Source organism: Psychrobacter sp. SZ93C1, from assembly GCF_015864635.1.
GTDB lineage: Bacteria > Pseudomonadota > Gammaproteobacteria > Pseudomonadales > Moraxellaceae > Psychrobacter > Psychrobacter fozii.
In genome coordinates, this window is sequence record NZ_JADYWY010000001.1 from 519,045 (window position 1) to 576,715 (window position 57,671).

Here is a 57,671-nt window from a genome sequence, read left to right on the forward strand (position 1 = left end):
TGTAACTTGATAATTAAAAAAGCCCGCCAAGACTAGTCTTGGCGGGCTTTTCGATGGCTGACATTCGTTGTTTGCTAGATAGCTATTAAACTTTAGGTAGAAACGATTTGTGCAGGATTGCCAGTTTGCGAAAAAAATCAGTAAGTATTAATCAGATGTTGCTGCAAGTTATATAACACAAAAAACCGCTTAGCTTTTGCTAGGCGGTTTTTTTGTGGTCAGCTCACTTCTGCTTTGATATAAAATATACTACCTTCTTTTTTGACAAGTATGATGCCTTTATTGAAAGGCTTTATAGCGCCTTGGTTCTGCGGAATAATGGCGATATCATTATCGAGATATCCTAACTGCGCGTCTTGTTTCACACTGGTGATGTCTCCTTCAAAGTACCATAGACTATCTTCTGAAAAATGTGTTTTGTTGTCTGCTACAGCTATAGGGTTACCTTGCTCATCTTCTAATTCAAAGGTCGTAGCACCTTTCAGAGCTTCATCCAAAAAATTAATATACGTTAAATCTAAAAACTTAAGATCGCTAAAATGTACTGGCACTATCTCTTGGCCTGACTTATTTACTAAACCTACCTTATTGCTTTTGGTAACGAGAGCCATATCACTAACAAAAGGCTCAACCTTATCGTATTTAAAGGGAACAACGGTTTTATTTCCAGTATCAATAAAGCCCCATAAGCCTTCTTTTTGGGCCGAAGCTAAACCTTCTTTGAATGTATCAATGTTATCGTATTCTAAGGGAATGACGACTTGTCCAGTTTTGTCGATGATTCCCATCATATCTTCTGTATCAACTGCCAATAAGCCTTTATCAAAATGCCAAGCATCATCGTACTGTAGAGGGATTATGATAGCTCCTGTATTATCTATAAAACCTGATTTACCGTTTTTGGTAACTGCAGCAAGGCCTTCATTAAAGTCTAAGACAGCCTGGTATTGCAAAGGAATAACAGCGTTGCCAGTTCTATCAATAAAGCCATATTTGCCGTCTTTTTTAACCCGTGCTAAACCATCAATAAATACACTGGCCTCATCGTACTGTAGGGGTGAAATAACAGTACCTGATCTATCGATGAATCCATGTTTATCTGCTTGAGAGACATGTATGATACCGTCGGCAGTGTAGGAGATATGGTCAAACTGCACGGGCGCAATGACCTTTCCTACATTATTTATAACACTTTCTTTTTCTTCTCTAGCGACGATGACTAATCCTTGATCGAAGCTCTCCATATAATCGTATTCTGTAGGTATAACCTCATATCCTGATCTATTGATAAAGCCAAATTTATCATCCTTCTCAACGCGTGCTAGCCCTTCATTAAAATTTTCAATAGCACTATATTTTGTAGAAGTGACTCTATTGCCACTTGGGTCGATTAGACTCCATTTGTCTCCTTTGACCACCCGAGCTACACCGTTATCAAAGGCATAAGCATGATCATACTGCTCTGGAATGACAAAATCTCCTTTCTTATCAATAAATCCATAATTATACTCTGATGATGGATAGTATTCTGTCATTGATACGCTGGCTAAACCCTCATTAAAAGAGGTTGCATAGCCATATTGTAGAGGGATAACTTCATCACCCTGCCTATTGATAAAACCATACTTGCCGTCTTTTTCGACGAGGGCTAATTCTTCAGAAAAAGAGTTTGCATAGTCATACTGGATAGGGATAACAATCTCTCCAGCTCTATTAATAAAACCCCATTTATCACCTTTTTGAACGCTTGCCACGCCTTCAGAAAAAGAGCTAGCTTGACTATATTGTAGTGAGATGACTTCCTCTCCAGTTTTATTGATAAACCCGCTACTACTGTTTTTCTCAACCATGGCTAAACCTTCAGAAAAAGATTTAACATTTTCATATTGTAGTGGAGCAATAAGTTCACCATTTTTATTGATAAACCCCCATTTATATAGCATGGCTATATTTGTCAATGGACGAGACGTCGCAACAGCTGCGAGTCCTTCTTGAAAAGATCTAGCCTTATCATATTGTAGTGGCACCACGATTTGACCTGAGGTATCAATATAACCATGTTTGTGATAAAAATATGGATGTTCAAAGGTAGAGCGTATAACGACAGCAAGCCCTTCGCTTAAGCAATCAACACTATCGTAGCCCGCTACAGGAGGTTTCTGACATATCTCCATAGATGAGTCATCTGCCCACGTTGGCACTGCGCAGAACACTGTCGCTAGAGCGAGGACGATAGGTAATTTAGATAGAATAAGGTTTGAATTCATAAGAATCTGCAATAGTCGTCATTAGTTTGATAATAAGTGGACGACTAAATTAAGTCCAGAGAAATATATAGGCGTATCTAAGTCAGTTGCATGTTTGGCTTTACTACAACTTATCACCATTTTTAAATGAAGAGATGCCATAGAAGTGAGGCTATCTAAATTAATTTTTATAAGGGAATTTTAGTATTGAGGAAAGGTTAAAAATTTGGGCTTGGTATTGGCTTCGATAAGTAACGTCAAAGTATAGAAAGTAAAAGCCCCGATTATAAAAATATAATCGGGGCTTATTCACATCAATTCAGTCTAACCTTTTACCAAGTAGCCTACATAAACGGCAATTTAGTAAATATCTGCAATACCGTCGCATTAACGATATCGACGAAGAAAGCGCCAACCATCGGTACAATCAAAAACGCTTTAGGCGAGGGCAGATAGCGATCCGTGACTGCCTGCATATTAGCAATTGCGGTTGGCGTTGCACCCATACCAAAACCGCAATGACCTGCCGATAGCACCGCCGCGTCGTAGTTTTTGCCCATCACTTTAAAGGTGACAAAGTAAACGTATAGAATCATCACAAACGTCTGTACCAGCAATATAATGAGTACAGGGCCTGCCAAGTCTGTCAATTCCCACAGCTTCAATGACAGCAACGCCATAGCTAAAAATAGGCTCAATGACGCATTACCAATCACATCAATGGCACGATCAAACATATCAAAGTTAAAAATCATGGTTAATGAATTACGTAGAATCACACCGCCTGCCAGTGCCCATACGAAGGTAGGTAGCTCAAATGAAGTACCTTCAGCAACTATCGTCATCAAATCAGCAAATGCCAATGCACCCGCAAATAGCGCCAAGGTTTCAATGGTTGATGATGCGGTAATCAGACGAATGTTATCAGGCTTTTCAAACATTTCCTGAGTACCATCATCATCGTTTTCGCTGTGTTTGGTACTGTATAAGGACTGTGCACCTGCCACTTTTTCAACGTCACTTGGGTTTGCATTGGCTGGTGTCGGTTTTAAGCCAAGTTTATTAATCAATCGACGTGCCACAGGACCACCAACGATACCACCTGCTACCAAGCCATACGTGGCAACAGCAATACCGAGGGTCGTTGCGCCAACCACACCATACTCTTGCTCTAATACAGCGCCCCATGCGCCTGCCGTACCGTGACCGCCTGTAAGTGCGATAGAGCCTGTGACGAGTCCGAGCAATGGATCTAGTCCTAGAGCGCTTGCCATTGTCACGCCAACCACGTCCTGCAGTACGATAAACACTGACACCACGATAGTGAAAATCAGTAACGGTGTACCACCTGCTTTCAATCGACCAAAATCAGCACTCAGACCGATAGAGGCAAAAAACATCAGCATGGTGGCTGTTTGTAACCCTTGATGAAAATTAAAACTGTAGCCCCAAATAAAGTTAAGAGCATACACAATGACCGCAGCAATCAAACCACCTGCTACTGGTTCTGGAATATTAAAATCTTCTAAAAACTTGACTTTTTTGACCAAAAATCGTCCAAGCAATAGTACCAAGGTGGCAAAGATTAGGGTGTAATAGCCATTTAAAGTAATTTCCATAGGTTAATCCTTTCTATAAAACTAAATTAACCTGAATTTGGGATAAATATGGCTTTATCTCGAATTCAGGCTTGTTTGATGATTTATCGGCTAGGCGTCATCCGTAGACGGCATGATCACCCACAATTGCGGCTTGCCAAAATCTGTGTAGGCATCTTCTATGATGCTTTTGAAGACATTAAAATCTTCCGTGTCTATTTTTTTCACCGATGTGAGATCTAACATTAGGTGTGTCACGTCACTATCTGTTAAGCAATCCCACGCACTATCCCAGTTGTGTGAAAAATAACTGGGAAAATCACAGGCATTGGCTAAATTTGTTAATAACGTGTTTTTATTTAGTACCTCGTCCGCTGCTATGGTAACAGCCTGTGTCGGGATGCCAGCACTTAGTGCTGTAGCGTTTTGGTTACTATTCTTGTCTATATAATGTATGGCTTGGCTCATATTATTTTACGTCCAGTCTGCGAAAGCTATCATAGTGGTCAACGGTTAAATAATAGACAGTTGGCGGATTGCCACCCGTGACGATACGTCTTGCACCGCGATGCGATATGCCAGGGGTTGGCACGGTATATTCACGATAGTAGCCTTTCGACTGTGTTGGTAGCTGTCCCTCACGGTTATAGAACGTCGTGCCATCTTTATGAGGATAAGGGAATGGTCCACCTTGCTTGATCAGCATGATGGTCTGATCTATTTGCGCATCGCCTGTTACCGCAGAGTTAGATACTGGATCTGAGTTGTCAGAGTACGTTTGAGGTATCGTTGTAGGTTCTGTGCTACTAGCAAAAAAGGTGGACTGTAGATCATCAAAGAAGTAAAAGGCGACCGCGATAATGGCGATGAGACTGAATAGCGTAGACAGGGGGCTTTTTTTATTTTGATACTGGTTTCTAGTATTGCGACCAGTGTTTTTTCGGCTAGCATTGTTATTATTGGAGTTGTTCTGCCTAGAATCGTTCTGATTAGCATTGTATGACGTGCTTTTAGCGGTATCTGTATTTCCACTTTCTTGAATACTGAGCGAAGCAGGGGTTACTTCGGTTGCTCTCAACTGATTTTTGTCATTACGTGCACTATTGAAGTAGACTCTTTGTCCGACCGTTATCGGCTGTGGCATTCGCGCTTTGCTAATATGAAAAAATACGTCTTCACTTTGATCATCGACATCAATAAAGCCATAGCCTTTATCTGAATTCCAGTGTTTGATTTCACCACTTTGCATGAGCCTACTTTCCTATCGCATGTTTGTGTTATGGTGCAAAATTACGATTGCGCCGCCTGTATAACCTATTCGTCCCTAATAAAAAAACGCCAGCAATGGAGCTGACGTTTTTTGTGGATTATACTTTAAGTGAGTAGATAAGTGCTAGGTTGAGACGCTATCCGTTAAGTGCGCGTCTCACCGTGGCCATACACGATCCATTTTTGTGAGGTCAGACCTTCTAATCCCACAGGACCACGAGCATGAATCTTATCTGTTGAGATACCAATCTCGGCACCCAATCCATATTCAAAACCATCAGCAAAACGGCTAGAGGCATTAATCATGACGCTTGCCGAGTCGACTTCACGAATAAAACGTTGCGACTTGGTATAGTTATCCGTAATGATGACATCAGTATGATGACTGCCATGGGTATTGATATGTTCGATAGCTTCATCAATGCCAGACACGACTTTTACCGCTAGGATAGGGGCAAGATATTCGGTATCCCAATCTTCAGCAGTGGCAGCTGATAGATGGCCTTTGAGCGTAGCATTTTCGTTTAAGATGGCTTGTGACTTGTCATCAAGGCGCAGTTGCATGGCATCGTCAGCAGCGATGATAGCTTCAGCAATTTTTGGTAATAGCTCATCGGCGACTGACTCATCGACCAGTAGTGTCTCCATGGTATTACACGTACCGTAGCGATGCGTTTTTGCATTGACGCTGACTTTGATAGCGATGTCGGCATCTGCATCACTGTCAATAAAGGTGTGGCAGTTACCGTCTAAATGCTTAATCACAGGCACACGGGCATCACGGCTGATACGTTCAATCAGTCCTTTGCCGCCACGTGGTACGATGACGTCGACATAGTCAGTCATAGTGATGAGCTCACCGACAGCGGCGCGATCAGTGGTTTGTAATACCTGCACGCTATGCCCAGATAGATTTACCTTTTCTAGACCTTCCAAGATACATTTGGCAATGGCTTGGTTGGATTCAAAAGCTTCAGAGCCACCACGTAAAATAATGGCATTTCCTGACTTTAATGCCAGTGAAGCCGCTTCTAACGTTACGTTAGGACGAGACTCATAAATCATACCGACCACGCCAAGTGGTACACGCATTTTACCTAAATGAATGCCTGACGGCTGATAGGTCATATCAGTGACTTCACCGATAGGGTCTGGCAATGATGCCACGTCTTTTAGACCTTGTAGCATGCCATCAAAGCGCGCATCATTTAGCTCCAGACGATCAAGTAATGCGGCATCCAAATCGTTGTTTCGACCATTATCCATATCGATTTTATTGGCTGCTAGGATATCTGGCTTGGCGACTTTTAATACATCATGAATGGCCATGAGGGCAGCGTTCTTATCGCCAGTATTGGCAGCAGCGAGGGCGCGTGATGCGGCTCGTGCTTGCTTGCCAACAGATTGCATATATGCGGTAATGTCTGTGGTATTCGATTGACTCATAAATTATTTTCCTTATAACTATAAATGTTTTAAACAGATAAAAGCGCCCAAAAAGGCGAAAGTTTGGCAAAAAGTGACATTTGAATGCTTATCCAGCATTATGCTATTTAACATAGAGCAGATGAGGTCGATAGTAAAGTTGATTTTGTGAACAGCGCCCGTTTTATAAAGCGTTTATGAGCACTGTTTTGATGCTCTTCTTGTTTTATTCACATGCGTTTCTAATATGGCTACTGTTAAAGGTTGGTTAAAAATCAAATACATCGTTACATGGCTCTAACAGAATTGCGTTGTAAGTACTAAGGTAGCGACGATCGATCGTCAGTATAGTAAGTGCTAAGACTGGTATTTTTAAGAATATCAATACAACGCTATTAATCAGATGATTTTTATTGATAGCTAAGCATTAACTATAACGAGCGGAGCATTATTATGGCTACTACAAATGATAATATCGAAAAAAACGGAATGGCTAAAAGCTGGCTAACAATAGGGTTAGTGGCAGCTGCACTGACGTTGAGTGCCTGTGGTAAAAAAGATGAGGCCCCTATGGAAACTGAGCCGGCGGCTGATGCACAGACAGTAGTAGAGGAAGATGCGGCTGTCGCAGGTAATGGTGATGATATTGCAGTTGCTAGCGCCGATGATGGCATGGCAGTGGGCGATAATGACGATGTAGCAGTAGCGACAGCAGATGATACAGAGATGTTGGATGGTACTGAAAGTGAAGAGCATGTTTCGACGTACTGATTTTTAACGTGCTAAGTTTTGATATGCTAAGCAGCTACCACTTATCCGCATTAGATATTGAAAGTGGGTAAACAGATAAAACAACGCCTAGTACGTGAAAGTGATAAAATAAGGCTCAGCACTGCAAATGCAGTCTGAGCTTTTTTATGTCAGCTATTCAGTGGTTTATAAATGCTGAGTGGCAGATTGCTTAAACGCAGGATTTGCCTTTTTACCGTGTAATAAGAGACAATGTGTCACTTTTTCTCTTTGTATGACGAGTTATAAGCGTATCACGACCTTATTAGGGTTGATACTTATACTCCATACCACGATTTTTTATGTATTTTCATTCATATTTATTGGAAGTCTGCTGAACCATGCTTGATATTGAAAAAAATCCGACTCGGCCTATCGCCTTAGATTTACAAGACATCCATAAAAGCTATGGCTCATTGGCAGTGCTAAAAGGGGTATCTCTTACCGCATATGATGGTGATGTTATCTCAATTTTGGGCTCATCTGGCTCAGGTAAATCCACCTTATTGCGCTGCATTAACTTGCTCGAAAAGCCCAATCAAGGTCGTATCATCATTGGTAACGATGAACTCATGCTAAAGCCTGCTAAGTCAGGTGAGTTGCAAGCAGCAGAAATCAAGCAATTAGAACGCTTGCGTGCGCGTGTTGGCTTCGTGTTTCAGAACTTTAACTTGTGGCCACACAAAACGATTTTGCAAAACATTATCGAAGGGCCAACGCAGGTTTTAAAAATCAAAAAAGACCAAGCCATTAGCGATGCTGAAAAGCTGTTAGATAAAGTGGGTCTACTTGATAAGAAAGATGCGTATCCAGCGAACTTGTCTGGTGGTCAGCGTCAGCGTGTGGCTATCGCACGCGCACTGGCTATGCAGCCGCAAGTGCTCCTGTTCGATGAGCCAACCTCTGCTCTAGACCCTGAATTGGTTAATGAAGTACTCGCTGTGATGCGTGAGTTGGCAGAAGAAGGCCGCACGATGCTCATCGTCACGCATGAGATGCGCTTTGCCCGTGAAGTATCAAGCAAAGTAGTATTCTTACATCAAGGTGTGATTGAAGAGATTGGCACCCCTGAGCAGGTCTTTGACAACCCAACCTCTGAGCGTGTTAAAGACTTTATGGCGTCACATCGTCAGAACTAAGTATTTATCAACGCTAAATATTTATCAGAGCTAAGTATCTAATAGTCATTGTCTCAAACAGCTCTCGCAAGCTCTGATTCTCTACTCAAAATAATAGGATGGTAAGGCTCTTACCGTCCTATTGTCGTTTTAAATAGAAAATTACGGATTAGTAAGTATCGTTGACTGTTTATTACTCGTTAATGACAGTCGGTATGCAAAACGTTTGTTTTTGATATTTTACTCAGGTATTATCAAAAGGCTTACGGGTGGCCATCTATGACGGCTACTTGTTTATTTTGCTGTCTATATTGCTTGTCTGACAGGGACGTCAGAGAACAAAATATCAGAACCCTACATTAAAAACCCATCAGAATTTAAGGAATGTATGATGTCGAATTCTCGCCTATTGTGGTCGTCGATGACCGTTACTGCAGCATTGATGTTGAGCGCTTGTGGTCAATCTTCTAATGAAACCGCCGATAGCAATGCTGATGCCCCTGCAGCAGAAACGGCTGGCAAGACCATTCGTATCGCTACCGAAGGTGCTTATCCTCCTTTTAACTATACCAATGCTGACGGCACTTTGGCAGGCTACGATATTGATGTCGCCAATGCCTTATGTGATCAGATGCAAGTTAAATGTGAAATCGTGGCTCAAGATTGGGACGGTATTATTCCAGGTCTATTGGCGCAGAAATACGATGCCGTTATCGCAGGTATGTCGATTACGCCTGAACGTCAAGAGAAAGTAGACTTCAGCGAGCCTTACTTTGCCAACACAATGGTATGGTTGACGGATAGTACTGGTGGTTTTGACCCTATGTCAATCAAAGATTTGACCCTTGGTGGTCAACGTTCGACCACGCCTGGCGCTTATCTACAAGATAACTATGAAGGCAAAGACGGTAATACCGTGCAGTTGTATGACAACTATGACAATGCTTACTTGGATCTAAAATCTGGTCGTAGTGATGCTGTATTGGCTGAAAAAGTTTCTGCCAAATCATGGTTAGCGGATAATACTGAAGGCTTCGGTATCGTTGGCGATGAAATTGATAACAATGACAATATTGCTATTGCTGTCCGTAAAGGTGATGCACTCAAAGCTGATTTTGACAAAGCCTTAAGTGAAATCCGTAGTAACGGTGAGCTGGCTCGTCTTGAGCAAGCGAACTTTGGTCAATAAGCTGTAATAAATGAGCTTTTATACATCAGTCATGAGTGACTACCGGCTAGTAACTATATTAAGGAACAACGAGAATGACAAATTCAATGACATCATCAATGGGTAAAAAAGCATTATGGCTTGCCCCACTAAGCGCTGCAATGCTTATGCTGGCAGCTTGTAATAATAGTTCAGCACCAGCAGAAAGCGCTGAAGCTGATACGGCTAGCGATGCGCCTTTGAACATTAAAATTGCGACAGAGTCGAGCTATAAGCCATTTAGCTATACCGATGCTGATGGCAAACTGATTGGCTATGAGATTGAGCTGGTCGATGCGTTATGCGCGCAAATGAAAGCTGAGTGTGAAGTTATTTCTCAAGATTGGGATGGTCTAATCCCTGGCCTAAATGCACAGAAATTTGATGCAATCATCGCTGGTATGTCGATCACCTCTGAGCGTAAAGAAGTCGTGGATTTCAGTGAGCCGTACTTTCACACTGGTATTATCTTGATTGGTAAAAAAGGCGATGATATCAGCGTTGCTGATTTAAATAATCAGCCTATTGCTGCACAGCGTTCTACAGTCTCTTCACAGTACTTGCAAGACGAGCACACCGAAGCTGACATCAAGCTGTATGACACTCAAGACAATGCGTATTTGGATCTGACTTCAGGTCGTGTGCGCGCGATGATGTCTGACAAAGTCACTGGTAATGATTGGCTAAAAACCGATGCTGGTAAAGATTATGAAGTAAAAGGTCAAGAAATCAGCACTGAAGAAGATGCTATGGGTATCGCGTTCCGTAAAGGTGATCCATTAGTGGCTAAATTCAATACTGCTTTGGCTGAGCTAAAAGACAATGGTACCTATGATCAGATCACCGGTAGCTATTTTGGTACTAGCTCAACGGCTGCCGCACAAAAAGCAGTCGCAACAACTGATAGTGTCGAAGAAGCGCCAGCTGATGCGATGGCTGCTGAAGAAAAATAATTACTGAAGAAAAACAGCCGCAAGCGACTACTGATGTATCTCACCGTTTATCACTATCTTTAGCTGATACAAGGGTGAGGTCGCAGTACCGTGAGCAATAGTGCCGTGAACAATAGTATCGTGAACAAATACAGTACCGTGAACCGATAGCGATGAGCAATATTTCTATTAACAAACTCCAAGGATGATCATGAAAAACCATTTTGACCAACACAATGCAGTCACGAACGCATCAGTTATCAATGGTATAAAGGCACGACGACTTTCAGTGCCTTTAGTGACGATGGCTGCGCTTTTAACTTTAGCAGGCTGTAGTAATGGTCAAGATGATGCGAGTGATGATGCCACTCAAGTGACTGCTGAGGCAGAAACGACGGGTGAAGTGCTACGTATTGGTACTGAGGGTGCTTATGCGCCTTTTAACTATACAAATGCGGATGGCACTCTTGGCGGTTTTGATGTAGATATTGCCAATGCTCTCTGTGCCGATATGAAGATGACTTGTGAAATTACGGCGCAAGATTGGGACGGTATTATTCCCGGTCTAAAGGCAGGTAAATATGATGCGATTGTGGCGGCTATGTCAGTCACCCCTGAGCGTGAGCAACAAGTCAGCTTTACTGAGCCATACTTTAGCAATACGTTGGTTTTTTTAGCCAAAAAAGACAGCAGTTTTGATCCCAGCAATAGTAGTGATATCAATGCAAACTCTATCGCCGCTCAGCGCTCGACCATCTCTTCGCAGTGGTTTGAGAAGGCGTATCCAGACGCTGATATGAAGCTGTATGATACGCTCAGTAATGCGTTTTTGGATTTGGGCTCAAACCGTGTTGATGCAATGGTATCTGATAAATTGCCAGCACTAGAGTGGCTTGGTTCAACATCAGGCAGTCAGTATGGGCTCAAAGGTGAAGAGATTGATATCAATGACAACTTTGCCATCGCGGTTCGTCCAGGTGACGAACTACAAGTAAAGATCAATCAGGCGTTAGCCAATATTAAAGCAAATGGCACTTATGATGATATCAATAACAAATATTTTGCGGTGCCAGAAACCAGTGCTATAAAAGCAACTGAGACTGATACGGTAGCGGAACCTGCCGAGTAAGCTAAGTAACTTGTTCAATAACTCGTTAAATACTCTATTGAGCGAGTAGCTATAATGTGACGTAATAGCCGTTTGAATGGTCATGTCTCATAAACTAGCGTTTGATTTAATCAGTAAGAAGGGTATTGCCTTAATGGTAGTGCCCTTCTTTTTTCTAAAAAATAGTTGGATATTCGCTATATTGACTGCTTGGTTTATAAAAGCAGTCCTGATTTGACTCATTTTTAAGAAGATAAGTGCCTATTTAGGCACTGCTTTTACATGTGAGTATTAACATAGCTTGCAGTGAATATGATAAAATCAGCCCTCATTTCTACCGCGTCAATTTTCGCAGTAATTTTCGTATCATTTTGACGTTAATATATGACGCAAAATACCCATACCTAATTTGGTATAAAATACGATTATTAGTAGCGCTCAGCTATTGATGCTGATTCTTTTAACTCATATTTTGCAAATTGCTAATATAAAGAGACAGAGTGGATAATTGTGTTTGATTTACAAGGATTTGGCGCGCTACTACTGAGCGGCGCTACCGTCACCATCAAGCTTGCCGTTACCAGTTTAATTATTGGTATGGCTTTGGGCTTGCTTGGTGCGACCGCTAAGCTGTCTAATGTCTGGCTGCTACGTAAGCTTGCGACTGTATATACGGCGACGATGCGTGGTATCCCTGAGTTGCTATTGGTGCTGTTCATCTATTATGGCGGCTCGATACTGCTGATGACGATTCTCAAAAAATTCGGCTATAACGAATACGTTGAGATTAGTGCCTTTTGGGGTGGCGTAATGGCGCTATCGATTGCTTTTGGCGCTTATGCGACTGAAATCTTTCGCATGTCAATTCAAGAGATTCCCATCGGACAACGTGAAGCGGCGCAAGCGATTGGTATGCGTCCTTTTCAGACGTTTTATCGTATTACTTTGCCACAAGTTTGGCAGATTGCGTTGCCAGGATTGGGCAATTTGTTTTTGGTCTTGCTCAAAGATACCGCATTGGTATCGGTCATAGGCCTCAAAGACATTATGTATCAGTCATCACGTGCCGCTCAATCAACGCAGCAGCCCTTTACTTTTTATATGGCAGCAGCGATTATTTATTTGGGTCTGACCATGTTGATTACTGGCTTTATGATGTGGCTTGAATGGCGCGCCAATCCAGCAGCACGCTATGCTAAAAAGCTGAGCCGTCAGTCCACTCATCGTCAATCGACCATAGGATAAAGGGAGAGATACTATGGATTGGAATTGGCAGGTCATTTTTGATAATATTCCTGAGTTATTAGAGGGCGCTGTGTTGACCGCACAGCTGGTCGTTGTCTCCGGTATTATCGGTCTATTTTTTGGTTTGGTTTTAGCGCAGTTACGCTTGTCAAAGAGCTGGCTGGTGCAAATATTACCCTTTTCTTATATCTTCTTTTTCCGTGGCACACCGCTACTGGTACAGATATTTTTGATTTATTATGGTCTGGGTCAGTTCGAGGCAGTACGTGAATCGTTTTTATGGGAACCTGTACTTAGCCAAGCGTATTGGTGTGCCATTATTGCTTTCACGCTGAATACCAGTGCTTATCTAGCAGAAATCATTCGCGGTGCGATTCAGACCATTCCTGTTGGTGAGTTGGAAGCGGCTGATGCTATTGGTATGTCAAAGTGGCAGAAGCTGACACGTATTACGTTGCCTCGTGCTTTTGGTATCGTGATTCCAGCCTACAGTAACGAAGTTATCTTTATGCTCAAGGGCAGTGCATTGGCATCTACCATTGCGTTGATGGATATCACAGGGGTTGCTCGTACGATTAGTGCGCGTACTTACACCTTGATGGAGTTGTTCTTCGCTGCTGGTATCGTGTATCTGCTATTGTCATGGGTGATTTTGTTTAGCTTTAGATTGTTTGAAAAGAGAATGAATCGCCACACAAGTTATGTACCACCAGACGTGATTACCAGTACGATTCCTTAAGAAGTTGTGGCAAAAACTATTTATCATAAGCATAATGCTAGGACACGATACGACACGCCCTAGAGTAAATAGTGCGGTATGTACATTTACGAAAATAACAATAATTTGCTGTGAGCGCCTATTATGAGCCAGTCACCACATATGTCTTTAGCCGATGCGATTTCTACTAGCATCCATGATGATACCAGTGTCGCCAATGTTAACAACAGATTGCGTGCCCCCATCGGCAAAGTAGTCTGTGTTGGTCGTAATTATGCCGAACATGCCCGCGAGCTGGGAAATGAGATACCAAAATCGCCCATCTTATTTATGAAGCCTGCATCGTCAGTGGTCAGTACACGCAATGCCATTGTTCGTCCTGATTCGACAATATATGGCGATACGCATTACGAAGCGGAGCTTTGTATTCAGCTGTCAGCCGATCTATCTGCGGCAACTGCTGAGCAAGCAAAGCAAGCGATTGGTGGCGTGACATTAGGGCTGGATTTAACGTTACGTGACTTGCAAAGTAAGCTAAAAGAAAAAGGTCATCCATGGGAGCGTGCCAAGTGCTTTGATGGCTCTTGTGTACTGGCTGATTGGGTTGACCCACAAGCTTTTGGAGATTTTAGCCAAGTAAACTATCAACTCACCATCAATGATGAGCTCAAGCAAGATGGTGATAGCGCCTTAATGCTGTTTTCAGTTTACGAGTTACTTGCAGAAATTAGCCACGCGTTTAGCTTACAAGCAGGCGATGTGATTATGACTGGCACCCCAAGTGGTGTTGGTATATTGCAAGCCGGTGATCAAGTAAAACTTAAGTTAGGCGCACATGAGTGGGTATCACAAGTACAGTAAACTTGCTAAAGTCGTATTTAACCTCAAACTCATGTCAAAAAATCCCAAGTTAGCGCTTGGGATTTTTTGTTTTATAGGATTACCAAAGCTTCTTGTCATCAGATTGTCATCTAACGTTCAACATACTGTCATGAATACTGAGTAGGATAGCGGCTACTTCATGTTTTTTTGGTACTGTTATAGCAGTGCCATGATGTTTTTTTATGACAATCCAGCCGAATAGCAAGGTGACTGATAATGACACTATTAAGCAATAAGCCAGTAAATAACGATCAGCAAGTAAACAACAATCAAATAAATAATAAGCAAAATCTCGCTCATGAAGTCATTGAAGATTCTAATCCTACTAATAATATGGATTTTCAAACCATTATCAGCCGTCGATTGAACCGCCGTAGTCTATTAAAAGGTGGCACGGGATTAACCGCTGCTGCCTTTTTTGGTGCATTACCATTGGTTGGTCATACCAAAGGCGCCAATAGCACCATGACAGTTCGTAGTGGCGATGATGCTACTGTTCCAGCACATGGTAATCGAAGCCGCCCAGAAACATTAAAGTTCACTGCCGTGGCACATTCGACCGCAGCAGAAATGAGCGTGGCTGATGGTTACAAGGCAGAAATGATATTGCCACTGGGCACACCGCTGATGTCGGGTATCGAGGACTGGAAAGACAACCGTGAGCAATCTGCTGAATCATTTGATTGGCGCATGGGTGACAATCATGATGGCATGTGGTTTTTTGGCAAAACAGGTAATAATTACGATGTCAAAGCCTCTGAAAGCGGCTTGCTAGTCATGAATCATGAATACGTGAACAGCGCCGAATTAAGTCCATTTGGCTATGATGTGAAAAAAGACAGCAGTGCTGAGCCCATCTTTCAAGAAGTTCGCCGAGCCACTGATGTGCGCCGTGAGGTGAATTGTCATGGGGTGGCGGTAGTTGAGATGAAGCGCCGTGCTAGTGGCAAAGGTTACGAGATGGTTCGAGACTCTAAATATAACCGCCGCATCACCAGTAGCACCACGTCACAGCTCACTGGCCCTGTTGCAGGATCTGATTTGGTCAAGACTAAATTTGACCCTACTGGCTTAAAAACACGTGGCATCAATAACAACTGCGGGGCAGGGTTGTCGCCTTGGGGTACTTATTTGACCACCGAAGAGAATTTCTTAGGCGTGTTCGCTCGCGGTAAAGACGCTAGCCAATTAAGTGCTGCCCAAAATTATGGCCGCGAGCGTTATGGTGCAAAAGAAGACCATGCTACTTGGGGTTACTTGTGGCATACACCGAAAGCAGCAGACGCTACCATGGCAGATGAATTTGCACGCTGGAATATGACCGTCGCAGGTAAAACAGCCATTGATGATTATCGTAATGCTTTTAATACTTTTGGCTATATCACCGAAATTGACCCGTTTGATAAAAATGCCATGCCTCAAAAGCGTACAGCTTTGGGTCGTTTTGCTCATGAAAACTGTGCGTTTGCACCTGTTAAGCAAGGTCGCCCTGTGGTGTTTTATATGGGTGATGACTCACGCGGTGAGTATATTTATAAGTTCGTGTCAAAAGCTAAGTGGTCAAAAAGCGATATCGGTGGCGGCCTAAAAGCGGGTGACAAATATATGAACGAAGGCACGCTGTACACGGCAATCTTTAATGAAGATGGCAGTGGTACATGGCAGCCGTTGGTTTATGGTCAAAATGGATTGGACAATACCAACAGTGTACTGCCGTTTAATGGTCAAGATGACGTATTAGTCTTTGCGCGTGCAGCTGCCGATGTGTTGGGTGCTACGAAGATGGATCGCCCTGAATGGGTATCTGTCAGCCCCGTTACTGGCGAAGTGTATGTAACCTTGACCAATAATAAAAACCGCGGCGTCGATGACGATCAGCCTGTTTCAGCCAGTAATCCTCGCAGTTACGATGTGAATGGCAAAGCCGCTGGTAACGATAATGGTCATATTATCCGCTGGGCCGAAACAAATGGCGATCATGCAGCCACCAGTTTTGAGTGGGACATTTATCTATTTGCGTCACCTAGTGACAAGTCTGCAGAGAACCTATCAGGATTGAATGCCAATAATGATTTGTCTTCTCCTGACGGTTTGTTTTTTGACCCGCGCGGCGTATTGTGGATTCAGACAGATGATGGTGCATATACAGACACGACCAACTGTATGCTATTGGCGGCATTGCCAGGCAAGGTCAATGATGGGTCAGTCAAAACAGCCTCAACAGGACAAAATACTCGCATAGGCTTGGCCGCGACCGATGACAATCTTAAGCGGTTTTTTGTGGGACCTGAAGGGTGTGAGGTGACAGGTATTACCATGACGCCAGATTTCAAAACCTTGTTTATCAATATTCAGCATCCTGGTAATGCTTGGGGTGCAGTCAAAGGCGGTATTACGCCAAGATCTGCCACGGTAATGATTACTAAAAATGATGGTGATGTGATATTGGCAGAATCGTTCTCGTAAATCGTTCACGCCATATCGAGCTGGTGACAGACATAAATAACTAAGCGTTTTACCAGAAAAATCTCAAGCCATGGCTTGAGGTTTTTTTGTTTGGGTACAGCATAATCAAAGAACTCTAAAATGGGTACAAGGCAGCCGACTTCAGATTGTACAAGTAGTACCTCTAGAGAAGGTAACACTGTAGCGGTTTAGCAGTTCGCTGGCTATATTAAAAAAACAAGCAACATCAACTGCCTATCAATCCTTTCCAACAATATTTCCTAACAATTAATACACTTCAAAATCCAATGATTTCTTCTATTTACGCTATTTAAAGACTAGTATAGAAAACTATCCTTTTCGCTAAATGTGCCAACACAATGAACGCTATGAGCAACATGATGAACCCTCCAAATTTGCGTTATAAAGACCGTGTAAGCGATAGCATTGGTCGTGACGACAGCGATACTATCCGACACGAACTTGAAGCACATTTTATACCAGACAACAGCGAGCCACTGCACAGTGATTTGTATGAGCAGATAGACCAACTCGAAGCCATTGATGTGGATGAGTTGGTCAAGCTGTTGGCAGATGGCAGTCAAGAAACGATAACGAAACCCGTGTCTTTGACGGATTTTTTTGAAGGCTTAGCTCAGCTTGCGACGGTTGGTGTGGTAGAGGTGACTGATATTGTAGAAGCCATTCACCGCGAAGTGATTTTGCGCCCTCTAGGTCGTTTCAACGAAAATCATTTAAACAAGTGGCAGCGCGGTATCACTGGCCGCATTTATGGCACGATACGTCATGTCATGCTGATGGTGGGTAATAATCTGGCATCGGTGCTCAGAGTATATAAAAATATCATTATGCAGAAGACATCTCAGCCATTGCCTGAGTCCTTAAAAAAACTGGTCAATGTGTTAAATGGCGTCATGGGTGATCATTTGGTCAATAGCCAAAACCCGCTCGCCATCCCGATGGTGCTGTACGATAAAGACGGTAACCCGCAATGTGAAGTACTGTCAGAACATGAAAAACTGCCAGAACGTGAAAAACTATCAGGGCGCGTGGTCATTCTATGTCATGGTCTATGCATGAGCCATTTGAGTTGGCAATCACAAGAGGGTAATGGTCTTGGTAGTGCGATTAGTCTTAGCCAGCCTGATACCACAGTGCTATATCTTGATTATAATACGGGTCGGCGTATCTCACGCAGCGGTCGTAAGTTTTGCCGAATATTGCAAGATTTGGTCGATGATAACCCTAACATCAGTCAGCTAGATTTGGTTGGTCATAGTATGGGCGGCTTGGTCTCTCGTAGCGCGCTGTTTTATGGCGAGCAAGATCATCTAGACTGGGTGAAGCGAGTCGGTAATCTCATTACGCTAGGCTCGCCACATCACGGTGCCGTGCTCGAACGTATTGGTAATTACGTGCAAGAAATTATTGCCAAGCTGCCGTTCGCAGGCTCGCTTGCAAAGCTGGGTGATATGCGCAGTGCCGGCATTATTGATCTGCGTCATGGCAGTATTCGTGATGTTGATTGGAAATCTTTAGAGGGACGTAGTGTGCTGCCACAAGATTTTCGTCATCCTACGGGTTTGCCAAGTGGTATCAAAACCTACTTTGCGGCGAGTGCTCTGGTCGAGACACATTATGAGTCTAAGATGACAGATATGTTGGGTGATGGCTTGGTATCGGTCGCTTCTGCGCTGGGTGAAGATGATATTGAGCATGCGCTATTCGTGCCAGATGGTCACAAAGCAGTATTTTATGGTGTAAGCCATATGAATTTAATCAATAGCAGAAGAGTGCGTGAGCAAGTGGTCGCGTGGTTATTGGATAATGGTCAGCGCGACTATACGGGTGAAGATCGGATATATTCTTATCCTAGGAGTTGGGATGTGGCGGTGTAGAGGCTATTTTCGAGTCTATCCCATTTGTTAATCTTTGTTTAATAGTTACGGTATGGATATCGTCTGAGTATTACTTCTTGAAAGAATTATGTCTTGATTGAAAATATAAAAACCATATTGATCCATACCTATACCTGTATGCATTGATTCATAATGAATAGAAAGCTGACAATGTATTAAAATATCTATTAATATTCTTCGCATTGTATTTATAGTTTTACCTGACTCATCATTATTTTGGGCGTAGTTGCCCAGCGTAGTTTGTTCAAGTGCTAAATCATGTAATGAAAAATTAGAGGTGATTGTAATAATATTTGCATCCAATGTAACTTTGAAAAGTTGTTGCTCTAGAAATTGAGCAATTGGGAAATTCGTATGATTTTGTCTTAAGAACATACATTCGATATCTCTAATATCAGCTTGTCCTCTTGTATTCACATATTCAAAGCTTATTTCAAAGTTCTTTTGATTGAGGTTGCTATCACATATTTGACCAAGTTTTATAAAATTTAGTTCTACAGAGAACTTGGGTTTATTAATATTTTTTTCTTCAGTTGATATTTCCAACTGTTGTTTCGTAATTTCTAATTGCTTCTCAACCACAGATAATTGAGCTTTCATAGCTTTAGACTGTTCTTTTAAGGCTATTTCTGAGCCTTCTTGTGCCAGGACAGATTGTTGTAATGCTTGACGTTGTAGAGTCAATTCTTCTCGTTGAAGTTTTAATTCATTACTTTGTATTCTGTAGCTTTTATAGAACCAGAATAATGCAAGCGGTGCGAAAATACCTGATAAAAAGGCACCTAGTCCACCAAATCCTTCTAAGCTATCAAAGCCTATTACTAAAAGGATTAGCCAGAGAACAACCCAAGCAATAGTACCAACGACTGCCCAATCTATCTTTTTATAGTTCATTGTTTTAGCTCATTTTAACCAAGTTATCCATAATTGATTATAGCAATGAAACTAGAAAATAATCTGGTTTAATAAAGCTTTTATTGAAAAGCAAAAACCCTCAAGCATCACGCTTGAGGGTTCTTTATTAGCACTAATTTATAGTAAGTAAGGCAACTTACCCAGCAAATATCGCTGCTATATCATCTTTATTGAACTTGTAGATTTCACCGCAAAAACCGCAATCCATCTCAAACGTGCCGCCTTGCTCTTCCACGATATCTAATGCCTCTGCTTCGCCAACTTGCTCGATAGCCGTCTCACATTTTTCGCGTGAGCAAGTACAACCGAATGATAACGGCGCAGGTTCAGGTGCGACGATGTTTTCTTCATGATACAAGCGATATAGAATCTCGTTAGCATCGAGGGTGGTCAGCTCTTCGGCCTTGACTGTACGCGTCAATACAGACAAACGTATCCATAAATCATCATCGATACCAGCATCTTCGTTTTGCTCAACTTCATAAGTCTCTGCGGCAGTACGAGGCAGCATCTGTACCAATATACCACCCGCTTGCAGGCCATCAGACGCCAGATTAATCAACGTTGGAATTTGTGCAGATTGCTTTTGGTAATGCGCCAAGCAGTCAGCCAAATTGTCATGGCTACGCTCAACGATACCTTGATATGGCTCGCCACCTTCAGGCTGAATATTGATAAACAATACGCCTTGTCCAGGTTCACCTAGCTCAGCAAAGGCCTCTTTGGCATGGATCATATTGTCCCACGCTTGTACTTGCTCATCCTTTTCAGCTTTCCAGCTGGCAAGGGCGCGGATGACACCGTTGTGATCGCACTCTGCCATTGCCCAGTTGAGCAAGCTGTCGCTGTCTGATGATTGCAACTGAATGGACAAACGGCCATTTATTTTGACCGTGCTGATAAGCAAACTGGCAGCGGTCAGCATTTCACCCAATAAGCGTTTGATGGCTTCGGGATAAGGCTTTTGTGCAATTGTGCTCGCGTAGCTGCGTGATAGGCGCACCACGTCACCACGTACGGGAGAATCTTCGATAAAGAAGCGTTGGCGCACGTCGTTGTCATGATGGTTGCTAGCGGCTTGGCTATCCGTATTTGGGGCTTGAGTGTCTTGTGTCATAGGTCATGTGTAGTATTAAGAAGTTGTTTGCTTTATGGGGATTCATCGTGATTTATCAATCATCTCTCTCGTACTGTTTGCACATATTTATGGTTTATCGCCAGTCTAAATATCACCAAATCTATCTAATTTTGGTATAAGAAAGCCATTCGTAGGTCGTATCTGTATGGCATAACGCTAGGATGAATCTGTGAAAAATTAATTGTCTTGACCGACATACCTATAGATATATGACAGCGACTAGGTGGCTGCACCTGCTTGAACATACATATGTGGAAAAATGAATCCTTTACTAAAAAAGTTTACTACCAGCATTAAATTTGTTGTACAGTAACATTCAGTTGCATTGTGATAAACAACAGCAACAACCGTATGGATACATGGTAACTAGGTTAGGCAATAAGCACTATGTTGTCCAACACTCATTAAATCTCGTAATAATGTGATAAAGGATGTTTTTCATGACTTACTTCTTCTCTAAACCGTTGACTTTAGCTGCTCTAGTGGCATTAGGCCTAACAGGCTGTAATAACAGCAGCGACACTAGCACTGACGCGCCAGCAGATGATGCAGCAGCGACAGAAACCATGAATGGTACGCTACAAAAAATTAAAGACTCTGGCACCATCGTTGTCGGCTATCGTGATTCTTCTATTCCTTTTTCATATGTTGCCGATGATCCTAATCAGCCTATGGGCTATGCACATGATCTAGAGATGAAAGTGGTTGAGGGTATTAAAGAAAAACTCAACATGCCAGATCTAGAAGTTCGTTATAACCTAATTACCTCACAAACTCGTATTCCTTTGGTTCAAAACGGCACTGTCGACTTTGAATGTGGTTCAACAACCAATAACGTCGAACGTCAAGAGCAAGTGGCTTTCTCTAATGGTTTCTTTGAGATTGGCACACGTCTATTGACCAAAGCAGACTCTGGCATCAATGACTTTGAAGACCTAAAAGGTAAGCGCCTAGTAACTACCGCTGGTACGACTTCAGAGCGTTATATTCGTCAGTATAATGACGAGAAAAAGATGGATACCGATATCATCTCTGCTAAAGATCATGGCGAAGGCTTCTTGATGTTAGAGAGCGGCCGCGCTGATGCGTTTATGATGGATGATGTATTGCTAGCAGGCGAAAAAGCCAAAGCTAAAAATCCTGATGAATGGGTCATCGTTGGTACACCGCAATCGTTTGAGATTTATGGTTGTATGATGCGTAAAGATGATGCTGAATTCAAAACGGTCGTAAACGACGCGCTGAACAAAACCTTTAGCTCAGGCGAAATCAATAGCATCTATGACAAGTGGTTCCTAAACCCAATTCCACCAAAGAATGTCAACTTGAACTTTGAGATGTCAGACAACCTAAAAGCACTTATCGCCAATCCACATGATAGCGATCAGCCAAAAGTAGCAGCAGCACAGTAGTATTTGTCCTTCAATCTAGCTTGCTTACGTGTTCAGATCGGACTTATCGCTCATCTGACACGTAAGTTTTTCAATCGCTGTTCGGAGAGACAATCATGAATTATAGCTGGAACTGGGGTGTGCTCTTTGAGCATACGGGTATTGGCAACGAGCTGTATATCCACTGGATGATTACTGGTCTTGGCTGGTTATTACTGATTGGTAGTATTGCTTGGACCATCGCGATGGTCGTCGGTACTGTCTTCGGTATCATGCGTACCTTGCCTAACAAAACAGCTCGTCGCATTGGCACCGCTTATGTGACCTTTTTTCGTAATATCCCGCTGCTTGTGCAGCTATTTTTTTGGTTTTATGTGGCACCTGGTTGGTTGACGCCAGCGCTACAAGAATGGTGGTTTAGAGATTTATCGCCGAATACATCCGCGATGCTCTCAGCCAGTATTGGTTTAGGATTGTTCACAGCAGCTCGTATCGTCGAGCAAGTACGTACGGGTATCGAGTCGCTACCAAAAGGACAGATAAACGCAGCGTATGCACTAGGCTTCACTATTCCGCAAGCTTATAAGCAAGTACTGCTACCACAAGCATTTCGTATTATCTTACCGCCGCTTAGCTCTGAGCTGACTAACTGTTTTAAAAATGCCTCTGTCGCCTCATTGGTTGGTGTCATGGAGCTCATCAGTCAAACCAAAACCATCAGCGAATACACACAGAATAGCCTTGAGATTTATACTTATGCGACGATTATCTACCTCGTCTTCAATCTCTCGCTAATCGCTATTATGGGTTTGATCGAGCGTAAATTAAGAGTACCAGGGCTTATCGCAGGGAGTCAGAAATGAATATGATGACCGAACTTGCGACCGCGTATCCAGGCTTAATGGGTGGCATGATTACCACGCTAAAAGTCCTGTTTTTGGCTATTATCGGTGGTATCAGCTTAGGTACTGTGTTGGCGCTCATGCGCTTATCAGGTATCAAAGCATTAGAGATTCCCGCTAAGCTGTATGTTAATTATTTTAGATCCGTACCGTTACTGTTGGTACTACTATGGTTCTACTTTGCCGTCCCGATGATTTATTTTTGGGTGGCGGGTAAGTATTTACAACTAGATGCAGCCTTTGCCTCTTGTGTGGTCGCCTTTATGATGTTTGAAGCGGCTTACTTCTCAGAAGTCGTCCGTGCGGGTATTCAGTCTATCGGTAGTGGTCAGGTCAATGCCGCAAAAGCGTTGGGCATGACTTATGGCCAAACCATGCGTCTGGTGATTTTGCCACAGGCCTTTCGCAAGATGCTGCCGCTCATATTGCAGCAATGTATTATCTTATTCCAAGATACGACCTTAGTATTCGCTATTGGTCTGACCGACTTCTTCCGAGCGGCATACGTACGTGGTGAACTAATGGGTCTATTGACGCCTTACATCTTAGGCGCAGGCGCTGTGTATTTCGTCCTAAGCTTGGCAGCTTCAGTCGGTGTACAACGCGTACAGAAAAGGTTAAGGTTTTAATAAAGGACTGTTAAGCGTTAGAGTCGATCAGTGCATGGTTATCTGAACATGGTTATCTGATCTCATTTGATAGGCTCTAATGCTTTCAAAATTTAACTGCATTTATTATTAATGTATCGTTGATTCAGTTTAAAAGAGAGACAAGGCAACCGAGTGCAGATGTATATGTAATACTTCAAGCGAGGTTAACGCGGTAACTCTTTTATAGAGGATTGACTATATTTTGACTGAATGCAATTGGGCAAGATTAAGAACAAGGCTAGGAGCCAACGATGAATAATGCTAAAACGTTTATAAATGACTTTGGTGGACTGGTCACAGACAGTGGTCATGCTAGCAGTGAGATGGTCGTTGAGATAGATAGCGTTAGCAAGTGGTATGGTGACTTTCAGGTACTGACTGACTGTACCGCTCATGTCCACAAAGGTGATGTCGTCGTAGTCTGTGGTCCATCGGGTAGTGGTAAATCTACCTTGATCAAGACCGTGAATGGGCTAGAGCCCTTTCAAAAAGGCAATATCATGGTCAACGGTATCTCTGTCGGTGATCCAAAAACCAACTTACCTAAGCTACGTAGCCGTGTCGGTATGGTGTTTCAGCATTTTGAGCTATTCCCTCACTTGACCATCATCGATAATTTAATGGTTGCGCAAATCAAAGTATTGGGCCGTAAAGAAGCGGAAGCCAAACAAAAAGGCATGGCTTATCTAGATCGAGTAGGGTTGACGGTTCAAGCCAATAAATATCCTGCTGAGCTATCAGGTGGTCAACAGCAGCGTGTCGCTATTGCTCGTGCGCTCGCGATGGATCCCATAGCGATGTTATTCGATGAGCCAACTTCAGCACTAGATCCTGAGATGATTCAAGAAGTGCTCGATGTTATGGTAGAGCTGACTCGTGATGGTATGACGATGATGTGTGTGACACATGAAATGGGCTTTGCCAGTCAGGTGGCCAACCGTATTATCTTTATGGATGAAGGTCATATCGTTGAGAACTGTAGTAAGGATGAGTTTTTTGAAGGCGCGAAAAGTGAGCGTGCTCAGCAGTTCTTATCGAAGATTCTCAATCATTAAATAGATTTTGATTTACGATTATTTATAGCGCTGTTTCTAACATAAAGACATGTTCTAAAACTTATTTTTCTTTCCACTGCTAATGGTTATACAAAGCGCCCTATTAAAGACAGTTAAACGCTATCTTTAATAGGGCGCTTTGTATTCAGTTTCTTTTGTATAGCTATTTGAAAAACGACTTGGAGCCTAGGATGTTCACCCCCAAAGCATTTAAAGAGGAAGACTTTGAGGCTATAAAAGCCTTTATCAAAGAGCAGACTCAGGCGACTGTCATTGTAAAAACGAATACAGGATTAGAGGCTTGTCATATTCCGATGTACTGGCAGGATGATGGCAGTCAATACGGTTGTCTATATGGGCACATTGCCAAAATAAACTCTTTGAACAATAATGACAATATTGATACACCGTGGCTGGTTATATTTCAAGATGCCGGTCATTACATCAGTCCCAATTGGTATCCAAGTAAAGCAATAACTCATAAAGAGGTGCCCACATGGAACTATCGTAGCGTGCATATCACAGGATTAGTTCGCCTGATAACTGAGCCTGAAATGCTGATTGAAATCTTAACGAAGCTAACCACAGATTTTGAAGCCAACCAACCTATTCCATGGTCACTTAGTGATGCGCCAGTGAACTACATTCAAGCACTTTGTCGAGCGATTGTTGGTATTCGCATCAATATCACGGATGTTCAAGCACAGTTTAAACTTAGTCAAAATAAGACTGCTGAAAATAGAGCAGGCATAATCGCAGGACTAGGGCGACTGCAAACGGAAAAGGCAGATGAAATGGCTAAGCTAATTGAGTAGACAAGCTTGAAAATATAGTGTTTATGATACTGACGGATGTGATTTTACTTAATGCTATCAACTTAATTAGGATTGACTATGACGCTAAAGCGAACTGTTGGCATACTACTGTTTAATGAAGTAGAGGTGTTGGACTTTGCAGGACCTTTTGAGGTGTTTTCATTAGCTGAAAATGCTGATAACAATAAGTATTTTGACGTTATCACTATAGCTGAGAACCAAGCGCCAATATCTGCTAGGAATGGTCTGCAAGTTATTCCTGATTATAATTTTACCAACCATCCAGACATTGATGTACTAATAATCTCTGGTGGTTATGGTGCTGAAAAAATAGAAATACATAATAAAGTAGTGATTGACTGGATCAAGACTCAAGAAAATTTGGCAGAGCTTACACTTTCAGTGTGTACAGGAGCGTTACTATTGGCAGAAGCAGGTTTGCTGGCTGGTAGGTCAGCCACCACGCATTGGATGGATTTGGATAATCTGGCATCGTATCCTAGTATCAACGTTATCTCTGATACTCGCTTTGTAGATGCCAGTGATGATACATGTAATATTGTCACATCAGCGGGAATAAGTGCAGGCATCCATGCAAGTCTATACTGTATCGAAAAACTAATAGATAGTGAAACCATGCGTGCAACAGCACATCGCATGGAGTTCGATATTAACTAATTAAGTGAGTTATTGGATAGATGAGTGCATGGCTGTTTACTGATACAATAGTGGTTAATATTTTTGATAATTAAAATAATTCATAAACCATATTGGAGTCACTATGAGCGTAGAAAACCTATCTGTAGGATCGAGTGCAGCATCAAACAACGGTATCGTCATTATTGGTGCAGGTTTGGCAGGCTGGCATGTGATTGATGCCATTCGTGCAAAAGACAAAGATATTCCGATTACGTTGGTGACAGCTGATAGTGGCGATCGCTATCATAAACCAATGCTGACCATGGCCATTAGCCAAAAGAAAAGTGCGGCAGACTTGGTAAGAGCGACTGGTGTTGATGCGGCAGAGGCTGCAAATGTTAAGCTACTTGCTAACACGCAAGTAACGGATGTTGACACGACCATTCAACAGTTGCAGCTTATCTCTGCACAGCGCTCAGATCCAGCCAACACGGATTATGCCACGATCGGCTATGATAAGCTGGTGCTTGCCATGGGTGCGCATCCTATTTTTCCAAAAAGCTTGCCAGAGGATTTAGTTTGGCACGTCAATCATATTGAGCGTTTTGGACAGCTGCAAGAAAAGTTAGCCACTGGCAGTCAGCACGTTGCTATCGTCGGTGCAGGTATGGTTGGGACGGAGATTGCAGAGGACTTGTTAAAAGCAGGCCATCAGGTGACACTCATTGATTTAAACGATGCGCCACTATCGCAAATGCTACCGCCAAAAGCGACGGCTCGTATCGCCCAAGCGGTCAAGTCGCAAGGGATTAACTTTTTAGGAGGGTATCAAGTATCGGGTATTACTCGTCTCAGTGATGAAAAACTAGAAGTTAGTTACGAGGCACTGCCATCAGCGACAGAAAGCAGTACTGCTGAGCCAATCGAACCACTCATCGTGGATCACGTGATTGCCAGTACAGGTCTGACGGTCGATGATAAGCTGCCTGCTGCTGCTGGCGTTGAGTTCAATCGCCGCACTGGTATCGTGGTAGATGCGCCAACCTTGCGTACCAGTACTGCCAATATTTATGCGATTGGTGACTGTATGTCTATCGATGGCGTGCCGTGTCGTTACGTCGCCCCATTACGCGCGCAGGCTGCTACCATTGCTGATGATGTATTGGGCCTAGAGCATAACGGCTATGAGCATAAGCCACCAATGATTCGCCTGAAAAACAAAGCAATCTCCGTCATGGTGACAGGTGTGCCACAAGCGACTGGCAATTGGCAGGTCAAGACGGAAAGTGATGAAGAGCTGGTCATGGACTTGCTTAATGATAGTGATGAAGTTAGCGCTACGTTGACCATTAAGTTACCGCCGATCGTTAAAGCTTAGAAGATTAAACCCCTGCCGTTCAAATATTCAATACGGTTATATTGAGTCAACCTTAACACCTAAGTCTTTTAATGTTGCGCTGATTCTTCATTTGAATCATTAAGCCAATTGTACTAGCCATAGTATGATTGGCTTTTTTGTGTCAAATATTTGCCATGATTCTATGTTACATTTTTACTAAGACAAAATATTAATAGCTAATTAAATGATACGCATTGTATTACTATGATTGACAGCCGTTTGTTTACAACGGTATAGTAGTGACAATCTATAAAAGACCTATTCAAGGAAGAGTGACAGGTCTGCCGGCTATCAGCACGTAATATCTATAAATGACAAATACGATAAAAAGTAAAACGAAAGGACTCGTTATGACGCAAACTTCTGATTTTGATGCGACTCACATTGATTTTGATACTATTCTAAATAGCATTCCTAGTATTAATATGGGCGCACGCTCAGCAAATGCACCGCTTACCCAAAGCTATGATAAAGGTCCTGATGTGCCGCTCATTGAAGCGACTATCGGTGATTTTTTTGATGCTATCGTATCCAAGTATCCAGAGCGCGAAGCTTTGGTCTCTCGCCATCAAAATATCCGCTGGACCTACCGCGAGCTACAACAGCAAGTCAATCAACTGGCCAGTAGTATGATTGAGATGGGGCTTGAGATTGGCGATCGCATCGGTATCTGGTCACACAACAATGCTGAATGGTTGCTCATGCAATTAGCGACGGCAAAAGTCGGTGTTATCCTCGTCAATATCAATCCCGCCTATCGTACCTTTGAGCTGCAATATGCCTTGAATAAATTGGGCTGTTCAGCGCTTGTGCTCATGCGTCATTTCAAAACTAGCGATTACGCCAGTCTTATCAGTGAACTGTGCCCTGAGATTTATCATAAAGACTACACCCAGCTTGATTTGGTCGAGATTCCGACGATTGAGCGTATCATTTGGATTGATGAGCCTGACAGTGAAGAGACCTTTGGCTTTATGCAGAAATTCTCTGCATGGATGGCGGAAGGCGATGCCAACGACCCACGTGTTGCAGAGCGTCAAGCCCAGCTCAAAAACACAGATGCCATCAATGTACAGTTCACCAGTGGCACGACTGGTACGCCAAAAGGGGCAACCTTAAGCCATCGCAATATCTTAAATAACGGTTACTTTATCGGTGAGGCCATGAATCTCACCGAAGAAGATAAGCTGTGCATTCCAGTGCCTTTGTATCATTGCTTTGGTATGGTGCTTGGCAACCTAGCGATTCTCACGCATGGCGGCTGTATCGTTTATCCGAATGACGGCTTTGAGCCGCTGACCGTCTTGCAAGCAGTGGAAGAAGACAAATGTACAGGTCTACATGGCGTGCCCACGATGTTTATCGCTGAGCTTGACCATCCAGAGTTTAAAAACTTTGATCTATCGACTTTGCGTACTGGCATCATGGCAGGCTCTAGTTGTCCGATCGAAGTCATGCGCCGTGTCATCGATGAGATGCACATGAGTGAGGTCACCATTGCATATGGTATGACAGAGACCAGTCCAGTATCTTGCCAGACCAATGAACATACGCCGCTTGATAAGCAAGTATCTACCGTTGGCCTAGTACAGCCTGCGCTTGAGGTCAAAGTCATCAATACTGAGACAGGTGAGACTGTCGCATTGGGTGAGACCGGTGAGCTACTCACACGCGGTTATTCAGTGATGAAAGGCTACTGGGGCAGCCGATTTAAAACTCGCGCGGCTATCCAAGATGGTTGGATGCATACGGGTGATTTGGCTACGATGGACGAGGACGGTTATGTCAAAATCGTCGGTCGTAGTAAAGACATGGTCATTCGCGGTGGCGAAAATATTTATCCTGTCGAAATCGAAAATTATCTATATCGTCATCCAAAGATTCGTGATGTACAAATCGTCGGTATTCCTGATAAAAAGTATGGTGAAGTACTCGCGGCTTGGATTATCCCTAAAGAAGCAGACAGCTTAACGGAAGAGGAAGTTCGCCAGTTTTGTAGCGAGCATATTGCCCATTATAAGGTGCCGACTTATTATCGCTTTGTCACTGAATATCCAATGACCATCACTGGAAAAATTCAGAAATATAAAATTATTGAACAAATGAAAGAAGAGTTGGGTTTGTAGAAATTTAACCATTCTAATCTGTTATTTTATGAATAAGATATATGAGTAAAAGCTAAAATAAAGCATAAAATAAAAAAGCCACTCGCATTTACGTATTAAAGAAAAGGGATGTCATGAGCGCTATCATAACCAGTAAACTGAGTCCAAACGCCGCTGAATTTCAGCAAAACAGTGCCGCAATGCAAGCGGTGGTCGATGACTTATATGGTCACTTGCGTAAAGTCGTGCAAGGCGGTTCAGAGCGTGCACGTGCCAAGCATTTAGCCCGTGGCAAACTCTTGCCCCGTGAGCGTGTCGAGCGTTTGCTCGATGTGGGTACACCATTTTTAGAAGTGGCACCGATGGCCGCACACGATATGTATGGCGAAGAGATTCCAGCAGCTGGCGTGATTGCGGGCATCGGTCGTATCAATGGTATTGAGTGTATGATCGTCTGTAATGATGCCACGGTAAAGGGCGGCACTTATTATCCAATGACGGTCAAAAAACATCTGCGTGCGCAAGAAATCGCGCAAGAAAACAATTTGCCTTGTGTCTATTTGGTGGATTCAGGTGGGGCTAACTTACCCAATCAAGATGACGTGTTCCCTGATAAAGAGCACTTTGGTCGCATATTCTTTAATCAGGCCAATATGAGTGCGGCAGGTATTCCACAGATTGCTGTGGTCATGGGCAGCTGTACGGCTGGCGGGGCTTATGTACCAGCGATGAGTGACGAGTCTATTATCGTCAAAGAACAAGGCACTATCTTTTTGGGCGGTCCACCACTGGTCAAAGCAGCGACAGGTGAAGAGGTCACAGCTGAAGACTTGGGCGGCGGCGATGTGCATACCCGTCTGTCAGGGGTCGTCGATCACTTAGCACAGAGCGATACTCATGCGTTATCGATTGCACGCAACATCGTTAGCCATCTAAATCGTCCTGCGAAGCAAGTACCCAATCAAATTAAACCGCGTCCACCACGCTATGATGCCAAAGAACTATATGGCGTCATTCCAACGGACAAGCGCAAGCCATTTGATATCAAAGAAATCATTGCTCGTATCGTCGATGACAGTGCTTTTGATGAATTTAAATCACGCTTTGGCACGACGCTAGTCTGTGGATTCGCTCATATCGAAGGGATGCCTGTCGGTATCATCGCCAACAACGGTATCTTGTTCAGTGAGTCAGCGCAGAAAGGCACACACTTCATTGAGCTATGTTGCAAGCGCAAAATCCCACTAGTATTCCTCCAGAATATCACTGGCTTTATGGTCGGTCGCAAATATGAAAACGAAGGCATTGCGCGTCATGGTGCCAAAATGGTCATGGCAGTCGCCAATGCAAAAGTGCCAAAATTCACGGTCATTGTCGGTGGCTCATTCGGCGCTGGTAACTACGGCATGTGTGGTCGCGCTTATAGCCCGCGTTTCTTATGGATGTGGCCAAATGCGCGAATCTCGGTGATGGGCGGCGAGCAAGCAGCATCGGTATTGGCAACGGTCAAGCGTGACAATTTTGATCGTAAAGGCGAAGCATGGAGTGATGAGGATGAAGCTGCATTTAAAGCACCGATTCTCGATATGTATGAAAAGCAAGGTCATCCGTATTATGCTACTGCACGCATGTGGGATGATGGCGTAATTGATCCTGCTGATACGCGCAATGTATTGGCTTTAGGATTAAGCGCTGCTTATAACGCACCGATTGAAGAGACGACGTTTGGTGTCTTTAGAATGTAATAATTTTAAGGCCTTCCCATAATAAGCTACTACTGCGTCAACCTCATTTGAAGTACGTTTTGTACATCTACATTCGGTTTCCTTGTATTAACATTATTATGGATTGACCAAGAGTTTGTTTAAGTATTTACATAAAAAATATAGAGAAAATAATGCAAAAAAACAGTGATAAAAATTATAAAAGCTTATTGGTTAAAGTAGAACAACACGTGGCTACGGTGACATTAAACCGCCCTGAGATACGTAATGCCTTTAACGATGAAATGATTGCTGAGCTAACCGATGCATTCAATACGCTTGACGCTGATGATGAGGTACGTGTCATTGTACTAGCGGCTGCTGGCAAGGCCTTTTGTGCAGGAGCCGATTTGAATTGGATGCGTGCCATGGCGGATTATAGCTATGAAGAAAACCTAGCAGACGCGGACAAATTGGCACAAATGCTCAAAACTATTTACGAGTGTCCGAAACCAACAGTTGCTGCTATTCAAGGTGATGTTTATGCCGGTGGCATGGGTCTAGTCGCTGCTTGTGATGTGGCCATCGCCGTCAAAATTGCTAACTTCTGCCTAAGTGAGGTGCGTTTAGGGTTAGCCCCTGCGACTATCAGCCCTTATGTCGTCCGAGCACTGGGTGCTAGAGCATCGCAGCGTTACTTCTTAAGTGCTGAAGTGTTTGATGCCAAAAAAGCACGTCAGCTTGGCTTTATCCATGAGCGTGTTAGCGAAGAATGGCTGGCTGATGAGGTCGCTATATTTTGCAGCAAAGTTATCAAAAACAGCCCTGATGCAGTCAAAACCTGCAAACAGCTATTGCACGACGTCGCTGGTGCGCCTATTACAGATGAGCTGATTGCCGATACGGTAAAAGGTATCGCTGATATTCGTTCATCAGAGCAAGGAAAAGAGGGCGTACAAGCCTTTTTGCAAAAGCGTAAGCCCAATTGGTTGACGGCAGGTGAATAATGCACAAGAGATAAATGAGTAAATAGACAAGACCTCAAATAAAAACGATAACACACAGGGATAGTTATGTTTTCTAAAATTCTAATTGCCAACCGTGGTGAAATTGCCTGCCGAGTAGCCGCGACTGCCAAGCGTCTAGGTGTCAGCACCGTCGCTGTCTACTCTGATGCGGATCGTGAAGCTAAGCATGTGGCTGTCTGTGATGAGGCGATCTATTTGGGCGGTTCGGCACCGAAAGACAGTTATCTTAAAGGCGATGCGATTATTGCGATAGCGCTTGAGACTGGCGCACAAGCGATTCATCCGGGTTATGGGTTTTTAAGCGAAAATGCTGATTTTGCGCAAGCCTGTCAAGATGCTGGCTTAGTCTTTATCGGTCCATCGGCTGATGCTATCCGAGCTATGGGCGGCAAATCTGAGTCCAAGCGTTTGATGGAAATAGCTGGCGTGCCATTGATACCGGGCTATCATGGTGACAATCAAGATGCGCAATTTTTGCAGCAGCAGGCCGATAGCATTGGCTATCCAGTATTAATCAAAGCCAGTGCAGGTGGCGGCGGTAAAGGCATGCGTATCGTGGAGCAAAGCAGCGACTTTGTGGATTTATTAGACTCATGTCGCCGTGAAGCCATTACCAGCTTTGGTGATGATAAAGTATTGGTTGAAAAATACGCCTTAAAACCGCGCCATATCGAAATCCAAGTATTTGGCGATACGCATGGCAACTATGTGCATTTGTTTGAGCGTGATTGTTCCGTACAGCGTCGCCATCAAAAAGTATTAGAAGAAGCGCCCGCACCGGGTGTTGATATTGCGATGCGTGAGGCAATGGGCACCGCTGCCATCGAAGCGGCTCGTGCGGTCGATTATGTTGGCGCAGGTACGGTTGAGTTCATCGTTGAGCAGCGTGAAGATTCTATGAATTTTTATTTCATGGAAATGAATACACGCCTGCAGGTTGAGCATCCAGTCAGTGAAGCGATTACGGGTGTCGATTTGGTCGAATGGCAGCTCTTGGTCGCGGCAGGTCACCCATTGCCAAAAACTCAAGACGATCTGACTATCAACGGTCATGCTATTGAGGCGCGCATCTGTGCTGAAAACCCTGACAATAGCTTCTTGCCCGCGACCGGTACGTTGTTTACGTATCAAAAACCTGAACACAGCACCTTTATGATTGATAAAGATGGTACTGGCGTACGTATCGATGATGGCGTGCGCGAAGGTGATGTGATTAGCCCATTCTATGACTCTATGATTGCCAAGCTCATCGTCCATGCGCCAACGCGAGAGCAAGCATTAGCCAAGCTCGATCGAGCACTTGCGCAAACGCGTATCGTGGGTCTGCCGAATAACGCGGCATTTTTACGCTATATCTTAAATACCGATTCGTTTAGCAAAGCCAATCTCGATACTGCTCTGATTGAACATGAGCGCGATGCGATTTTTAATCAGCAGCCTTTAGCCTTATCAACGCTGGTTGTGACCGCCATTACTCGTCAATTTGCGAGCGAGATGGCGACGCAAGAGTCAGATATCGATCCATTTAGCAAACCTACTGGCTTCCGTGCCTATAGCGATTACACCAGATCATTTATCTTGGTTTATGATGAGAGTGCTTATACGGCCGGCATGAGTAACTGGCACAATGCAAGTTGTTCTGATAGTAAAAAGGGTAGCGATAATCTCAGTAGCTTTACGCTCGTTATTGAAAAAGAAATCGCTAATACGCAGGATAATAGCAATATTAATGTAGCTGCTCAGACCGAAACGGTTTATGAAGGCCAAGTGAGCTATGTCAGCAGTGACGAACATAATAGTACGTTATGGTTGGATGGTGCACGTACTAGCGCGCAAAGCTGGGTGCTTAATGAGACCGTTTATGTGTTCACAGACAGTGGCCGTGACGAGATTACGCTTGTTGATATTATGGCGCACGTAGGCGAAGAGTCCGCAGCGGTCGGTAGCTTAAAATCACCGATGCCAGGACAGGTTGTTGCCTTTAAAGTAGCGGTTGGCGATACCGTGAAAAAAGGTGAGCCACTGGCTGTTATTGAAGCCATGAAAATCGAACACACAATTACTGCACCAACGGATGGTGTAGTGGCAGAATTGTTATTTGGCGCAGGTGATTTGGTCGCTGATGGTGACGAGCTATTACGCATCGATAGTGAAAGCGAATAGCTGACGAAGCCTAATAAAAAGCCTCACAGAAAGGCGAATAATAAAAGGGATGATAAGTATGAGCCATTCGTATCCAAGCCATGTCACCATCGTTGATGTCAGTCCGCGTGATGGACTTCAAAATGAGTCAACGACGGTACCGACTGAGGTTAAGCAAACGCTTATCAATGATCTGATTGCGGCAGGTGTCAAAAAGCTAGAAGCAACAAGCTTTGTCTCGCCAAAGTGGGTGCCACAAATGGGCGATAATAGCGCGCTACTTGACGCGCTAGCGCCGACACGGCAGAAAGATATTTGCTACTCAGTCCTAGTGCCCAATATGCGCGGTTTTGAAAATGCCATTTTGCACCGTCCTGACGAAATCGTTATTTTCGGCTCAGCCAGCGAAACCTTTAGTCAAAAAAATATCAATTGTAGTATCGATGAGAGTATCGAGCGTTTTGCACCAGTGGCAGCGGCTGCAAAAGCGCAAGGCATCAAAGTACGCGGCGTTATCTCTTGTACGGTCGGCTGTCCTTATGAAGGCGAGATTGATCCTAGCCAAGTGGCTTACGTCACCAAGCGTTTGATAGAGATTGGTGCTGAGCAAATTGGCATTGCCGATACCATTGGTGTTGGTACGCCGCTCAAAGTTCAGCGCGCGTTACAAGCCGCATTAGAATATGCTGATATTTCTATGCTATCAGGGCACTTTCACGATACTTATGGTCAAGCATTGAGCAATACTTTGGCTGCACTACAAATGGGTGTCAGTGAATTTGATACTTCAGTGGCTGGGCTGGGCGGCTGTCCTTATGCCAAAGGCGCAACGGGTAATGTGGCAACTGAAGATGTGGTGTATATGCTGCATGGTATGGGTATCAGCACAGGTATTGATTTGGATAAATTGGTCGTGGCAGGTGAGCGTATCAGTGCGTTCTTAAAGCGTCCGAATGGCTCAAATGTGGCACGTGCCATCATTAATAAACGTCAGTCTTAAACAGCAAAGTCAATCCACTATAAAAGTATGACAGCGTTAACCTCGCTTGAAGTATTCAATATACATCGACACTCGGTTGCCTTGTCATACTTTCACATTGAATTGACTATCACATCAAAAATACAGTTACAGTGGCTTTAAAAAAAAGATTAAAATCCGAAATTTAAAAACATCAAAACACAAGGAATCGTTATGAGTTTACCTGGATTGAATTTTCAGCTTGGCGAAGATATTGATGCATTACGCGATATGGTGCAGCAGTTTGCAACCAATGAAATTGCCCCACGTGCAAGCGAAATCGACAGTAGTGATGAGTTCCCAATGGATCTGTGGCAAAAGATGGGTGACATCGGTCTACATGGCATTACCGTTCCTGAAGAGTATGGCGGATCTAACATGGGCTACGTCGCACACATGGTCGCGATGGAAGAGATTAGCCGTGCTTCGGCATCGGTAGCATTGAGCTATGGTGCGCACTCAAACCTATGTATCAACCAAATCAAACGTAATGGCAGTGAAGCACAAAAACAAAAGTATTTGCCAAAGCTGGTCAGCGGTGAATTCATCGGTGCATTGGCAATGAGTGAGACCGGTGCTGGTTCGGACGTCGTCAGTATGAAGCTCAGAGCTGAAGAAAAAGACGGTAGCTATGTGTTGAACGGCACTAAAATGTGGATCACGAATGGACCAGATGCGGATGTGATGGTGGTCTACGCGAAGACCAATCCGGAGCTAGGCGGCAAGGGCATGACGGCCTTTATCGTTGAAAAAGGTATGGAAGGTTTTGGCACGGCGCAAAAGCTCGATAAGCTCGGCATGCGTGGTAGCCATACGGGTGAAATGACCTTTAACAATGTGACCGTACCAAGTGAAAATATCTTAGGTGGTCTCAATGAAGGCGTTAAGGTATTGATGAGTGGCCTAGATTATGAGCGTGCCGTATTGGCCGCAGGTCCTATTGGTATCATGCAAGCCGTGATGGACAATGTGGTGCCTTATATCCATGATCGTAAACAGTTTGGTCAAGCCATCGGTGAGTTCCAACTTATCCAAGGTAAAGTCGCGGACATGTATACGATACTGCAAGCAGGTCGTAGCTTCTTATATACCGTCGGCAAAAACCTCGATATGTTGGATGCGCGCGGTGCCGGTCATAGTCGAGAAGTACGTAAAGATTGTGCCAGTGTGATTTTATGGTGTGCTGAAAAAGCCACCTGGATGGCAGGCGAGGGTATTCAAATATTTGGTGGCAATGGCTATACCAATGAGTATCCACTTGGTCGCTACTGGCGTGATGCCAAGCTATATGAAATTGGCGCAGGTACCAGCGAAATTCGCCGTATGCTAGTCGGTCGTGAGTTGTTTAACGAGACCAAATAAAGCGAGACTAAATAAAATGTAACCACGACTTAAAAGTTAACTTTTATCGAATAATTTTATTTTAAAATCTAAAAATGTGCTACGTTATATGTCTCATAGCGTGGCACTTTTTAATGACTTAAATAAAAGACTTTTATAATGATTCGTAAACGAAATACCAAGTTCGATCTTAATCACATAGCTTCCAACGATACAGCTTCTCTCTTTTTCAGCAATATAAAATCTATCGGTGCTTATAGCCTATTAGTTACCTTTTTTGCATTATTTACGATGACAGCGAGTATAGCGCCTGCACAAGCAGAGCTGGTTGACTTATCTAGTCCTGAACCCATTATTCAGTTTGCTGGTCAATATGCTAGCTGGTTGAGACCACCAAATTTTGATCAAGTTGTTCGTTCTATGGATAAACGCTTAATTAATTGTACGTATTATATCGATGGGGACGATTTAAAGCCTTGTGGAGGAAGGGTTTTCAAAATGGTTTTTTCCTTAAGCGTTGTTAAGCAAGGTAGTATCAGAAGCGTAAAAGTGATTGAGAGTAGTGGTATGAAAACTATAGATGCTGCTTTTGCTAGAGAGCTTAAGAGGGCTCGTTTCAAGCCTTTCTTGATAAAAGGAAAGGCTGTAGCGGCAAACATTAAGCTACCGATTGTATTTACAGCACCATAACTATCGTATTTAAGTCAAAAAAAGCAGGACGACTAAGATGTACTGCTTTTTGATCATAACTTATGAAGGCTAATAACACATACCACTAGCTACTTACTACGATCAAAATAATGCGTGAGACTACTTATATCATGACCTATAAATCACATACTAAGCTAGCTTTTAATCACATAGCTTCCAACGATACAGTTTCTTCCTTTCTCAGCAATATAAAATCTATCGGTGCTTATAGCCTATTAGTTACCTTTTTTGCATTATTTACGATGACAGCGAGTATAACGCCTGCACAGGCAGAGCTGGTTGATTTGTCGAATCCTGAACCTGTTATTAAGTTTGCTAGTAGTGTAGCAAGTTGGCGAAGACCGCCGAAATTCGATCGTGCTATTCGTCATATTTCTATGGATAGATATTTAATTCATTGTTCCTATGACGAAAATGGGGCTGCTATAAAGCCTTGTGATAGAACGGATTTAAAAATGGTTTTGTCATTGCGCGTTGATAAGCAAGGCAGTATCAAAAATGTAAAAGTGATTGAGAGTAGTGGTGTAGAAAGGGTAGATAAAATGGCTATTAATGAACTGTATAAAGCTCGATTGAAGCCTTTTTTGAGAGAAGGAAAGCCAGTAATGGGAATAGTTGATGTACCGATTGTATTTACAGCACCATAGGCAGTAACAGAGGATTTAGGTGTTTTTGAACCAAAAAAAGCAGTACGCCTAAGACGTACTGCTTTTTCTATTCTAACTTTATAAAATACGACAACACACGTCAATTATTTACTATGATCAAAATATCGTGCTAGACCATTTAATAATAGATCATCACGCAGACGTACCGGACGGTTGACGTGCTGCGAAATAATGGCTGCATCACCACCCGTCATGATGACTTCAAAGTTGGGATGGCGATGGCTAATCTCATTGATGGCACCGACAATTGATAAGAGTATGCCGCGATGTACCGCATCCTGTGTGGTCACACCTTGGCTAACGCTGTCGAACGTCCCATTAGAGATGGTGATTTGCTTAGTACCAGAAAACAACGACTCACGTTGCAGGTAGATACTGGGGAAGATATATCCACCCAAATGCTCAGCATGATCGATCAAATCAATCGTCACTGCTGTACCGCAGCCAATGACACACTGGCGCTTTTTCTTATCGACTGCGCCTAGCATTTGTAGCCAGCGATCACAGCCGAGCTGCTCATCGTTATATTGACTCTTCATTAGCGGGTGAGCGGCGTCGACATGGACGAATTCAAACGGAATATTTAGACGGCTTAAGGTCTCTGACACCTTGGCATTCAGCTCGTTACCTAGTACAGATGAGATACCAATAAAGTCAGGAGCAAAACGCTCAAAGCGATCCGTCAGACCCATCAGCAATTCGGCTGGTGCCTGCAAATGTTGTTTGGCATCATGTGTGACTATCTGACCGATATCATCGGTGAGCCAGTATTTCAGGCGGGTATTTCCAAGATCAAGCCAGAGCATAAAATTCCCTTTATATACAGTGAAGCAATTATCAATATCCTATCCTGATAGCTACTGCACTTTAGTGCTCGTTGATTAAACGATTAAGTCGTTTGAATAACGTCAATGCGTCCGGTGAAAAGTGCAGAAATCTTACCGTTATCTTGGCGCAATTGCAAACATCCATGTGTATCGATACCACAAGCGTGGCCCGTGAGTATATTGGTTTGACCGTTATGCTCTTGGGTCACACGTAATCGCAGTTCGCTCAGTGCATCCATCGAGTCAAACTGCTTTAAAAAGCTGTCCAGATAATAACGATGTCCCGTTGGTTTCTCTATACTTAGATGCTCGAAGCGCGTCATCGCCGCCATCAATGCTTTACTCATTTGCTGATAAAGCACACGTAAGCTCGGTAGACTGGCAGCCTGCGCTTTTGGCTGTAGTGTCTCAGCAATATCTTGTAAGCTAATCGCTTGATAACTCATGCCTTCAGAGGTTTGCGCAGTTAGCGTGGGAGTGGCTTGGACATTGAGACCGACACCTATGACCACGCCAACCAGTTTGCCTGCTTGCGATACGGGTTCAATCAGAATCCCAGCAAGTTTATTAAACGGCAGCGTCTGCTGGTCTAGTTCCGTATTATGTACATCAACGCTATCTAAGGCAGATTGGCTTTGAGGCTGATTCTGGCTTTGATTTTGACTTTGGTAAAAGCCCAGATCATTTGCCCACTTCACGCCGATTGGCGTTAGTCCCTCCGTGTGCAATTGCTCATTTAGCCTTTGGATGACAGGCATTTTTGCCAGTTCTACACCGATGATTAATGACAGTAAGCCACTAACCGGTATGTGAACAGGATGATAGAGAGACAGGTAGACATTACCACGCGGTGATTGCCATGAGCGCCCGTGTTGCCCGCGACCAGCGCTTTGGGTTTCAGCCGTTAGTAGGTGCATCTCAGTCGCATTCAATATGCCATTCTGTACATCTGCTATTAGCTCGCTATTCGTAGACGCGCTACTGGTAAGATGGCGATGATTCAGCTCAGGTAAATGCTCAAGTGTTAATGACTCAGACACAGAGTGAGATGATTGATTAAGTATCGGCATAAGTTTATTCTACTTGAGTAATGTCGCTGGGATAATCTTTGATATACTGGACGGTTTTCGCGAACAGACAGCATAAAGATTGGGGTGTGATTTGGCAAATGCAATTAAGAAGATGCCACTAAATGTATAAACAGGCAAATCAGTAAGATAAAAAATACCGTTCAAAATATAAGCAAGATAAAAGGCTAATTCGATGATGCTATATGTGTGGTTTGTGATTGCAGGGGCGTTCGCTGGTGTCAGCGCTGGATTGTTTGGCGTGGGTGGCGGCATGATTATCGTACCAGCATTGGTATGGATCTTTACCGCATATGATTTTTCGCCAGAAGTCGTGACACATTTGGCCATTGGTACGTCACTGGCGACCATCGTTGTGACCTCGATTAGCTCGCTCACTGCTCATAATAAGCGCGGCGGTGTACGCTGGGAAGTATGGCGAAAAATGGCATTGGGTCTGGTCGTTGGTAGTCTGGTGGGTGCAGGTGTTGCGGATATGATTGACGGCAAGGTACTACAAGCCATTATCGGTATTGGCGCGCTCTTAGTAGCGATAAAAATGTTGTTTTTCTCTAACAAAGAACAGTTAGGCAAGCCATTACCCTCTGCTGGCATACAATTTGGTGCCGGTACAGGCATCGGTATGGCGTCGTCTATCTTCGGTATTGGTGGCGGTAGTTTGACGGTGCCGTTTTTAAATTGGGCGGGCCTCCCGATGAAACAATCGGTCGGTACGTCAGCGGCTTGCGGTCTACCGATTGCGCTGGCTGGCGCGGCAGGGTTTGCATGGTTCGGTCAAGATGTGGTCAACCTACCTGAGGGCACGATAGGATTTGTGCATATCACGGGATTTTTATGCATCTCAGTCGCTAGCTTTGCGATGGCAAAAGTCGGTGCCAAGCTCGCCCATGTATTGCCTGCGCTGATGCTTAAACGTGCGTTTGGCGTGTTGTTAGTGTTTGCTGGCGGGCAGTTGTTGTTGAGTGGGATTGGGGTGTTGTAAATTTCTTAAGTTTGAGGAATAAAAGATGGCAGTGCATGAGTTGTATTTCAAAAGACAAAAAAATATGATGAGCGAGTCTTTAGACGCTTATCAATATGCTGATTTTCCAATGGAATTTAGGGTTCAGGTTAGTTATATCTTGATGGATGTATTTTATGATATACAAATTCTGGACTTATTAAAAAGTAAACAGAGCACAATGGGTTTTAATGGAAATCTATTGATAATAGTTCAACATACTGATAATGCAATGAGAAATATTTGCAAACTTTTCTGTAGGGAGAAAGGAAGGCTTTCTCTCAAAGGAAAGACTAACAAAGTAACTCAACGTGATGGTTATCAAGCTATACTTGAGTTTGTTTTTAGCGAATATAGTACGGATGATTTTCTTACAATAATAGAGTTAATCTTTGGAAGCATAGAAAACGAAGCATGCAAGTTAAGTTTTGGTAAGCGTGAGAATGCTAAAGAAATCTCTCATCAAGCAGTTTTAGAACTCAATCAACGCTTTCATGAGCATGGCATAGGTTATCAGTATGAGAGTGGTCAAATCATTAGAATAGACTCGGATCTAGTACATTCAGAAGCGGTTAAACCTGCTTTACAGCTACTAAGTAATCCAATATATAAAGGTGCGCAAGAAGAATTTTTAAAAGCTCATGAACATTATCGTCATGGTCGTTACGATTCAGCTCTAACAGATTGTCTCAAAGCTTTTGAAAGTACCATGAAAATTATACTAGATAAGCGTGATTGGGAATATGGTAAAAAAGATACTTCTAAGAGACTTATTGATTGTTGCCTAGCTAATGAATTGATACCAAAATTTTGGACAGATCATTTCAGTTCATTAAGTAATATACTTACTTCAAGCATAGGCACGCCTCGAAATAAATTGAGCGGTCATGGTAAGGGTAACGCTGAAATAGAAGTTCCTGAACATCTTATTCAGTACGTGCTACATATGACCGCATCTACTATTGTATTTTTGATCAAAGCTGAAGAATCGTTAGACTAAATTGAATAACGAGTGACATGGGGTCACTCTAATCTTTCCGTTTTAAAACTCACAAACCCTAAAAACCCACCCCAACTTCAGGTAGAATAGCCGCCTGTTTTTGCTAAGTTTATTGACCCTTTATGCGCCTAAAGTCTCTAAAGCTGACAGGCTTCAAATCCTTAGATAAAATTGACATGTTGTATAGTCGATTCAATTTAAAAGTAGTACAAGGCAACCGAGTGTAGACGTATATGTGATACTTCAAGCGAAGTTAACGCTGTAATACTTTATAGTGGAATGACTATAGCAATGACAAACCTTTATAAAGCTAGTATGTAAACCATGAGACATGATTAGTATGAAAGCTGCAGAAAAATACCGCCGTGTTTTCGGCTCAATGAGTCATCTAAAAGAGCAGTTATCATGGACGACAGGCCTCTCTAATATGGTAGAGTTTTTGGCATGGGAGCCGCAGCGTATTTTAGGCATTACTAAAAAGCAATATGTACGCCAAATCATTGAATGGGCTACCCATCCTGAGCTTGTAGGCAAAAATATAGAAGAGATTGAGCAATCAATCATCAAAAAGCTCAATCAAAAAATGAGTGAATCTGAGCAGCTAGAGACCTATTCAACGCAAACGATGGGCATCTGTGATGCGAGAGAGGCCGTTCGCCGAGTAACGTTCTTTTCTGAAGGTTATCTGAATAAAGAGTTCGATATCTTTTTAAGTTTATGTAGTGATGTTTATCTCGATTTATTTTATCAGCAGTTTATTAGCTTTGAGCCTAATAGATCATGGTCGACACATGGTAACAGCGGCATGTTTGAAAACAGTACAGAGCTAAAAGCGATGTATATGGATAACTTAGCCTATAACCATCAAGCGAACGTGCTAGTAGCAAATGAGTTAAAGCTCGCTGGTCGGAAAAACCCAGACCAAATCCTAAAATACTGTTTGATGTATGAGCATTTATTAGAGAAAGGCTTTATCGAGAAAGGGGCAAAGTTTTTGCTGTTATTTATCGGTGGTGACGCGTTAAAGCAAAACAAGCAAACGCTCGTAGACCGAGAGCTGGCGTTGTGTCATAAAAGACCGAGGAAGTATCAGCATCTACTAAGAACAGAACTGTTAGAAATAGTCGAGCATTTAGAAGTGGCAAGTATCTCTTGGTCCGCTCTTATCGAGTTTAACAATCGATATTTAGCAGAAAATGACACCTGCCAAGTGGAACAAAAATTGCTACAGGGGTTTCATCAAAGCCTTGAATCAAAATCGTTTATGCAGTTAGCTGTTTAACCCTAAAAACCCACCACAATTTCAGGTAGAATAGCCGCCTGTTTTTGCTAAGTTTACTGATTCTTCATGCGTCTAAAATCCCTAAAGCTGGCAGGCTTCAAATCCTTTGCCAATCCAACGACTTTTACCTTCCGCCATGGTATCACCGCCATTGTCGGGCCGAACGGCTGTGGCAAATCCAATGTGATTGATGCCATTCGCTGGGTGCTGGGTGAGACCTCTGCCAAGCAGTTACGCGGTGGCGCGATGAGTGATGTCATCTTTGCTGGTACGCAAGATAAGGCGGCCAAAAGTGTCGCCAGTGTCGAGCTGACATTTGAGCATACGCAAGATGAGCATACCGGCATTCGTCATGAGTTTAACCTGTATCAAGAGTTGTCCGTTCGCCGTCAGGTAAATAAGGATGGCCGCTCAGATTACTTTATCAATGGCACACGTTGTCGTCGCCGTGATGTGGTCGATGTGTTTTTGGGTACGGGACTTGGTGCGCGTAGTTATGCGGTGATTGAGCAAGGCATGATAGGGCGTATTGTCGAATCTAGCCCCATGCAGCTGCGTGAGTTTATTGAAGAGGCCGCAGGGGTGTCTCGTTATCAAGCGCGCCGCGAAGAAACGCAAAAGAAGCTAGAAAAAACACAAGAGAACCTAGCCCGTCTGCATGACATGCAAAGCGAGTTAGTCAGCCAACAAAAACGCTTGTCGAAGCAAGCCGCCAGTGCACAGCGTTATGAAGAGCTGGCCTTAACACTTGCTGATATTAAGCAGCAACTGGCCATTCAGCAGTTGTATCAAGCCAAGCATACTCAGCAACAGCAAAAGATCGCCCATGAGCGCAGCACTGCCGAAGTCGCTACATTGCAAGCCGACTATGAGACGTTAAAAGCGCAGCAAGATAAGCTCGCCACGCACATTAACCAAGAGCAATGGCTCAAGGATGATGCTCAAAGCGCTCACTATCAGCAGCAGCTCGGCTATCAACAAGTTGAGCACGCGCTGAGCGATGCCAAGTCGCAATTGACCGTGATTGCGCAGCAACTTGCGAGCTTGGATCAGCAACGCGCGCAAGCAGTGGGTGAGATTGATCGATTAAAAGCCGAGCAAACCGAGCAGCAGAATATATTAGAGGCGTTACGTCCACAGCTCACTGAGTTGACGAATAAACGCGACACGCATAAATGCAATGAGCAACCGTTACAGCGTGCATGGCATGACGCGCAAAACCAGCTATCACGCTTGCAAGATAATTCGCGCATGCTTGAACAGCAGCAAGCCATCAATAGCCAAGCACAAAAACGCCATCAGCAGAACCATGAAAAATGGCAGCGCCGCCAGCAAAACTGGCAAAATCTATGGCAGCAATTACAGCAGTCATTATCAGCATCTAGCAATAATAAGGGTTTTGATAAAGAATTTGATAAGCGCTCTGATGAACAAGCGCCAACGGATGCACAAAACCTACAGCAGACATTAGAGACGCAAGTTGCAGAGCTGAATAAACAGTTGCAGCAGATAGAGCGCCAACAAGACAGCGTCGATGAGCGTCTGTCGGAACTACAACCGCAAGCGCATGATTTACAGCAGCGCTTGAATATGCAGCAACGTGAGTTGAGTGAGCATGAGAAGCGTCACGCGGTATTGGCCAGTGAATATGATACTCTGCATCAGATATTGCATCCAAAACCTACGCCGCAAAATCAACAGCAAGCCTCTGTCTCTACAGCGGCTAATCTAGAAACTAGCTCGGAAAGTAATGTCGTCAATCGCTATAACGAATTGGCCATTACCACTTTGCGTGAGCAGATTGAGCTGAGTGAAAAAGGACAGCAGCACGCCGCGCTACTTGATAGTGTCTTGGCGTTATGGCTAGACAGTCATGTACTAATCTCTAACCAATCTAATCAATTAAACGTTGATGATGTGAGCAGTGATATTGAGAAAGCGAACAGCTTATGGCAAGTGCTTGAGAGTGACCTATCGGATATCGTTACTTATCAAATAGCACAAAATGAGCAGGCTAATACAGAAGGTCAGTATTCGGTAGAGAACGGTCATAGCTTGTGGTTATCTGCCAAGAATGAGGCAGCTACAACGCCATTTATCAACCATTTGCCAGATAGCTTAATTGATAAAGTCTTGCCATTGTCACAGCTGATTAAGCAGCCTGCATTAGCGCTCTGGCAGCAGTGCTACTTGTATATTGCGCAATCAGAAGCAACCAGTCAGCAGACTCTTGAAGACTTTTCAGATATCTTAAAAGCGTTGCCATCGTCAGCCATTCTGCTAACAACTGACGGTTGGCTTATTAGTCGTCAGGGTACGATTAACCTGAGTAAGTTTACAGGTGAGCAAGATGGTCAAGGTGAGAGTAATAGCCAGTTTTTAACACAGCGATTGCAGCAGCGTAGCCGTTTGCAAGCACTAGAAGATTTGCTAGATGAGTTTGAAACCAAAATACAAGCTACGCAAAAGACCATTGCAAAGAATCAACGTGACTATGATGCGTTAACGGTCAATCTAGAAGAAACGCGTGCACAAGCAGATCAGCTCACCCGTGATAAACATAAATACCAGCAGCAGCTAACGACTCAGCGTGCCAATGCTGAGCGTCTGCAAGCAGATAGCCAGCGTCTTATGGCGGATAAATATACCCTTGAGCAAGAGCAGCAAGAGTTAGATCAAGAGAGACAAGCGCTCACTCATGAGCAGCAAGATATTCAAAGTCAAATAGTAGCGTTAACGCCACAAGTATCCGATGCCCGCGCGACCAGTCAGCAACTACAGGCTGAACGCAGTGAGCTAAATCGGATGCGCCAAGCCGATGATGATGCATGGCAAGCATTGCAGCTGCGTATCCAGCAGAGCGAGATGCGCCTAGAGCATAGTGTCAGTAGCCTTGCACGAGCAACTGTGCAATACGACCAATCGCTACAGAGCGAGCAGCAGCTAAAAGCGAGTCATCAGAAGCAGCAGGATAAGCTACCAGACTTGCAAGCAGCATTACAAATGGCGCAGACAGCACGAGATAAGCAGCAGGTGTTATTGACCGAGCGTGATACGGCATTGGCTGCGCTAAAGCAAGAGTATGCTCAGCAGCAGACAGCGTTGGATAGCGTGCAAAATACGCTACAAGTTCAGCAGGGTAAGCTTGCAAATCATGCTACTGAGTTGGCACTAAGCATGGCGCGTTTGGACGATGCGAGCACTCATACTCATGACGCTTTAGAAGCGTACTATAAGGTGAGTCATAAATATAAAGCAGCATCAGAGCTAGCCCAGCAGCATCAGCAACAAGTGATGAGCGTCTCAAACTTGCTCGCGGATTTTATCGCGCATGATCGCCGTGTGCGTCCAGATAAAATCGCAGAGCTGGAGTCTGAACGCGCCACGCTTGAGCAGCAACTAGGCAAAATCGGCCCAGTTAATCTCGCTGCAGTGGCAGAGTTGGCTGAGGTCAATGAACGTCTAGAGCCATTGGCGCAGCAAACAGCAGATATTGCGGCTAGTATGCAGACGTTGACGGCAGCGATTGAGTCTATTGATGAGACGACTAAGACACTGTTTATGCAGACGCTCGATGCCGTTAATACTGAGCTTGCTAACTTATTTGCCAAAGTATTCGGCGGTGGTCAAGCCAGTTTAACGCTCAATACTGACGATATGCCTGTTAATGCGCCAAAATCAGAGCAGTGGCGGGCAGGGCTGACCTTGATGGCACAACCAAAAGGTAAGCGTAATAGTCGCCTAGCTGTGCTGTCAGGCGGTGAAAAAACCCTAACCGCGTTGAGCTTGATTTTTGCGATATTCAAGCAGCATCCCGCACCATTCTGTGTACTAGATGAAGTTGATGCACCACTTGATGATGCCAACGTCGAACGCTTTACCAGTTTGATTCATGAGCTGGCAGATGATTTACAATTTATTTTTATCAGTCATAACAAACTGACGATGCAGATTGCTGACGAGCTAAAAGGCATTACCATGCCAAGCGCAGGTGTTTCTACGTTAGTCAGTGTCTCGTTAGATGAAGCCGAACGCTATATTACCGAGTAGCTCAAATAACTGATATAGTCAAATCTATATAAATCCGCTACATCGTTATCCTCGCTAAGCATACTAATGTATAACTTGCACTCGGTTTCCTTGTATCGAAATTATTTAAATTCAACTATAACTGGCAGGCCACTGCTAGTGGTATAGTTGAAGTTGAGGTGGTAACGTTACGCAAGTATGTCGGGCTGACGGTAAACGATGACTATATGGTGACGAGCTTAATTAGCCATGCTAGACTATTGCCATTTGTCGCCTCTTGTGTATTCCCTTTTGTCATATATTAGGATGTATTTCTCATGACCGCTATTCAGTTTATATTGATCGCCATTGCCGCATTTATCATGCTTGCAGGGCTGTTTATGGTCATTCGTAGTTTTAAGCGCCGCAACAGCGCTGAAGCGATGGCGGTCAACTATGATAAAAACGGTATTCCCATCATACCGCGACATGAGCGTAATCTCGTGGATCAGCCAGATCTTGATGACACCGTCGCAGGTGAGACCAGTATTGCACCTGATCGCAGCTATCTCAATGCGGTCGTTGAAGAAGATACATTGACTCAACCGCATGCCCATTTCGATGTGAATGTCGATGCACAGCAAACGGCTGGACATAACGATATCATCAGTGAGTTAAATGACGATCACAGAGACATGGTTGAAGATGACAGCTATGAACGCTGGCAGGATGAGCAGCAGAATACTGAGTTTGCAGCAGCATCTGAGCAGATAAATGCCGAGCAAGAGCCTGATGCATTTTCTAGCTTGATGTCGGCGACAGACAGTCTGATGCCATCGATTGATACGGTAGAAGAGCCGAGTTTTGATAATAATAGTCCGATTCTCGATCAGCATTTGTCAGAGCCTGTTGACGAAGCGCAAAATGGTCCATTGATTAATGCTAAAGACAACATCAACATCACCATCTTGCCGCACCAATATCGTGATCGTCCAACCGCGATTATCCGTGGTCGTGATTTATTGAAGTTAATTGATAAGTACGGTTTGCGTTATGGCGCGATGAATATGTTCCATCGTTATGAGAAAAAAGACGGCACAGGTATGCTGTGGTTTAGCATGATGGGCATCACCGATAGCGGTATCGCGCCTTTTGATCCGCATAGCGTAGCGACCAATACCTATCATGGCGTGGTGGTATTCTTATCTTTACCGCATCCGCAAGCCCTGCGTAGCTTCGATAGCATGATGAGCATTGCCTATATGATGGCCAGTGATTTGGACGCGATTATGTTAGATGAAGAGAACGAACCAATCACCTCTGAGTATAAGCAGCAGCTACGCAACCAAGTTCGCGACTATGAAGGCTAAAAGCTTGAAGGCTAAAGGTTACGGAAAATAAGAGCTGGTTAATATTAGAAGTAGTATAAAAGGCAAATAGCGATTGACGTTATTTGCCTTTTTTAATGCGCGTTCATTTCTGCAAAATGCTAGAGTCGGTTCAAGATATAGTTGATTCCAAATATTTTCGATACAAGGAAGCCGAGTGTAAGCTATACATTAGTATGGTTAGTGAGGATGACGATGTATCGGATTTATATGGATTTGACTATAATTTAGATACAAGGAAGGTGAGTGAAAGTACTACACCTAGTAGACTGAGCGAGCCTGACACAGTATCTGATTTATATGGGATTGACTATACCGAGTCTCTCACAAAATTGTTATCATATTGGCATCTTGAATTGCAAAGAAAAGACGCTGACTATGACTGATTCTATCGTACCGACCGCTGCTCAAACTAAAACTACTCAAAATGCTACTGCGCAAATCATTGCCCAGATGCGCACACTTATCGACGCCATCAAAACACACAACTATGTTTATTATGTACTCGATAATCCGATCTTAGAAGACAGCGAATACGATCAGTTGCGTCGCTCCTTGGTCGCGTTAGAAGAGTCACATCCAGAGCTTATACAGCCGGACAGTCCCATCAATCAAGTCGGTGATATGCCGCTATCTGCCTTTACCCAAGTGACTCATGACATTCCGATGCTGTCATTGGGCAACGTCTTTGACTATGACGAATTACATACGTTTATGCGCCGCGTCAACGACCGTCTAAATGATGCACAGAAAAACCCCGAATATGAGATGGAGCTAAAGCTCGATGGATTGGCCGTATCGCTAAAATACGAGCATGGCAAGTTTGTGCAAGCCGTCACGCGCGGTGATGGGCAAACGGGCGAGGATATTACCCAAAATACCAAGACCATTCGCAACTTACCACTTTGGCTCGCGGATGCTGCTGACATCGAGTTGCTAGAAGTTCGCGGTGAAGTATTGATGCCCAAGGCAGGTTTTGATCGTCTCAACCGCTTAGCAGAAGAGAGCGAAAATAAAACTTTTGCCAATCCACGTAACGCCGCTGCTGGTAGCCTGCGTCAGCTCGATCCCAGTGTGGCAGCCAGTCGTCCACTGGCGTTCTATGCTTATTCTATCAATCAGGGATTGCCCGAGACCATCGAAACGCAATCAGCAGGCTTGGCGTGGCTAAAAACCATTGGCTTTACCGTCAGTGCAGTAGAAGTGGTCGCAAATCCACGCGCGGCACAGACTTACTATGAGTCAGTGATCGATATGCGTAGTGATTTGCCGTTTGAAATCGACGGCATGGTGATTAAAGTAAATAACCTGTCATTGCAGCAGCAGCTAGGGTTTCTATCACGCGAGCCGCGTTGGGCCACCGCTTATAAATTCCCTGCCGAAACGGTCATGACGCGTCTAAACGATATCGAATGGCAAGTCGGACGTACCGGACAAATCACACCAGTCGGTAAATTAGAACCCGTCAAAGTAGGCGGCGTCACCGTCAGTAATGTCACTCTACATAACTTTGGTGAGATTCAGCGTTTAGATGTGCGTGCAGGCGATATGGTTAGTGTCCATCGTGCTGGTGATGTTATCCCCAAAGTCACTCGCGTGTGGCACGACCAGCGTTCAGCAGATTCAACACCAGTGACGCTACCGTCTACTTGTCCTGTCTGCGACTCTCCAGTGGTGCTGCCTGAAGATGAAGCATTGGCACGCTGTACTGGCGGCCTATTTTGTCCCGCGCAGCAGCAAGAAGCCTTGATTCACTTTGTCTCACGCCGTGCCATGGATATCGATGGGCTTGGCGCAAGTTGGCTCATTAGTTTCTTTGAGCATGGCTTGGTCAAGACGGTTGCAGATATTTATCAATTGCACAATCATACGGACGAGCTCGTCACGCTAGAAAAATTGGGCGAAAAATCCGTACAGAATATCATCAGTGCTATCGAAGCCAGCAAGCACACGACATTGGCTCGCTTTATCTATGCACTTGGTATTCGCGGTGTGGGTGAGGGGACGGCACAAAACTTTGCACAGCAATTTGGTGACCTCGATCGCCTGATGGCAGCCAGTATCGAAACCCTGATTAAAACCCCTGACGTAGGCACTATCACTGCCGAGCTTGCCTACGAGTTCTTCCGTGCGCCGCATAATATTGAAGTGATTAATTCTTTGCTTGAAGCAGGTGTCTATTGGGATAAGGTCGAGCAAAAAGCTGCTGGAGACTTGCCACTCGATGGGCAGACGTGGGTCATTACGGGTGCGCTGGAGAAAATGGCACGTGATGAAGCCAAAGCCAAACTACAAGCACTGGGTGCAAAAGTGTCGGGCAGCATCTCAGCCAAAACGACTGCGCTACTTGCAGGGGATAAAGCTGGCTCTAAACTAATTAAAGCAGAAAAACTGGGTGTGAAAATCGTGGGTGAGGAAGAGTTTTTAGATTTGGTTGGGGATGAGAACCGTTAAAAAATCGCACTGCTAACTGGGAGCATAGCTCTTGTCTTGCGTCGGGCAAAACAGTGTTTTGCTTATTCCTCCTCAGGTTCGCAAGTGCAAATCCCTTAAAGGGGATTTACTGGTTAGGTCATACCTTAATAACATGCTCGTCCCTAGCGCAAGAACAAAAGATAAAGATTTAAAAGCATGGCCTCAGCATCGCTTGCTTTAATAGTGGGCAAATATGCGGGTCATGAGCCGTCTTTCTTTAATGATTCACTCGGTGCTCGTCCCTCGCCTACAGTTTTCGTCTTCAGCTTTAGTAGAGAGTTACGGTTGCTTTACTCCTTCGCGCAAGAATAAGCATTTGGCACATTTTTGAGTAGGGTGCGCCCAGCGCACCTTTAAGAAACGGATTTTTGAGTTTAAAGCATTATATGCTGAGTACATTGGTGCGCTGATCGCACTCTATCACTCTCGATTACGTGCATTAAAAATAAGCATGCCTATACTATGAAAAAAATATTCTTTATATCATTTCTATTGCTATTCACAGCCTTACCGTTATCGATTGTCTTGGATAAAGAACAAAAAGGCAATGAGATGATGACGGGCGGCTTTGGGACTCAATATGCGGACTCTCCCTATCCATTTGGTAATCCAAGTGCCCCTGTACGCTGTAGACTAAAATTATACCGAAAGAAATTTATTATCATTCAAGTTCAACAGGATCAAACTGCTTTAAAAATACCGACTGATGCAATGAGATTTGAAGGCGCAAGGAAGAGAGCAGATTCTGAGAGGTGTGAACCTATAGATATCTCACTAGGTTATATTTATTCTGAGGGTGAATTGTTGAGATACCATAGCAAAGGCTATCCTTCTCAAGCAGATGAAGCTGGTTATGTAGGTTTAGTGCCAGTCAGTCAACAAAAAATTATAGAGATTAGAGTAATTGATTTATTGCCATCATCTGTAAATGCAAAAGCGGCGGCAGAAAAATTAAAAAGTCAAACTGATCTAAAACGCTATACACCTCAATTGAAAATGCAGCATTACCCACTATGGTTTTATCCTAATGCAAAATATATTGAATATGAAAAAAATAACGGTCTATGGCCTCCTTTCGATAAATATGGCTATGGAGTAATGAATTCGAAAAATCCTTTAACTAATCAACCTTATGTTGTCGAATGCCGACTGAGTGTTGAGATGCCTGAAAATATTTCTGATAATACAGATTTGAGAGAAAGGTTTGTACAAACAAAACTTTCTAATGGAGGGTATGGTTATTGCGAGGGTCTATATTACATCGTCACGGACAATACGGTATTGACTTTAGAAGTAAAAATTTTTGGAGATGCAGTGCCATTTATTGATCAAATATATGCAAAAATCGATAACACTATTAGAGATTATATTGTCCCTACATCATCTGAAACACTAAAAACAATTAATTAGGAAAATTCTATGTTTTATCAATATAGTTAGCGTAGGGTGAGCCCAGCGAAACCTACTGCGTGAAATGTAAAAAATGTACCCTACGATAATTACACTTTATTCGCAAAGCCTATTAGTTATCTAAGGAAGCAATTATGTCCAATACTAAAGCAGTATGGCTATGCAACTACAACAATTTTGATGTGACAGAGACCTATGGTATCAAAGCGACGTTGCCAGAGATTTTTGATGCTGTGCAATTTTACAAATTAGAGAAGAAGAAAAAATCTAATGTAATAGAGAAATGTGAAGAGCAGAAATACTATGACATCAACGAGATGGATCTGGTCTTTTGTAAAAGTTGCTCTAAAGGTGAATATATTAATACTCACCATATGCCTAGTAAGGTATTTATCAAGCCAAATGAGAAACTACCTAAGTCTGATGAACTAATGTTCAATATTATTGGGGGGGTATTTATTATTCAATCAACAGTGCTATGACATCATCAGTCAGTTCACGCTAGGCGCTACGCATTTTAGTCAAGTATATATTTATGACATTGAGACAGAGGCGCTGAGATCGCAGACACCTTATTACTTTATCAATATTGCAGAAACGCGTGACTATCTCAATGTTGAAGAAAGTAGAGGAATTAAAGCCTCCTCTGATGCTACAAAGCTACCCACGCATTTAATACGGGAACCAACTGATGATGGTATCCAGCTGAATGCTACAGCACAAGAGTGCGAGGTAGACCTATGGCATGACCCTGTATTACGAAAATCTTTATTTTTCTCAGACGAGTTAGTCAGTGCTTTATTAGGTTCAGGGATCAAGCAGCAAGCGCTCGCTTTGTTTCGTTGCGTCATCAAGTAACTGGTTTTTATATTTAATTTATTATGAAGTACACTGGTCAGTTGGCATAAATTTTTAGGTAATTACCGCAATGCAAAAGATAGCTTTTTTGATAAAAAAAGTGGGCAATATGATTAAAAACCTGCTGCTTTATGCTGGAAGTATCACCACAATAGTTATGACTTGTGCTCTCTTATATTCTGCTTTTGCCTTTACGTATTACCCTAAAAAAATGCAGAATTTTTGTGATTCCATTAACAAAGGTGATTTAATACAACATATCAAACAACAAGCTGACGACAATAATTTTGAATATTCAGAAAACATTCAATCCAAAGTCTTAATATCTGATACTAAAACCATGGGGAAGTCGACCTGTTTTGTTAATTATGAAGAGAATGGACAAGTATCTGATACATCATATATGAATGATTAGTATCAATTTTAATCTCTACTCCGCCATCTCACTATGCGCCTTCACATCACCTTTCTTACCATCTGGCACAATCACGATAGGTAGCACCAACCCTTTAGCGAAATCATCAGCAAACACATAGTCATAGCTACTGGCAGCGATGTCGGGCGTGGTATGAATGATAAGCGTCATGTCTTCGCTATCGGTTAGCTCATGCGAGACATAGGTCTCACTCAGCTGATCCAAGGCTTTTGATAATGCCTCGTTACTTGCCATGCTCACCGTCAGATTATGCTGCGCCGTAGTATTATCCACTTTAAAGTAATCTGCATAGTCCTGCACATTTTGGCTATCGAGCGCAAACGGATACTGATAATTGGTGATATCAGCAGGTGCTTCACCACTCGCGACTAGAGACCAGTCGACAGTGTTTTCCGCTACTTCTGAACTTTCTGCGGTCGTGACAGCAGCTTCAGAGGTTTGGTCAGTCGTCTCAGTATTGTTGTCACAACCTGTTAACGCCCATATACTGGCCGTCGTAATTATCAATGTACTCATTAAGCGCTTAACCATCGACGTATCCTCTTGATTGATCATCATCGTATTGTATATATGCGCTATTTTGACAGCTTTCATTATGGTTCTCTATAGAAATGCAGTAAACAAACGATTGTTATACCAACATCCATAAGATAGGCAGATTATATAAATAGCCAGATTGTATAAAGATGCGCACAAAAAAACAGCCACCTTATGATGACTGTTTAATGTGTACTAGGGCGTGTCCTCATTTTAAAAATGGTAATAAAAATGAGATAAATTGCAGTCAAACAAGGAAAATAGTGCAGATAATATCGAGATATTAGTCAGCTATTTGACACCGTTTGGCAAGATTTAGCCATTTTTAACCCATTTAGATAACTATCGATTGAATTGAGAACACGCCCTAGCGCTTTCTACTTATGATTATTTTACTAGATTTGGCAGCTGACGTTATACTCTGTACCATCTGCCCATTTGATAGCGAAGATGCCTTTGTCTTCTTTCATGTGCCATGCATAGACCGCGTCTGGGCTTGAATCATTGACATAACTTGCGACATGATCTTGCGCATCACCATTTAGGATAACTGGCTGTGATGCCCATTTTACTTTAGGTAATGTCACGTTTAGCATAACTTGTTTCTTATTAATAGATTGTTTTGCCGTGATGATACTGTCATCAGTACAAGTATAAGGCGCTGGTGCCATACGATCGTACGCAGCACTAGGCATGGTCTCTGATGCAGTTGTATCTGACTCAGGCACGTCTGATGTATTTGGAGTAGTCGGAGCAGTAGTCGCACAAGCGCTTAATAGGGCGAGGGCAGGTAGGGCTGCGACAATTTTGGTAAGGGTGTTCATGGTTTTCTCCAAAGATATAGACGGTATCATGTAATTATATTTAAGTATGCGTTAAGCTTATAGCCATATAGTACCCAAAACAAACCTAGGTAAATGTTAGAAATTGTTTGTTACATGTTTGCTTTGTCACACAATTGCTGACTAATGTAATGTCTCATTGTGAGTGTTTTGGAAGACAATTAAAGTAGAGAATGATACTAGCTAAAACCAATCTCACACACATAAAAAAGCGTCTATCAACAAGTGGTTGATAGACGCTTTTTTGTTTTACTTAACATGCTCTGAATTGAGCATGCATTTCTATATCATGAACGCTACTTGGTTTTGCGCGGTGGCAGACCCGTATGTTGGGTTTGGAAGTTACCCTTGCTGACACGCTTTTTGGTATTTTTGCTGGCTGTGTTTTTACCCGCAGCGCCTTTAGCTGACACACTGTTGTTTGACGAGCCATTACTACGCTTCACTGAGTCATTGCCAACACGACTGTTCTTTTTACGCGCTGATTGATAGCTGTCTTGTGCGGCATCGCGACCTTCTAAACTGGCATTAAATGGTGGAATCAAGCAACCACGGTTTTTACCAATCAAGTCACTACGTCCCATATCTTGTAGTGCTTTACGCAACATTACCCAGTTTTTTGGATCATGATAGCGCAAGAACGCTTTATGCAGTTTGCGCTGTTTGCCAGATTTGACGATATCCATGTCACCTTCATCACGACTGACCTTATGTAGCGGATCTTTGTGCGTGTGATACATGGTGGTCGCCGTCGCCATCGGGCTAGGATAGAATGCCTGTACTTGGTCAGCGCGGTAGCCATGACTCTTGAGCCAAATAGCAAGATTCATCATGTCTTCATCTTTGGTGCCTGGATGCGCAGCAATGAAATAAGGAATCAGATATTGCTCTTTGCCTGCTTCTTGGCTGTACTGTTCAAACATGGCTTTGAATTTATCGTAGCTGCCCATGCCCGGTTTCATCATTTTTGATAGCACGCCTTCTTCAGAATGCTCTGGCGCAATTTTCAGATAACCACCGACGTGATGACTGACCAATTCTTTGACGTATTCAGGGTCTTTAACAGCCAAGTCATAACGTAAACCAGACGCGATCAGAATCTTTTTCACGCCTTTGATATCACGTGCTTTGCGATACAATTTAGTCAGATTACTGTGATCGGTGATTAGGTTTTCGCAGACGTCAGGGTATACACAAGAAGGTTTACGGCAGTTCTTCTCAATCGTCTCATCTTTACAGCTTAGGCGGTACATGTTTGCTGTTGGGCCACCAAGATCCGATATCACACCCGTAAAGTTAGGAGCGGTATCACGAATGGCTTCTACTTCGCGCAAGATAGAGTCTTCTGAGCGGCTTTGAATAATGCGACCTTCATGCTCAGTGATCGAGCAGAACGTACAACCACCGAAACAACCACGCATGATATTGACCGAAAACTTAATCATGTCATAAGCAGGGATACGCGCATCGCCATAGCTTGGGTGTGGCAAGCGGGCATACGGCAAGTCAAAGACGTAATCCATTTCTTCGGTTGATAGTGGCACTGGTGGCGGATTCAACCACACGTCAATTGAGGTGTGTGAGTTGCCTGCACCGCTGCTGTGACGCTGTACTAGCGCACGGGCATTACCTGGATTGGTCTCAAGATGCAAGATACGGCTAGCATGAGCATAAAGCACTGGGTCAGATTTGACGTGCTCATAATCAGGCAGACGAATGACGGTTTGTTCACGTGGCGGCATTTTTAGCTTATGCTTGCGCGCCGTCATCGGCTTATTGTTTCTTCCCTCAGCAGTATCAAAGCCGCGCATTTGTACCACTTGCGTCTCTTCATCCACTTGGTCAGCATTGATGATTTTATTGGTGACCGGTTCAGCGACGAAACCCTGATACTGCGATGACATTGAAGACATGGCTTGGCCAACAGGCGAGTCGCTCGGTTTTTCTTGCTCGATAGAGCATTGATCGACGTCTTCAG

47 protein-coding genes (1 of these 47 only partly in view) are annotated in these 57,671 nt (G+C 43.5%); 35 read left to right on the top strand and 12 right to left on the bottom strand.

Going from position 1 to position 57,671, the window contains the following annotated elements; translation table 11 throughout:
* Positions 1 to 218 precede the first annotated feature (218 nt).
* The 5 genes from I6E83_RS02230 to I6E83_RS02250 form a co-directional block, all read right to left on the bottom strand.
* Complete coding sequence (locus I6E83_RS02230) at positions 219 to 2,267, bottom strand: WG repeat-containing protein (protein WP_197099792.1); 2,049 nt, start codon at positions 2,265 to 2,267, stop codon at positions 219 to 221.
* Positions 2,268 to 2,590: 323 nt separating this feature from the next.
* Positions 2,591 to 3,865, bottom strand: coding sequence for a sodium/glutamate symporter (locus I6E83_RS02235; protein WP_197099793.1), 1,275 nt, complete (start codon positions 3,863 to 3,865; stop codon positions 2,591 to 2,593).
* 90 nt (positions 3,866 to 3,955) lie between these two features.
* Positions 3,956 to 4,312 (bottom strand): barstar family protein, encoded by a 357-nt coding sequence (locus I6E83_RS02240; RefSeq protein WP_110921795.1) that lies wholly within the window; start codon positions 4,310 to 4,312, stop codon positions 3,956 to 3,958.
* A gap of 1 nt (position 4,313) precedes the next feature.
* Entirely contained in the window at positions 4,314 to 5,093 is a 780-nt protein-coding gene (locus tag I6E83_RS14815; protein WP_197099794.1) for a ribonuclease domain-containing protein, read from the bottom strand.
* Between the two features lie 164 nt (positions 5,094 to 5,257).
* Complete coding sequence (locus tag I6E83_RS02250) at positions 5,258 to 6,559, bottom strand: glutamate-5-semialdehyde dehydrogenase (RefSeq protein WP_197099795.1); 1,302 nt, start codon at positions 6,557 to 6,559, stop codon at positions 5,258 to 5,260.
* A 432-nt stretch (positions 6,560 to 6,991) separates the two neighbouring features.
* Between I6E83_RS02250 and I6E83_RS02255 the strand changes: the two genes are divergently transcribed.
* The 10 genes from I6E83_RS02255 to I6E83_RS02300 all read left to right on the top strand — a co-directional run bounded on the left by I6E83_RS02255 (position 6,992) and on the right by I6E83_RS02300 (position 18,901).
* Positions 6,992 to 7,309, top strand: coding sequence for a hypothetical protein (locus I6E83_RS02255; protein ID WP_197099796.1), 318 nt, complete (start codon positions 6,992 to 6,994; stop codon positions 7,307 to 7,309).
* Between the two features lie 359 nt (positions 7,310 to 7,668).
* Complete coding sequence (locus I6E83_RS02260; RefSeq protein ID WP_110921791.1) at positions 7,669 to 8,466, top strand: ABC transporter ATP-binding protein; 798 nt, start codon at positions 7,669 to 7,671, stop codon at positions 8,464 to 8,466.
* Between the two features lie 367 nt (positions 8,467 to 8,833).
* Positions 8,834 to 9,634 (top strand): transporter substrate-binding domain-containing protein, encoded by an 801-nt coding sequence (locus I6E83_RS02265; RefSeq protein WP_197099797.1) that lies wholly within the window; start codon positions 8,834 to 8,836, stop codon positions 9,632 to 9,634.
* A 74-nt stretch (positions 9,635 to 9,708) separates the two neighbouring features.
* Complete coding sequence (locus I6E83_RS02270; RefSeq protein ID WP_197099798.1) at positions 9,709 to 10,605, top strand: transporter substrate-binding domain-containing protein; 897 nt, start codon at positions 9,709 to 9,711, stop codon at positions 10,603 to 10,605.
* A gap of 283 nt (positions 10,606 to 10,888) precedes the next feature.
* Complete coding sequence (locus I6E83_RS02275; RefSeq protein WP_413787044.1) at positions 10,889 to 11,713, top strand: ABC transporter substrate-binding protein; 825 nt, start codon at positions 10,889 to 10,891, stop codon at positions 11,711 to 11,713.
* Between the two features lie 489 nt (positions 11,714 to 12,202).
* Positions 12,203 to 12,937: an ABC transporter permease gene (locus I6E83_RS02280; protein ID WP_110921787.1), complete on the top strand. Its 735-nt coding sequence runs from the start codon at positions 12,203 to 12,205 to the stop codon at positions 12,935 to 12,937.
* A gap of 13 nt (positions 12,938 to 12,950) precedes the next feature.
* On the top strand, positions 12,951 to 13,676 hold the full coding sequence (locus I6E83_RS02285) for an ABC transporter permease (protein WP_110921786.1): 726 nt from the start codon (positions 12,951 to 12,953) through the stop codon (positions 13,674 to 13,676).
* 123 nt (positions 13,677 to 13,799) lie between these two features.
* The gene (locus I6E83_RS02290) at positions 13,800 to 14,516 is read left to right on the top strand and encodes a fumarylacetoacetate hydrolase family protein (protein ID WP_197099800.1); all 717 of its coding nucleotides are present in this window, start codon (positions 13,800 to 13,802) and stop codon (positions 14,514 to 14,516) included.
* A 237-nt stretch (positions 14,517 to 14,753) separates the two neighbouring features.
* A complete protein-coding gene (locus I6E83_RS02295; RefSeq protein WP_197099801.1) occupies positions 14,754 to 17,003 on the top strand; it encodes a PhoX family protein in 2,250 nt (749 codons plus the stop codon).
* 377 nt (positions 17,004 to 17,380) lie between these two features.
* The gene (locus tag I6E83_RS02300) at positions 17,381 to 18,901 is read left to right on the top strand and encodes an esterase/lipase family protein (protein WP_227680770.1); all 1,521 of its coding nucleotides are present in this window, start codon (positions 17,381 to 17,383) and stop codon (positions 18,899 to 18,901) included.
* Between the two features lie 45 nt (positions 18,902 to 18,946).
* Here the strand turns inward: I6E83_RS02300 and I6E83_RS02305 are convergent, their stop codons facing one another.
* Positions 18,947 to 19,816, bottom strand: a complete 870-nt coding sequence (locus I6E83_RS02305) for a hypothetical protein (RefSeq protein ID WP_197099802.1) — start codon at positions 19,814 to 19,816, stop codon at positions 18,947 to 18,949.
* 157 nt (positions 19,817 to 19,973) lie between these two features.
* Positions 19,974 to 20,954: an Hsp33 family molecular chaperone HslO gene (locus I6E83_RS02310; protein ID WP_197099803.1), complete on the bottom strand. Its 981-nt coding sequence runs from the start codon at positions 20,952 to 20,954 to the stop codon at positions 19,974 to 19,976.
* Positions 20,955 to 21,415: 461 nt separating this feature from the next.
* On the opposite strand from I6E83_RS02310, the gene I6E83_RS02315 reads away from it, so the two are divergent.
* The 15 genes from I6E83_RS02315 (at position 21,416) to I6E83_RS02385 (ending at position 38,521) form a co-directional block, all read left to right on the top strand.
* Positions 21,416 to 22,387, top strand: a complete 972-nt coding sequence (locus I6E83_RS02315) for a glutamate/aspartate ABC transporter substrate-binding protein (protein ID WP_197099804.1) — start codon at positions 21,416 to 21,418, stop codon at positions 22,385 to 22,387.
* A 95-nt stretch (positions 22,388 to 22,482) separates the two neighbouring features.
* The gene (locus tag I6E83_RS02320; protein WP_189582821.1) at positions 22,483 to 23,229 is read left to right on the top strand and encodes an amino acid ABC transporter permease; all 747 of its coding nucleotides are present in this window, start codon (positions 22,483 to 22,485) and stop codon (positions 23,227 to 23,229) included.
* A complete protein-coding gene (locus I6E83_RS02325) occupies positions 23,226 to 23,897 on the top strand; it encodes an ABC transporter permease subunit (RefSeq protein ID WP_197099805.1) in 672 nt (223 codons plus the stop codon). The genes I6E83_RS02320 and I6E83_RS02325 overlap by 4 nt, the downstream gene beginning before the upstream one ends.
* 344 nt (positions 23,898 to 24,241) lie before the next feature.
* On the top strand, positions 24,242 to 24,973 hold the full coding sequence (locus I6E83_RS02330; RefSeq protein WP_194196339.1) for an amino acid ABC transporter ATP-binding protein: 732 nt from the start codon (positions 24,242 to 24,244) through the stop codon (positions 24,971 to 24,973).
* Positions 24,974 to 25,164: 191 nt separating this feature from the next.
* Positions 25,165 to 25,788: an FMN-binding negative transcriptional regulator gene (locus tag I6E83_RS02335; protein ID WP_197099806.1), complete on the top strand. Its 624-nt coding sequence runs from the start codon at positions 25,165 to 25,167 to the stop codon at positions 25,786 to 25,788.
* A 78-nt stretch (positions 25,789 to 25,866) separates the two neighbouring features.
* Entirely contained in the window at positions 25,867 to 26,466 is a 600-nt protein-coding gene (locus I6E83_RS02340) for a DJ-1/PfpI family protein (RefSeq protein ID WP_197099807.1), read from the top strand.
* 103 nt (positions 26,467 to 26,569) lie between these two features.
* The gene (locus I6E83_RS02345) at positions 26,570 to 27,805 is read left to right on the top strand and encodes an FAD-dependent oxidoreductase (RefSeq protein WP_197099808.1); all 1,236 of its coding nucleotides are present in this window, start codon (positions 26,570 to 26,572) and stop codon (positions 27,803 to 27,805) included.
* 371 nt (positions 27,806 to 28,176) lie between these two features.
* Positions 28,177 to 29,952, top strand: a complete 1,776-nt coding sequence (locus I6E83_RS02350; RefSeq protein WP_197099809.1) for an AMP-binding protein — start codon at positions 28,177 to 28,179, stop codon at positions 29,950 to 29,952.
* Between the two features lie 113 nt (positions 29,953 to 30,065).
* Entirely contained in the window at positions 30,066 to 31,676 is a 1,611-nt protein-coding gene (locus tag I6E83_RS02355; RefSeq protein WP_197099810.1) for a carboxyl transferase domain-containing protein, read from the top strand.
* Positions 31,677 to 31,828: 152 nt separating this feature from the next.
* Positions 31,829 to 32,641 (top strand): enoyl-CoA hydratase/isomerase family protein, encoded by an 813-nt coding sequence (locus tag I6E83_RS02360; RefSeq protein ID WP_197099811.1) that lies wholly within the window; start codon positions 31,829 to 31,831, stop codon positions 32,639 to 32,641.
* Positions 32,642 to 32,707: 66 nt separating this feature from the next.
* Positions 32,708 to 34,825: an acetyl/propionyl/methylcrotonyl-CoA carboxylase subunit alpha gene (locus I6E83_RS02365; RefSeq protein ID WP_197099812.1), complete on the top strand. Its 2,118-nt coding sequence runs from the start codon at positions 32,708 to 32,710 to the stop codon at positions 34,823 to 34,825.
* 58 nt (positions 34,826 to 34,883) lie between these two features.
* Complete coding sequence (locus I6E83_RS02370) at positions 34,884 to 35,804, top strand: hydroxymethylglutaryl-CoA lyase (RefSeq protein ID WP_197099813.1); 921 nt, start codon at positions 34,884 to 34,886, stop codon at positions 35,802 to 35,804.
* Positions 35,805 to 35,996: 192 nt separating this feature from the next.
* A complete protein-coding gene (locus I6E83_RS02375) occupies positions 35,997 to 37,184 on the top strand; it encodes an isovaleryl-CoA dehydrogenase (RefSeq protein WP_197099814.1) in 1,188 nt (395 codons plus the stop codon).
* A gap of 138 nt (positions 37,185 to 37,322) precedes the next feature.
* The gene (locus I6E83_RS02380) at positions 37,323 to 37,853 is read left to right on the top strand and encodes an energy transducer TonB (protein ID WP_197099815.1); all 531 of its coding nucleotides are present in this window, start codon (positions 37,323 to 37,325) and stop codon (positions 37,851 to 37,853) included.
* A 110-nt stretch (positions 37,854 to 37,963) separates the two neighbouring features.
* A complete protein-coding gene (locus I6E83_RS02385; protein ID WP_197099816.1) occupies positions 37,964 to 38,521 on the top strand; it encodes an energy transducer TonB in 558 nt (185 codons plus the stop codon).
* Positions 38,522 to 38,625: 104 nt separating this feature from the next.
* Here I6E83_RS02385 and I6E83_RS02390 read toward each other — a convergent pair whose 3' ends face one another.
* Positions 38,626 to 39,348, bottom strand: coding sequence for a pantothenate kinase (locus I6E83_RS02390; RefSeq protein WP_197099817.1), 723 nt, complete (start codon positions 39,346 to 39,348; stop codon positions 38,626 to 38,628).
* Between the two features lie 83 nt (positions 39,349 to 39,431).
* The gene (locus I6E83_RS02395; protein ID WP_197099818.1) at positions 39,432 to 40,439 is read right to left on the bottom strand and encodes a biotin--[acetyl-CoA-carboxylase] ligase; all 1,008 of its coding nucleotides are present in this window, start codon (positions 40,437 to 40,439) and stop codon (positions 39,432 to 39,434) included.
* A 196-nt stretch (positions 40,440 to 40,635) separates the two neighbouring features.
* Between I6E83_RS02395 and I6E83_RS02400 the strand changes: the two genes are divergently transcribed.
* From I6E83_RS02400 to I6E83_RS02445, 10 genes are all read left to right on the top strand, one after another.
* On the top strand, positions 40,636 to 41,439 hold the full coding sequence (locus I6E83_RS02400; protein ID WP_197099899.1) for a sulfite exporter TauE/SafE family protein: 804 nt from the start codon (positions 40,636 to 40,638) through the stop codon (positions 41,437 to 41,439).
* A gap of 25 nt (positions 41,440 to 41,464) precedes the next feature.
* On the top strand, positions 41,465 to 42,457 hold the full coding sequence (locus tag I6E83_RS02405; RefSeq protein WP_197099819.1) for an STM4504/CBY_0614 family protein: 993 nt from the start codon (positions 41,465 to 41,467) through the stop codon (positions 42,455 to 42,457).
* Positions 42,458 to 42,797: 340 nt separating this feature from the next.
* Positions 42,798 to 43,739 carry a hypothetical protein gene (locus I6E83_RS02410; protein ID WP_197099820.1) on the top strand — a complete coding sequence of 314 codons (942 nt, stop codon included), beginning with the start codon at positions 42,798 to 42,800 and terminating at the stop codon, positions 43,737 to 43,739.
* 66 nt (positions 43,740 to 43,805) lie between these two features.
* Complete coding sequence (locus tag I6E83_RS02415) at positions 43,806 to 47,789, top strand: AAA family ATPase (protein ID WP_197099821.1); 3,984 nt, start codon at positions 43,806 to 43,808, stop codon at positions 47,787 to 47,789.
* A 296-nt stretch (positions 47,790 to 48,085) separates the two neighbouring features.
* Entirely contained in the window at positions 48,086 to 49,117 is a 1,032-nt protein-coding gene (locus tag I6E83_RS02420) for a cell division protein ZipA C-terminal FtsZ-binding domain-containing protein (protein WP_197099822.1), read from the top strand.
* 396 nt (positions 49,118 to 49,513) lie between these two features.
* Positions 49,514 to 51,589: an NAD-dependent DNA ligase LigA gene (ligA, locus tag I6E83_RS02425; RefSeq protein WP_197099823.1), complete on the top strand. Its 2,076-nt coding sequence runs from the start codon at positions 49,514 to 49,516 to the stop codon at positions 51,587 to 51,589.
* 483 nt (positions 51,590 to 52,072) lie between these two features.
* Positions 52,073 to 53,020 (top strand): hypothetical protein, encoded by a 948-nt coding sequence (locus I6E83_RS02430; RefSeq protein WP_197099824.1) that lies wholly within the window; start codon positions 52,073 to 52,075, stop codon positions 53,018 to 53,020.
* A gap of 134 nt (positions 53,021 to 53,154) precedes the next feature.
* Positions 53,155 to 53,502 (top strand): hypothetical protein, encoded by a 348-nt coding sequence (locus tag I6E83_RS02435; protein ID WP_197099825.1) that lies wholly within the window; start codon positions 53,155 to 53,157, stop codon positions 53,500 to 53,502.
* Complete coding sequence (locus I6E83_RS02440) at positions 53,465 to 53,878, top strand: hypothetical protein (RefSeq protein WP_197099826.1); 414 nt, start codon at positions 53,465 to 53,467, stop codon at positions 53,876 to 53,878. Before I6E83_RS02435 ends, I6E83_RS02440 begins: the two co-directional genes overlap by 38 nt.
* Positions 53,879 to 53,948: 70 nt before the next feature.
* The gene (locus I6E83_RS02445) at positions 53,949 to 54,293 is read left to right on the top strand and encodes a hypothetical protein (RefSeq protein WP_197099827.1); all 345 of its coding nucleotides are present in this window, start codon (positions 53,949 to 53,951) and stop codon (positions 54,291 to 54,293) included.
* Positions 54,294 to 54,308: 15 nt separating this feature from the next.
* On the opposite strand, the gene I6E83_RS02450 is transcribed toward I6E83_RS02445, so the two are convergent.
* From I6E83_RS02450 to I6E83_RS02460, 3 genes are all read right to left on the bottom strand, one after another.
* Positions 54,309 to 54,908 (bottom strand): hypothetical protein, encoded by a 600-nt coding sequence (locus I6E83_RS02450; protein ID WP_227680771.1) that lies wholly within the window; start codon positions 54,906 to 54,908, stop codon positions 54,309 to 54,311.
* Positions 54,909 to 55,246: 338 nt separating this feature from the next.
* Positions 55,247 to 55,675, bottom strand: a complete 429-nt coding sequence (locus I6E83_RS02455; RefSeq protein ID WP_197099828.1) for a hypothetical protein — start codon at positions 55,673 to 55,675, stop codon at positions 55,247 to 55,249.
* A 314-nt stretch (positions 55,676 to 55,989) separates the two neighbouring features.
* A protein-coding gene (locus I6E83_RS02460; RefSeq protein ID WP_197099829.1) for a YgiQ family radical SAM protein crosses the window boundary here: on the bottom strand, positions 55,990 to 57,671 show its 3' portion. 799 nt of this gene lie beyond the right edge of the window; 1,682 of the gene's 2,481 nt are visible here — the last part of the coding sequence; the start codon falls outside the window, past its right edge — the gene reads right to left on this strand; its stop codon occupies positions 55,990 to 55,992.

Coding starts and splice junctions, on each gene's coding strand:
- I6E83_RS02370 (WP_197099813.1), top strand. CDS start 34,884: ATGAGCCATTCGTATCCAAGCCATGTCACCATCGTTGATGTCAGTCCG.
- I6E83_RS02335 (WP_197099806.1), top strand. CDS start 25,165: ATGTTCACCCCCAAAGCATTTAAAGAGGAAGACTTTGAGGCTATAAAA.
- I6E83_RS02325 (WP_197099805.1), top strand. CDS start 23,226: ATGAATATGATGACCGAACTTGCGACCGCGTATCCAGGCTTAATGGGT.
- I6E83_RS02395 (WP_197099818.1), bottom strand. CDS start 40,439: ATGCCGATACTTAATCAATCATCTCACTCTGTGTCTGAGTCATTAACA.
- I6E83_RS02390 (WP_197099817.1), bottom strand. CDS start 39,348: ATGCTCTGGCTTGATCTTGGAAATACCCGCCTGAAATACTGGCTCACC.
- I6E83_RS02250 (WP_197099795.1), bottom strand. CDS start 6,559: ATGAGTCAATCGAATACCACAGACATTACCGCATATATGCAATCTGTT.
- I6E83_RS02415 (WP_197099821.1), top strand. CDS start 43,806: ATGCGTCTAAAATCCCTAAAGCTGGCAGGCTTCAAATCCTTTGCCAAT.
- I6E83_RS02275 (WP_413787044.1), top strand. CDS start 10,889: ATGGCTGCGCTTTTAACTTTAGCAGGCTGTAGTAATGGTCAAGATGAT.
- I6E83_RS02400 (WP_197099899.1), top strand. CDS start 40,636: ATGCTATATGTGTGGTTTGTGATTGCAGGGGCGTTCGCTGGTGTCAGC.
- I6E83_RS02450 (WP_227680771.1), bottom strand. CDS start 54,908: ATGAAAGCTGTCAAAATAGCGCATATATACAATACGATGATGATCAAT.
- I6E83_RS02345 (WP_197099808.1), top strand. CDS start 26,570: ATGAGCGTAGAAAACCTATCTGTAGGATCGAGTGCAGCATCAAACAAC.
- I6E83_RS02255 (WP_197099796.1), top strand. CDS start 6,992: ATGGCTACTACAAATGATAATATCGAAAAAAACGGAATGGCTAAAAGC.
- I6E83_RS02340 (WP_197099807.1), top strand. CDS start 25,867: ATGACGCTAAAGCGAACTGTTGGCATACTACTGTTTAATGAAGTAGAG.
- I6E83_RS02410 (WP_197099820.1), top strand. CDS start 42,798: ATGAAAGCTGCAGAAAAATACCGCCGTGTTTTCGGCTCAATGAGTCAT.
- I6E83_RS02445 (WP_197099827.1), top strand. CDS start 53,949: ATGCAAAAGATAGCTTTTTTGATAAAAAAAGTGGGCAATATGATTAAA.
- ligA (WP_197099823.1), top strand. CDS start 49,514: ATGACTGATTCTATCGTACCGACCGCTGCTCAAACTAAAACTACTCAA.
- I6E83_RS02290 (WP_197099800.1), top strand. CDS start 13,800: ATGAGCCAGTCACCACATATGTCTTTAGCCGATGCGATTTCTACTAGC.
- I6E83_RS14815 (WP_197099794.1), bottom strand. CDS start 5,093: ATGCAAAGTGGTGAAATCAAACACTGGAATTCAGATAAAGGCTATGGC.
- I6E83_RS02320 (WP_189582821.1), top strand. CDS start 22,483: ATGAATTATAGCTGGAACTGGGGTGTGCTCTTTGAGCATACGGGTATT.
- I6E83_RS02235 (WP_197099793.1), bottom strand. CDS start 3,865: ATGGAAATTACTTTAAATGGCTATTACACCCTAATCTTTGCCACCTTG.
- I6E83_RS02330 (WP_194196339.1), top strand. CDS start 24,242: ATGGTCGTTGAGATAGATAGCGTTAGCAAGTGGTATGGTGACTTTCAG.
- I6E83_RS02350 (WP_197099809.1), top strand. CDS start 28,177: ATGACGCAAACTTCTGATTTTGATGCGACTCACATTGATTTTGATACT.
- I6E83_RS02355 (WP_197099810.1), top strand. CDS start 30,066: ATGAGCGCTATCATAACCAGTAAACTGAGTCCAAACGCCGCTGAATTT.
- I6E83_RS02265 (WP_197099797.1), top strand. CDS start 8,834: ATGATGTCGAATTCTCGCCTATTGTGGTCGTCGATGACCGTTACTGCA.
- I6E83_RS02435 (WP_197099825.1), top strand. CDS start 53,155: ATGTCCAATACTAAAGCAGTATGGCTATGCAACTACAACAATTTTGAT.
- I6E83_RS02375 (WP_197099814.1), top strand. CDS start 35,997: ATGAGTTTACCTGGATTGAATTTTCAGCTTGGCGAAGATATTGATGCA.
- I6E83_RS02295 (WP_197099801.1), top strand. CDS start 14,754: ATGACACTATTAAGCAATAAGCCAGTAAATAACGATCAGCAAGTAAAC.
- I6E83_RS02360 (WP_197099811.1), top strand. CDS start 31,829: ATGCAAAAAAACAGTGATAAAAATTATAAAAGCTTATTGGTTAAAGTA.
- I6E83_RS02310 (WP_197099803.1), bottom strand. CDS start 20,954: ATGACACAAGACACTCAAGCCCCAAATACGGATAGCCAAGCCGCTAGC.
- I6E83_RS02300 (WP_227680770.1), top strand. CDS start 17,381: ATGATGAACCCTCCAAATTTGCGTTATAAAGACCGTGTAAGCGATAGC.
- I6E83_RS02260 (WP_110921791.1), top strand. CDS start 7,669: ATGCTTGATATTGAAAAAAATCCGACTCGGCCTATCGCCTTAGATTTA.
- I6E83_RS02365 (WP_197099812.1), top strand. CDS start 32,708: ATGTTTTCTAAAATTCTAATTGCCAACCGTGGTGAAATTGCCTGCCGA.
- I6E83_RS02455 (WP_197099828.1), bottom strand. CDS start 55,675: ATGAACACCCTTACCAAAATTGTCGCAGCCCTACCTGCCCTCGCCCTA.
- I6E83_RS02230 (WP_197099792.1), bottom strand. CDS start 2,267: ATGAATTCAAACCTTATTCTATCTAAATTACCTATCGTCCTCGCTCTA.
- I6E83_RS02305 (WP_197099802.1), bottom strand. CDS start 19,816: ATGAACTATAAAAAGATAGATTGGGCAGTCGTTGGTACTATTGCTTGG.
- I6E83_RS02240 (WP_110921795.1), bottom strand. CDS start 4,312: ATGAGCCAAGCCATACATTATATAGACAAGAATAGTAACCAAAACGCT.
- I6E83_RS02420 (WP_197099822.1), top strand. CDS start 48,086: ATGACCGCTATTCAGTTTATATTGATCGCCATTGCCGCATTTATCATG.
- I6E83_RS02270 (WP_197099798.1), top strand. CDS start 9,709: ATGACAAATTCAATGACATCATCAATGGGTAAAAAAGCATTATGGCTT.
- I6E83_RS02430 (WP_197099824.1), top strand. CDS start 52,073: ATGAAAAAAATATTCTTTATATCATTTCTATTGCTATTCACAGCCTTA.
- I6E83_RS02405 (WP_197099819.1), top strand. CDS start 41,465: ATGGCAGTGCATGAGTTGTATTTCAAAAGACAAAAAAATATGATGAGC.
- I6E83_RS02285 (WP_110921786.1), top strand. CDS start 12,951: ATGGATTGGAATTGGCAGGTCATTTTTGATAATATTCCTGAGTTATTA.
- I6E83_RS02380 (WP_197099815.1), top strand. CDS start 37,323: ATGATTCGTAAACGAAATACCAAGTTCGATCTTAATCACATAGCTTCC.
- I6E83_RS02315 (WP_197099804.1), top strand. CDS start 21,416: ATGACTTACTTCTTCTCTAAACCGTTGACTTTAGCTGCTCTAGTGGCA.
- I6E83_RS02385 (WP_197099816.1), top strand. CDS start 37,964: ATGCGTGAGACTACTTATATCATGACCTATAAATCACATACTAAGCTA.